General features: G+C 69.2%; 51 protein-coding genes, 1 pseudogene and 1 riboswitch (2 of these 53 cut by a window edge). Of the genes and pseudogenes, 32 read left to right on the forward strand and 20 right to left on the reverse strand.

Annotation, left to right across the window (positions count from 1 at the left end; genetic code table 11):
* From ACI7BZ_RS06490 to soxY, 5 genes are all read right to left on the reverse strand, one after another.
* Nucleotides 1–396 carry the 5' portion of a c-type cytochrome gene (locus ACI7BZ_RS06490; protein WP_414116366.1) on the reverse strand. Its footprint begins 345 nt before the window's first position, so the window shows 396 of its 741 coding nt (coding positions 1–396); its start codon is at nucleotides 394–396; the stop codon falls past the left edge of the window.
* Nucleotides 380–1702, reverse strand: coding sequence for a sulfite dehydrogenase (gene soxC / locus ACI7BZ_RS06495; RefSeq protein ID WP_414116368.1), 1323 nt, complete (start codon nucleotides 1700–1702; stop codon nucleotides 380–382). The genes ACI7BZ_RS06490 and soxC overlap by 17 nt, the downstream gene beginning before the upstream one ends.
* A gap of 74 nt (nucleotides 1703–1776) precedes the next feature.
* Nucleotides 1777–3471 carry a thiosulfohydrolase SoxB gene (soxB, locus tag ACI7BZ_RS06500; RefSeq protein ID WP_414116369.1) on the reverse strand — a complete coding sequence of 565 codons (1695 nt, stop codon included), beginning with the start codon at nucleotides 3469–3471 and terminating at the stop codon, nucleotides 1777–1779.
* 222 nt (nucleotides 3472–3693) lie between these two features.
* Nucleotides 3694–4023: a thiosulfate oxidation carrier complex protein SoxZ gene (soxZ, locus tag ACI7BZ_RS06505; RefSeq protein WP_414116370.1), complete on the reverse strand. Its 330-nt coding sequence runs from the start codon at nucleotides 4021–4023 to the stop codon at nucleotides 3694–3696.
* Nucleotides 4024–4104: 81 nt separating this feature from the next.
* Nucleotides 4105–4578, reverse strand: a complete 474-nt coding sequence (soxY, locus tag ACI7BZ_RS06510) for a thiosulfate oxidation carrier protein SoxY (RefSeq protein WP_414116371.1) — start codon at nucleotides 4576–4578, stop codon at nucleotides 4105–4107.
* A gap of 251 nt (nucleotides 4579–4829) precedes the next feature.
* On the opposite strand from soxY, the gene soxA reads away from it, so the two are divergent.
* A complete protein-coding gene (gene soxA / locus ACI7BZ_RS06515; protein WP_414116372.1) occupies nucleotides 4830–5660 on the forward strand; it encodes a sulfur oxidation c-type cytochrome SoxA in 831 nt (276 codons plus the stop codon).
* Nucleotides 5661–5672: 12 nt separating this feature from the next.
* A complete protein-coding gene (gene soxX, locus ACI7BZ_RS06520; RefSeq protein ID WP_414116373.1) occupies nucleotides 5673–6287 on the forward strand; it encodes a sulfur oxidation c-type cytochrome SoxX in 615 nt (204 codons plus the stop codon).
* A gap of 132 nt (nucleotides 6288–6419) precedes the next feature.
* Here the strand turns inward: soxX and ACI7BZ_RS06525 are convergent, their stop codons facing one another.
* Together ACI7BZ_RS06525 and ACI7BZ_RS06530 are read right to left on the reverse strand one after the other, a co-directional pair.
* The gene (locus ACI7BZ_RS06525) at nucleotides 6420–7013 is read right to left on the reverse strand and encodes a SoxW family protein (RefSeq protein WP_414116374.1); all 594 of its coding nucleotides are present in this window, start codon (nucleotides 7011–7013) and stop codon (nucleotides 6420–6422) included.
* A 17-nt stretch (nucleotides 7014–7030) separates the two neighbouring features.
* Nucleotides 7031–7759: a cytochrome c biogenesis CcdA family protein gene (locus ACI7BZ_RS06530; protein WP_414119104.1), complete on the reverse strand. Its 729-nt coding sequence runs from the start codon at nucleotides 7757–7759 to the stop codon at nucleotides 7031–7033.
* 114 nt (nucleotides 7760–7873) lie between these two features.
* On the opposite strand from ACI7BZ_RS06530, the gene ACI7BZ_RS06535 reads away from it, so the two are divergent.
* The 3 genes from ACI7BZ_RS06535 to ACI7BZ_RS06545 all read left to right on the forward strand — a co-directional run bounded on the left by ACI7BZ_RS06535 (nucleotide 7874) and on the right by ACI7BZ_RS06545 (nucleotide 9904).
* Nucleotides 7874–8314: a thioredoxin fold domain-containing protein gene (locus ACI7BZ_RS06535; protein ID WP_414119105.1), complete on the forward strand. Its 441-nt coding sequence runs from the start codon at nucleotides 7874–7876 to the stop codon at nucleotides 8312–8314.
* A 38-nt stretch (nucleotides 8315–8352) separates the two neighbouring features.
* Nucleotides 8353–8727, forward strand: coding sequence for an ArsR/SmtB family transcription factor (locus tag ACI7BZ_RS06540; RefSeq protein ID WP_414116375.1), 375 nt, complete (start codon nucleotides 8353–8355; stop codon nucleotides 8725–8727).
* A 70-nt stretch (nucleotides 8728–8797) separates the two neighbouring features.
* The gene (locus tag ACI7BZ_RS06545; protein ID WP_414116376.1) at nucleotides 8798–9904 is read left to right on the forward strand and encodes a YeeE/YedE family protein; all 1107 of its coding nucleotides are present in this window, start codon (nucleotides 8798–8800) and stop codon (nucleotides 9902–9904) included.
* Nucleotides 9905–9919: 15 nt separating this feature from the next.
* Here ACI7BZ_RS06545 and ACI7BZ_RS06550 read toward each other — a convergent pair whose 3' ends face one another.
* From ACI7BZ_RS06550 to ACI7BZ_RS06565, 4 genes are all read right to left on the reverse strand, one after another.
* A complete protein-coding gene (locus tag ACI7BZ_RS06550; protein ID WP_414116377.1) occupies nucleotides 9920–10564 on the reverse strand; it encodes a response regulator in 645 nt (214 codons plus the stop codon).
* Entirely contained in the window at nucleotides 10561–12048 is a 1488-nt protein-coding gene (locus ACI7BZ_RS06555; protein WP_414116378.1) for an ATP-binding protein, read from the reverse strand. Before ACI7BZ_RS06555 ends, ACI7BZ_RS06550 begins: the two co-directional genes overlap by 4 nt.
* Entirely contained in the window at nucleotides 12045–12566 is a 522-nt protein-coding gene (locus ACI7BZ_RS06560; protein ID WP_414116379.1) for a hypothetical protein, read from the reverse strand. The genes ACI7BZ_RS06555 and ACI7BZ_RS06560 overlap by 4 nt, the downstream gene beginning before the upstream one ends.
* 126 nt (nucleotides 12567–12692) lie before the next feature.
* The gene (locus tag ACI7BZ_RS06565; RefSeq protein ID WP_414116380.1) at nucleotides 12693–12962 is read right to left on the reverse strand and encodes a hypothetical protein; all 270 of its coding nucleotides are present in this window, start codon (nucleotides 12960–12962) and stop codon (nucleotides 12693–12695) included.
* 257 nt (nucleotides 12963–13219) lie between these two features.
* Here ACI7BZ_RS06565 and ACI7BZ_RS06570 point away from each other — a divergent pair, with 257 nt between their 5' ends.
* The 12 genes from ACI7BZ_RS06570 to ACI7BZ_RS06625 all read left to right on the forward strand — a co-directional run bounded on the left by ACI7BZ_RS06570 (nucleotide 13220) and on the right by ACI7BZ_RS06625 (nucleotide 24590).
* A complete protein-coding gene (locus ACI7BZ_RS06570; protein WP_414116381.1) occupies nucleotides 13220–15106 on the forward strand; it encodes a methanol/ethanol family PQQ-dependent dehydrogenase in 1887 nt (628 codons plus the stop codon).
* Between the two features lie 128 nt (nucleotides 15107–15234).
* Entirely contained in the window at nucleotides 15235–16116 is an 882-nt protein-coding gene (moxJ, locus tag ACI7BZ_RS06575; protein WP_414116382.1) for a methanol oxidation system protein MoxJ, read from the forward strand.
* A gap of 48 nt (nucleotides 16117–16164) precedes the next feature.
* Complete coding sequence (gene moxG / locus ACI7BZ_RS06580) at nucleotides 16165–16767, forward strand: cytochrome c(L), periplasmic (protein WP_414116383.1); 603 nt, start codon at nucleotides 16165–16167, stop codon at nucleotides 16765–16767.
* A 19-nt stretch (nucleotides 16768–16786) separates the two neighbouring features.
* Entirely contained in the window at nucleotides 16787–17110 is a 324-nt protein-coding gene (locus ACI7BZ_RS06585) for a methanol dehydrogenase [cytochrome c] subunit (RefSeq protein WP_414116384.1), read from the forward strand.
* Nucleotides 17111–17286: 176 nt separating this feature from the next.
* A complete protein-coding gene (locus tag ACI7BZ_RS06590; protein WP_414116385.1) occupies nucleotides 17287–18318 on the forward strand; it encodes an AAA family ATPase in 1032 nt (343 codons plus the stop codon).
* Complete coding sequence (locus ACI7BZ_RS06595; protein ID WP_414116386.1) at nucleotides 18315–19256, forward strand: DUF58 domain-containing protein; 942 nt, start codon at nucleotides 18315–18317, stop codon at nucleotides 19254–19256. Before ACI7BZ_RS06590 ends, ACI7BZ_RS06595 begins: the two co-directional genes overlap by 4 nt.
* Before the next feature lie 7 nt (nucleotides 19257–19263).
* On the forward strand, nucleotides 19264–20232 hold the full coding sequence (locus tag ACI7BZ_RS06600; RefSeq protein WP_414116387.1) for a nonribosomal peptide synthetase MxaA: 969 nt from the start codon (nucleotides 19264–19266) through the stop codon (nucleotides 20230–20232).
* A complete protein-coding gene (locus tag ACI7BZ_RS06605) occupies nucleotides 20229–21332 on the forward strand; it encodes a vWA domain-containing protein (RefSeq protein ID WP_414116388.1) in 1104 nt (367 codons plus the stop codon). Before ACI7BZ_RS06600 ends, ACI7BZ_RS06605 begins: the two co-directional genes overlap by 4 nt.
* The gene (locus ACI7BZ_RS06610; protein WP_414116389.1) at nucleotides 21329–21916 is read left to right on the forward strand and encodes a hypothetical protein; all 588 of its coding nucleotides are present in this window, start codon (nucleotides 21329–21331) and stop codon (nucleotides 21914–21916) included. Before ACI7BZ_RS06605 ends, ACI7BZ_RS06610 begins: the two co-directional genes overlap by 4 nt.
* Nucleotides 21913–22899 (forward strand): VWA domain-containing protein, encoded by a 987-nt coding sequence (locus ACI7BZ_RS06615; RefSeq protein ID WP_414116390.1) that lies wholly within the window; start codon nucleotides 21913–21915, stop codon nucleotides 22897–22899. The genes ACI7BZ_RS06610 and ACI7BZ_RS06615 overlap by 4 nt, the downstream gene beginning before the upstream one ends.
* 21 nt (nucleotides 22900–22920) lie before the next feature.
* Complete coding sequence (locus tag ACI7BZ_RS06620) at nucleotides 22921–23511, forward strand: SRPBCC family protein (RefSeq protein WP_414116392.1); 591 nt, start codon at nucleotides 22921–22923, stop codon at nucleotides 23509–23511.
* 62 nt (nucleotides 23512–23573) lie between these two features.
* On the forward strand, nucleotides 23574–24590 hold the full coding sequence (locus ACI7BZ_RS06625; RefSeq protein WP_414116393.1) for a YncE family protein: 1017 nt from the start codon (nucleotides 23574–23576) through the stop codon (nucleotides 24588–24590).
* Nucleotides 24591–24605: 15 nt separating this feature from the next.
* Here ACI7BZ_RS06625 and ACI7BZ_RS06630 read toward each other — a convergent pair whose 3' ends face one another.
* The 4 genes and pseudogenes from ACI7BZ_RS06630 to ACI7BZ_RS06645 form a co-directional block, all read right to left on the reverse strand.
* Complete coding sequence (locus ACI7BZ_RS06630; protein ID WP_414119232.1) at nucleotides 24606–24734, reverse strand: hypothetical protein; 129 nt, start codon at nucleotides 24732–24734, stop codon at nucleotides 24606–24608.
* Nucleotides 24735–24849: 115 nt separating this feature from the next.
* A pseudogene (locus tag ACI7BZ_RS06635) lies at nucleotides 24850–24933 on the reverse strand (hypothetical protein); the annotation flags it as partial.
* Nucleotides 24934–24983: 50 nt separating this feature from the next.
* Nucleotides 24984–27098 (reverse strand): ATP-binding protein, encoded by a 2115-nt coding sequence (locus tag ACI7BZ_RS06640; RefSeq protein WP_414116394.1) that lies wholly within the window; start codon nucleotides 27096–27098, stop codon nucleotides 24984–24986.
* Nucleotides 27085–27468: a response regulator gene (locus tag ACI7BZ_RS06645; RefSeq protein WP_414116395.1), complete on the reverse strand. Its 384-nt coding sequence runs from the start codon at nucleotides 27466–27468 to the stop codon at nucleotides 27085–27087. The genes ACI7BZ_RS06640 and ACI7BZ_RS06645 overlap by 14 nt, the downstream gene beginning before the upstream one ends.
* A 1116-nt stretch (nucleotides 27469–28584) precedes the next feature.
* Here ACI7BZ_RS06645 and ACI7BZ_RS06650 point away from each other — a divergent pair.
* Nucleotides 28585–29337 (forward strand): response regulator, encoded by a 753-nt coding sequence (locus tag ACI7BZ_RS06650; protein ID WP_414116396.1) that lies wholly within the window; start codon nucleotides 28585–28587, stop codon nucleotides 29335–29337.
* A 148-nt stretch (nucleotides 29338–29485) separates the two neighbouring features.
* On the opposite strand, the gene ACI7BZ_RS06655 is transcribed toward ACI7BZ_RS06650, so the two are convergent.
* The 3 genes from ACI7BZ_RS06655 to ACI7BZ_RS06665 form a co-directional block, all read right to left on the reverse strand.
* Entirely contained in the window at nucleotides 29486–30163 is a 678-nt protein-coding gene (locus tag ACI7BZ_RS06655) for an energy-coupling factor ABC transporter permease (RefSeq protein WP_414116397.1), read from the reverse strand.
* A gap of 37 nt (nucleotides 30164–30200) precedes the next feature.
* Nucleotides 30201–30421, reverse strand: a riboswitch (cobalamin riboswitch).
* Nucleotides 30422–30536: 115 nt separating this feature from the next.
* The gene (locus ACI7BZ_RS06660) at nucleotides 30537–31973 is read right to left on the reverse strand and encodes an ATP-binding protein (protein ID WP_414116398.1); all 1437 of its coding nucleotides are present in this window, start codon (nucleotides 31971–31973) and stop codon (nucleotides 30537–30539) included.
* Nucleotides 31970–32689 carry a response regulator gene (locus tag ACI7BZ_RS06665; protein WP_414116399.1) on the reverse strand — a complete coding sequence of 240 codons (720 nt, stop codon included), beginning with the start codon at nucleotides 32687–32689 and terminating at the stop codon, nucleotides 31970–31972. The genes ACI7BZ_RS06660 and ACI7BZ_RS06665 overlap by 4 nt, the downstream gene beginning before the upstream one ends.
* A 264-nt stretch (nucleotides 32690–32953) precedes the next feature.
* Between ACI7BZ_RS06665 and ACI7BZ_RS06670 the strand changes: the two genes are divergently transcribed.
* The 4 genes from ACI7BZ_RS06670 to ACI7BZ_RS06685 are packed head-to-tail and all read left to right on the forward strand — an operon-like array spanning nucleotide 32954 to nucleotide 39981.
* A complete protein-coding gene (locus ACI7BZ_RS06670) occupies nucleotides 32954–35170 on the forward strand; it encodes a PepSY domain-containing protein (protein WP_414116400.1) in 2217 nt (738 codons plus the stop codon).
* On the forward strand, nucleotides 35170–36714 hold the full coding sequence (locus ACI7BZ_RS06675; protein WP_414116401.1) for an efflux transporter outer membrane subunit: 1545 nt from the start codon (nucleotides 35170–35172) through the stop codon (nucleotides 36712–36714). Before ACI7BZ_RS06670 ends, ACI7BZ_RS06675 begins: the two co-directional genes overlap by 1 nt.
* A 16-nt stretch (nucleotides 36715–36730) precedes the next feature.
* Nucleotides 36731–38011 carry an efflux RND transporter periplasmic adaptor subunit gene (locus ACI7BZ_RS06680; RefSeq protein ID WP_414116402.1) on the forward strand — a complete coding sequence of 427 codons (1281 nt, stop codon included), beginning with the start codon at nucleotides 36731–36733 and terminating at the stop codon, nucleotides 38009–38011.
* Nucleotides 38012–38013: 2 nt separating this feature from the next.
* A complete protein-coding gene (locus ACI7BZ_RS06685; protein WP_414116403.1) occupies nucleotides 38014–39981 on the forward strand; it encodes a MacB family efflux pump subunit in 1968 nt (655 codons plus the stop codon).
* Nucleotides 39982–40081: 100 nt separating this feature from the next.
* Here the strand turns inward: ACI7BZ_RS06685 and ACI7BZ_RS06690 are convergent, their stop codons facing one another.
* On the reverse strand, nucleotides 40082–40933 hold the full coding sequence (locus ACI7BZ_RS06690) for a tetratricopeptide repeat protein (protein WP_414116404.1): 852 nt from the start codon (nucleotides 40931–40933) through the stop codon (nucleotides 40082–40084).
* 588 nt (nucleotides 40934–41521) lie between these two features.
* Here ACI7BZ_RS06690 and ACI7BZ_RS06695 point away from each other — a divergent pair.
* Together ACI7BZ_RS06695 and ACI7BZ_RS06700 are read left to right on the forward strand one after the other, a co-directional pair.
* Complete coding sequence (locus ACI7BZ_RS06695) at nucleotides 41522–43813, forward strand: TonB-dependent receptor (protein ID WP_414116405.1); 2292 nt, start codon at nucleotides 41522–41524, stop codon at nucleotides 43811–43813.
* A 98-nt stretch (nucleotides 43814–43911) separates the two neighbouring features.
* The gene (locus ACI7BZ_RS06700; protein ID WP_414116406.1) at nucleotides 43912–44595 is read left to right on the forward strand and encodes a Fe2+-dependent dioxygenase; all 684 of its coding nucleotides are present in this window, start codon (nucleotides 43912–43914) and stop codon (nucleotides 44593–44595) included.
* 94 nt (nucleotides 44596–44689) lie between these two features.
* Here ACI7BZ_RS06700 and ACI7BZ_RS06705 read toward each other — a convergent pair whose 3' ends face one another.
* Nucleotides 44690–45298, reverse strand: a complete 609-nt coding sequence (locus tag ACI7BZ_RS06705) for a helix-turn-helix domain-containing protein (protein ID WP_414116407.1) — start codon at nucleotides 45296–45298, stop codon at nucleotides 44690–44692.
* A 136-nt stretch (nucleotides 45299–45434) separates the two neighbouring features.
* On the opposite strand from ACI7BZ_RS06705, the gene ACI7BZ_RS06710 reads away from it, so the two are divergent.
* The 8 genes in view from ACI7BZ_RS06710 to ACI7BZ_RS06745 are tightly spaced (at most 30 nt apart) and all read left to right on the forward strand, a layout consistent with a single transcriptional unit that may run on beyond the window.
* Complete coding sequence (locus ACI7BZ_RS06710) at nucleotides 45435–49073, forward strand: hydantoinase B/oxoprolinase family protein (RefSeq protein WP_414116408.1); 3639 nt, start codon at nucleotides 45435–45437, stop codon at nucleotides 49071–49073.
* Between the two features lie 13 nt (nucleotides 49074–49086).
* Nucleotides 49087–49812 (forward strand): type 1 glutamine amidotransferase, encoded by a 726-nt coding sequence (locus ACI7BZ_RS06715; RefSeq protein WP_414116409.1) that lies wholly within the window; start codon nucleotides 49087–49089, stop codon nucleotides 49810–49812.
* Nucleotides 49809–50612 carry a putative hydro-lyase gene (locus tag ACI7BZ_RS06720; protein ID WP_414116410.1) on the forward strand — a complete coding sequence of 268 codons (804 nt, stop codon included), beginning with the start codon at nucleotides 49809–49811 and terminating at the stop codon, nucleotides 50610–50612. Before ACI7BZ_RS06715 ends, ACI7BZ_RS06720 begins: the two co-directional genes overlap by 4 nt.
* Nucleotides 50613–50642: 30 nt before the next feature.
* A complete protein-coding gene (locus ACI7BZ_RS06725; RefSeq protein ID WP_414116411.1) occupies nucleotides 50643–51884 on the forward strand; it encodes an ABC transporter substrate-binding protein in 1242 nt (413 codons plus the stop codon).
* An 11-nt stretch (nucleotides 51885–51895) separates the two neighbouring features.
* Nucleotides 51896–52774 carry a branched-chain amino acid ABC transporter permease gene (locus ACI7BZ_RS06730; protein ID WP_414116412.1) on the forward strand — a complete coding sequence of 293 codons (879 nt, stop codon included), beginning with the start codon at nucleotides 51896–51898 and terminating at the stop codon, nucleotides 52772–52774.
* Nucleotides 52774–53763, forward strand: a complete 990-nt coding sequence (locus ACI7BZ_RS06735; RefSeq protein ID WP_209488207.1) for a branched-chain amino acid ABC transporter permease — start codon at nucleotides 52774–52776, stop codon at nucleotides 53761–53763. Before ACI7BZ_RS06730 ends, ACI7BZ_RS06735 begins: the two co-directional genes overlap by 1 nt.
* Nucleotides 53760–54488, forward strand: a complete 729-nt coding sequence (locus ACI7BZ_RS06740; protein ID WP_414116413.1) for an ABC transporter ATP-binding protein — start codon at nucleotides 53760–53762, stop codon at nucleotides 54486–54488. The genes ACI7BZ_RS06735 and ACI7BZ_RS06740 overlap by 4 nt, the downstream gene beginning before the upstream one ends.
* Nucleotides 54481–55062, forward strand: partial view of an ABC transporter ATP-binding protein gene (locus ACI7BZ_RS06745; protein ID WP_414116414.1) — the 5' portion only. 120 nt of this gene lie beyond the right edge of the window; the window shows 582 of its 702 coding nt (coding positions 1–582); its start codon is at nucleotides 54481–54483; its stop codon lies beyond the right edge, outside the window. The genes ACI7BZ_RS06740 and ACI7BZ_RS06745 overlap by 8 nt, the downstream gene beginning before the upstream one ends.

The raw sequence follows: 55062 nt of genomic DNA on the forward strand, positions 1-55062 counted from the left end.
CGAGCCGATGGTCTTCTCCGGCCGGTCGGACTTCAGCGTTCCCCGCCCGCCGGCCAGCACCGGCCAGCGCCCGGCACCCTCGCCGAACTCCCCGTGGCACACCGCGCAATTCTGGAGGAACACCTCCTCCCCCTCCTTCACCGAGCCCTTGCCGTCCGGCAGGCCCTGCCCGTCGGGACGCACGTCGATATCCCAGGCGGCGATCTCCTCCGCCAGAGCGGGGCGGCCGAGCGCGATGACCGCCACCCGCGCCGCGGGGCCGGCGGGTGCCGCGGCGGGGGCGTTGGCCGCCTCCTGCCGCGCCGGCTTCTCGACCTTTGCCGATGCGGCGAGCACCGGAGCGGCACCGGCGCCGAGCGCCGCGGCGAGGAGGAGCGCCTCAGCCGACTTCCACATTTTCCGTCTCCCCGTTGCCGCGCACCAGCCAGGTCTGGATGCCATTGTTGTGATAGATGGAGTTCTCACCGCGGATCTTCCGCAGCTCGGCCTTGGTGGGCTGCAGGTAGCCGCTCTCGTCCATGGCGCGGGACTGCACCATGAGTTCCTGTCCGGCCCAGTCGAAATCCAGGTAGAAGCGCGTCATGGCCTTGGGCGTGGCCGGCCCCTCGATGCGCGCGGTGGTCCAGTTGCGCCCGCCGTCGAGGGAGACGTCCACGCGCTTGATGCTGCCGCGCCCGGACCAGGCGATGCCGGACACCACGTTGGGGCCCTTGTGGCGCAGCGGCGCCTGCGGGGAGGGGCTGGTCACCACCGATTTCGCATCCATCACGAAGGTGAAGCGGCGGGAGCGCCCGTCGGCGAGGAGGTCGGTGTATTTCGACGTTTCCTCGCGCTGCTGCCACGGCTGGTCGCCCACTTCGAGCCGGCGCAGCCATTTGATCCACATGTTGCCTTCCCATCCCGGCACCACCAGGCGCACGGGATAGCCCTGCTCGGGGCGCAGCGCCTCCCCGTTCATGGCGAAGGCCACCAAACAGTCGTCCAGGGCCTTTTCCATGGGGATGGAGCGGGACATCACCGAGGCGTCGGCGCCCTCCGCCAGCAGCCACTTGCCCTTGGGCTTCACCCCGGCCATGTCCAAGAGCGTCTTCAGCGGCACGCCGGTGTAGAAGACGTTATGGATCATGCCATGGGTGAACTGGCAGCCGTTGAGCTGGGCGCCGCGCCATTCCATGCCGGAATTGGCGGCGCATTCCAGGAAATAGGCGCGGTTCACCCGGCCCGGCATGCGCCGGATATCGTCCAGGGTGAACACCAGGGGCTTGTCGACCATGCCGTGGATCATCAGCCGGTAGGCGTCGGGGGCGATCTCCGCCTCGCCGCCATGGTGGCGCACGAAGCACAGGCCGTTGGGGGTGATCACCCCATCGAGGGCATAGAGCGGGGTGAAGCTCACCGAGCTTTCGCGGCTGGCGGTGAGCCATTCCACCTCGCGGCGCACCACGTCCTTCTCGAATTTCGAGGGCTTGCCGTAGGGGTTGGCGTTCACGCCGGCGCCCAGGTGCCGGGTCCAGTCGGGCACGGGCACGATGTTGGGGTCGGGTTCGGCCGCCGCCGCGGGGGCGGCGAGGAGCGGGCCGGCGCCCGCCGCGGCCGCGCCGGCGCCCAGGCCCGCCGCGGCCAGGAAGCGGCGGCGGGAGAGGGGCGACGGCGTGGACCCTTTGGCGCGGGCCTCGTTCCGGGGCTGGTTGGTGTCGGACATGGCGTCCTCCCTGATATTCTCTAATTCGTAGATTTGAATATATTTACCGGCATGGCGCGCGCCGGGGCGCCGCCTCAGACCCCGGTGACCTTCACCGAGGCGTTGGGTGCCACCTTCACGGTCTTGGCCGCCGCCACATAGCGCTCCACCAGCTCCCAGATGGGCGGGCCTTCCACATTCTGGTTGACGCTGGCCCAGCCGGCCACCGCATAGCCCTTGTCGGCGTCCAGCGGCTTGCCGGTCTTCAGGAAGGTGAGGCCGGAGATGCGTTCGCCGACGCCCTTGGACACGTCGATGGAATAGCCGACGCCGCCCACCCGCACCATGTCGCCGCCGCCCTGGAAATAGGGATCGGGATGGAAGATGTTGTCGGCCACGTCCTCCAGCACCTCCTTCAGCTGCCGGCCGGTCATGGTCATGCGGTAGCAGGCGGGGTAGGTGATGGCGGTGGCGTTGGCGATGGCGTCGAAGGTGATGGCATCGCCCGGCAGCAGCGTGCCGCCCCAGCGGAAGCCGGGCGACAGGGCGATCTCGGCGTCGCGCTCCTGCATCATGGCATCGCAGATCATGTCGTCGAACGTGCCGTTGAAGTTGCCGCGCCGGTAGAGCAGGCTCTCGGTGCGGCCGACTTCGCGTGCGAGCTCGGCGGCATGGGGTGCGCGGATGTCGGCCACCAGCTTCGCCATGTCCGGGTCGGGCGTGATGGCGTCCGAGAACACCGGGATGAGCTGGAAGCGATAGCCGGTCACCTTCTTGCCCGCCACGTCGAGATCGAGGCGGGAGAGGAACTTGCCGTGGGAGCCGGTGGCCACGAGCAGGGTGGGGCCCACCCGTACCACCGCCGGCATTGCGTCGTGGGTGTGGGCGGTGAACACCACGTCGATGCCCTTGACCCGCGAGGCCATCTTGCGGTCCACGTCGAAGCCGTTGTGGGACAGCACCACCACCACGTCGGCGCCGCCGGCGCGGGCGGCATCCACCTGCTTCTGCATGTCCTCCTCGCGGATGCCGAACTCCCAGTCCGGGATCATCCAGCGCGGGTTGGAAATGGGGGTGCGGGGGAAGGCCTGGCCGATGACGGCGACCTTCGCCCCGCCCTTCTCGAAGGTCTTCACCGCATCGAACACCGGCTCCTGCCACTCGATGGAGCGTATGTTCTGGGCGAGGAAGGCGAACGGCGCCTTCTCCTTGATCTCCATCATCCGCTCGGCGCCATAGGTGAATTCCCAATGGCCCACCATGGCGTCGAGCTTGAGGGCGGAGAGCACCTTCACCATGTCCTCGCCCCGGGTCTTCAGCGAGGTCCACGAGCCCTGCAGGCCGTCGCCGCCGTCGAGCAGCAGAACCTTGTCGTCGCCCCGGCTGGCGCGGATGGCCTTGATGAGGGTGGCCATGCGGTCCATGCCGCCCATCCGGCCATAGGCGCGGGCAAGGGCGGTGAAGTCCTCGGCGGTGAGGGAATAGGCGTCGCGCCCGCCGGGCTTGAGGCCGAAATAGGAGAGGAAGGCCGCGTCGGTGAGGTGGGGCGGCACGCCGCGCGCCTCGCCCACGCCGAGATTGACCGACGGCTCGCGGAAATAGAGCGGCACCAGCTGCGCATGCAGATCGGTGACGTGCAGCAGGGTCACCGTGCCGGGGGTGCCGAACCTGAGAAGGTCGGCCTCGGTGAGCTTCTGCCCCTGCACGGCCTGCGCCAGGGCGCCGCCGGAGGCGGCGAGGAGCCCGGCGAGGGCGGTGCCGGCAGAAAGGAAATCGCGCCTGGAGATCATGTGCGTCGAGCGTCCTGCTGGAGCCCGCGCCGGTCAGCCTGCATCGCGAGCTGAACACGGAACGCGGTTTCTGTCTTGGAGTTGAGAGGGCGATGCACCGATCCATCCGATCGGCTCGCGCTCCAGGATTTCGGCGGCCGGACACGACGCACCCGCCCGCCTCCCGCGTGGGGAGGCGGTGCCGTACGACGGCGGAGCGGAACGTGTTCCGACGAAGAGGGATCAGGCGACGGTGAGCTTGGCCGTGGCCTTCTGCTCGGCGCCCTGGTCGTCCTTCCACACGAAGGTGAATTCGCCGCTTTCCTTCGCCTTGAAGAAGAAGGACTGGAACGGATTGGCCGAGATCGACGGAAACCAGTCCGCTTTGAAGAATGGCTTGCCGTTGAACGACGCCTCGAAGGTATTGATGATGTCGCGCGGCACCGTCTTGCCGGACGAATCCTTGCGCTGCCCGCTTTCCATCTCGTGGGAGATCAGGGTCTTGATCTCGATGACCTCACCCGCCTTGGCCTGGGCGGGCACGCGCACGCGGGGCGTGGACTTGATGGCCATGGGTCTTTCCTCCGGTTTCTTGTTGCGGCGCAATAAAGCGTCGCGATTATTGTGCAGGCGAGAATATCATGCCGGAAAAGATCAGCCGCCGCAGCCGCCGATGGTCACTTTCACTTGAGCCTTGGCGGTGAAAAGGGCGCCGTTCGACATCTCCGCCACCGCGATGACGTTCTGCGTCTGGGCGAGGCGCATGCGGGCGGAGGCCGAGGCTTTCCCCGATTCGGGGGTGAAGTGGTAGGTCACCACTTGCGGCAGCGGATTGCCGTCGGCGAAGACATGGACAGACTTCACGTAGTCCGCCTCAGTCATGGGGCTGTCCACGTCAAGATTGATGGGCACCACAAGGCCGTTTTCGGCAATCTCGGGCAGGTCGAGCTTGATCTTGCCCTCGCCCATGGCCTTGCCGCCGAAGAGCTTCTTGATCTCGTCCGCCACCTGCGCCTCGGTGGCGAAGGACATCCGCGGCGCGATGATCGCGGCGAAGGCGGCCGCGGCAGCGAGCGTCATGGCGCGGCGGCGGTTGGGCGCAAAGGGGACCATAGCGTCGGTCGTCATTCGTTTCCTCCTCAGCGGCCCGCACCGGAGGCGGGCCTAGAAACTTCTGTTTTTGCTTGATTTATCGGCTTCGTGCAGCGGCTGCCGGCCGAACAATTTCATATATTGTGATATCAATTTTTTTGAATGTAAAGTATCTCTATCCCATGATCGCTCCCGCCTATGACGGGGGAATCAGGGGATGCCGCTACGCGCCGACAGGGCTTCAAAGAAGGCCTTGCGCAGCGGCCCACCAACACCGGGGAGGATATATGCGACCCAAAGCCACATTCCTCACATGTCTGTGCGCGTTCGCCCTCGCGCTCGTCCCGCTTTTGCCTGCGTCCGCGCAGGAGGATGCGAGCGAGAAGGAGATCGAGCGCTACCGGGCGATGATCAACGACCCCATGGCCAATCCCGGCTATCTCGCGGTGGACCGCGGCGAGGCGCTGTGGGCGGAGCCCAGGGGCAGCAGGAACGCCTCGCTGGAAACCTGCGACCTCGGCCAGGGGCCGGGCAGGCTGGAGGGCGCCTATGCCCAGCTGCCGCGCTATTTCGCCGACGCCGACATGGTGATGGACCTGGAGCAGCGCCTGCTGTGGTGCATGGAGAAGATCCAGGGCCTCGACACCAAGCCCTTTATGGCCAAGCCCTTTTCCGGCCCCGGCCGGGGCTCCGACATGGAGGACCTGGTGGCCTTCATCGCCAACAAGTCCAACGGCATGAAGATCGCCGTGCCGCTCGCCCACCCCAAGGAGAAGGAAGCCTACGGCCTCGGCGAGGCGCTGTTCTTCCGCCGCTCGTCCATCAATGACTTCTCCTGCTCCACCTGCCATGCAGACGTGGGCAAGCGCATCCGCCTCCAGGGGCTGCCGCAGCTGGACAAGCCCGGCAAGGATGCCCAGCTCACCATGGCCTCCTGGCCCACCTACCGCGTCTCCCAGAGCGCGCTGCGGACCATGCAGCACCGCCTGTGGGACTGCTACCGCCAGATGCGGATGCCGGCGCCGGACTACGGCTCGCAGGTGGTGACCGCGCTCACCGTCTTCCTGAACGCGCAGGCCGCCGGTGGCGAGCTGAACGTTCCGTCCATCAAGCGCTGAGGGGAGGCAAACATGAAGACCATTCTCATCGCCGCGGCCCTCTTCGTGCCCGGGCTGGCGTTCGCCCAGCAGATCCCCCCCGCGGCCCCGGCCGTGGTGGACCTGGTGGTGAAGCAGAGCTTCACCCGGCTGCCCGAGGGCTGGGCCGCCCGTCTCGTTCCCGACGAGACCATGCAATTGTGCTCGGTGACCCGGAACCAGCCTTCCGCCAAGCAGGCCGAGGCCATCATGGCGCGCGAGACGGCGACGCTGAAATTTCCCGAAGGCAGCGTCATCGGCAATTGGAAGGACGGCGAGAAGGTGGCCCAGAACGGCCGCGGCGGGCAGTTTTCCGATCCGCCGGGAACCGTGAGCGGCGGCAATTGCTATGCCTGCCACCAGATGGACCCGCGGGAGGTGAGCTACGGCACGCTGGGGCCGAGCCTCGCCAATTACGGGGCCGACCGCAAGTTCGCGCCGGAGGACGCCAAGGCCACCTATGCCAAGGTGTACAACGCGCAGGCGGCGTTCGCCTGTTCCTCCATGCCGCGCTTCGGGCACAATGGCGTTCTCAGCGAGCAGCAGATGAAGGACGTGGTGGCCTATCTGTTCGATCCCGCCTCGCCGGTGAACAAGCCGGTGAAGTAAGCGGGGACAATCAACAAGGAGCGAATGGAAAAATATTGCCCGCCCAGGGCAAAGCGTGCTCCCTGAAGTCCCCTCCCGGGTGGCCCCGCCGTTGCGCGGGGCCTTTTTTTGGCCACCGCCTCAAGCCGGGCCTCAGCTCTTGCGGCCGTCCTGCCGGGCCAGCCAGGCGTCGAACGGGCCGTCGCGGTAGGCCCCGGCGGCCACATAGCGGAACATGGCGGCAAATTCCGCCTGCGGCAGCAGGCCCGGCATGCGGGCCACCTCCTTGGCCGTGCCGCCCTCCAGGGCGAAGAACTGGAAGGTGGGCGTGGCGCGGATGCGCTCGCGCTGGCCCAGCGCCTTCTCAAACAGGCGGGTGCCGTCGAACCAGGTGACCTCCCGGGCCCCGAACAGGTCGAGATGCACGATGTCGAACGCCGCCTTGATGGGCGCCTCGATGGCCGGATCGGCGAAATAGACCGTGTGCAGCGACTTGCAATAGATGCAGCCGCGCTGGCTCCATTGCAGGGCGAAGTGCCGGCCCTTCGCGGTTGCGGCGGCAAGGTCCTCGGCCAGGTCGAGGAAGCTGTCGGCGTACCAGTCCTGGGTATAGAGGCCGTCGTCGCCGAGCCGGGTGGCGGCGTCGGCCGGGCCTGCCGGAAGGCCGGCGAGGAGCCCGGCGGCGCCGGCCAGAAGGGTGCGGCGGTGGAGCGGTGCGCGGCCGGTGCGCGCGGGGGCTTTCGTCATGGTGCGTCCTTTCCGGTTCAGCCGATGGTGCCGAGGGCGGGCACCGCATCCAGCAGCCATTGCGCGACCTGCGGCATCAGCCCGGTGATGAAGGCGATGCCGGTGGCGATGAGCAGGCCGCCCGCCACCTTCTCGATGAGCCCCAGCCGCCGCCGGGCGGAGGCCGCCCAGGCCAGGAACGGGCCGGTGAAGGCCGCCGCCAGCAGGAAGGGAATGCCGATGCCGGCCGCATAGACCGCCAGCAGCGCCATGCCCTTCAGGACCGACGCCTCCGCCCCGGCCACCAGGAGAATGGCGGCCAGCACCGGGCCGACGCAGGGCGACCAGCCGAAGCCGAAGGCAAGGCCGATGAGATAGGGGCCGAACACGCCGCCCCGGGCCGGCGCGGCGTCCACCTTCAGCTGCCGGTAGAGCAGGGGAATGCGCACGAGTCCGGCAAGGTGCAGCCCGAACAGGATCAGCACCGCCCCGGACAGCCAGGTGAGCGCCTCCAGGTGGCGCAGCAGCGCCTGCCCCAAGGTGGAGGCGGTGGCCCCCAGAAGGACGAAGACGGTGGAGAAGCCGAGAACGAACAGCGCCGCCGCCCCCACCACCCGCCGCCGGTGCCGTCCGTCCCCGTCCGCCTGCGCGCCCGCCGTTCCGGTGAGAAAGCCGAGATAGGCCGGCACCAGGGGCAGCACGCAGGGCGACGCAAACGAGAGGAGCCCCGCCAGAAAGGCGCCGGGCAGGCTGATATCCAGCAATATGACCTCCCCCTTCCGCGACCTCTTGCCGGGTGCGGAAACTGGTTCTTGCGTAATGTTATATTCGAATGCGATAATATAAAGAACAAAATCCTGTCCCCGCGCGGAAACGGAGCCATGCGCCGCACTGCCTTCAGCCCCCCTGCCTTGCTCCGCCTTGCCTTGGCACGCCTTGCCTTGGCCCGCCTGGCTGCGGCCGCGCTGGTGGCGGTGATGTTGGCGGGCTTGGCGAGCGCCGGTGCCGTTTCGCCGGCGCGGGCGGGGGAATTGGTGATGTTCGAGCGCAAGGGCTGCGGCTGGTGCCGCAAGTTCGATGCGGACGTGGCGCCGGTCTATGAGCGCACCGAGGAGGGCCGCCGCGCGCCGCTGCGCCGGGTGGACCTGTCGCAGGCGCTGCCGGCGGACATCACCCTGGCGTCGCCGGTGCGTTTCGCGCCCACTTTCGTCCTGGTGGACGAGGGGCGCGAAATCGGCCGCATTACGGGTTATGCTTCGGATGAAGCATTCTGGGGTCTGCTCGGTGCGCTGACGGAGAAGCTCGCGCCCGACCGGCCGTAAGGTCGGTGCCATCCGTCGAGACTTAGAGGTTCGAGATCATGTCGCCCATCGTTTCCACGCGGATCGAGGACGAGCTGCGGGAAGGCCCCGAAATTTCGCCGGAGCTGGACCAGCTCATGCGCAACGCGCGCAAGGCGAGCGATTTCCTCAAAGCCCTGTCCCACGAAAACCGGCTGCTCCTGCTGTGTCTTCTGGCGGAGCGCGAGCGCTCCGTGACGGAGCTGGAAAACATCCTGTCGCTGCGCCAGCCCACCGTTTCCCAGCAGCTGGCGCGCCTGCGCCTCGACGATCTCGTCACCACCCGGCGTGACGGGAAGACCATTTATTACAGCCTCGCCAACGAGCATGTGCGGCGGGTGATCTCGGTGATCTACGACATCTATTGCGAGCCGGCACAGACCGGCAAGACCTGAAGACCAAGCAGCGCCGGGCCGGCGACGGGGCGACCACAAGCCCCGCTCCGGCCGACATGGGAGGAGGCGCATGGACATATGGAGCCCCTGGTGGGCCGCGCTGGCGGGCCTCCTGGTAGGGGGCGTTGCGGGCTTTTCGGTGTTCCGCGCCCGGCTGTGCACCTTCGGCGCCCTGGAAGACGCCATGGTGGGCGCCGACTGGCGCCGCATGAAGGTGTTCGGCCTGGCGCTGGGCCTCGCCATCCTCGGCACCCAGGCCCTGGCCTATGCCGGCATCCTCGCCCCGGAGCGCACCAATTACGTGCCGGCGGCCCTGCCCTGGTTCGGCATTCTGTTCGGCGGCCTGCTGTTTGGCCTCGGCATGGCGCTGGTGGGCACCTGCGCCTTCGGATCGCTGGTGCGGCTGGGCTCGGGCGATCTGCGCAGCCTGGTGGTGCTGATGGTGTTCGGCGCGGTGGCCTATGCCACCTTGCGGGGCATCTTTGCCTTTGTGCGGGTGGATGTGCTGGAGCGGGTGATCGTGCGCATGCCCGCGGGGGTGCAGGCGGACCTGCCCTCGGTGCTCGGCTGGCTCGGCGGCCATGACGTGCGCGCGCCGCTGGCGGTGGCGGCGGGCCTTGCCCTCGTCGCCGTGGCGCTGCGCGATCGGCGGCTGCAGCGGGCGCCCCGGCTGATGACGGCCGGCGTGCTGCTGGGCGCGGGCATCGTCGCGGGGTGGCTGGCGACCCTCTTCCTGGTGGACGAATTCGCCCATCCCACGGCGCCGCAGAGCCTCACCTTCGTCTCGCCGGTGGCACGCGCCCTGTTCGGCGTGCTGTTCGACCAGGCGAGCCTTGCCGAATTCGGCGCCGGCAGCGTGCTCGGGGTGGTGCTGGGCGCCATGCTGGCGGCGCGCCGCGCCGATGAATTCCGCTTCGAGGCGTTCGACGATCCGCGGGAGATGAAGCGCCACCTTCTGGGTGCGGTGCTGATGGGCATGGGCGGCATCCTGTGCGGAGGCTGCACCATCGGGCAGGGGCTCACGGCCGGCTCGCTCATGTCCCTGTCGTGGCCCCTGGCCATGGCCGGCATGGCCACCGGCGCGCGGCTCGGCATCGCTTTGCTGATGGAAGGCTCCCTCACCGATTTCCTGCGCGGCCGCATGAGCGCCGGCTTCGCGCGCCGTCGGCGGCCGTAACGCCGCCGCCCGCCTTCAGCGCCCCACCGGCGAGCCGGCGACGAACTGGATGGCGCGGTGGATCAGCTCGGCGAGATTGGTGGCGCCCAGCTTGCTTTTCAGCTGCGAGCAGGTGTTGGCCACCGTCTTGTAGCTCACCCCCAGCTCGTCGGCGATCTGGCCATAGGCCTTGCCCTCCGCCAGCAAAGCGAGGGCCTGCAGCTCGCGGGGGGTGAGGTCGGCCATGGAGCCGGGGCGGCCCCGGGTGCCCAGCAGCGCCACCTGCAGGGCAAGGTCGTGGCTGATGTAAGGCTGGCCGCGGCGCACCTTGTCGAAGGCGTCCAGAAGCTCGGCGGCCGAGGTGTCCTTCAGCAGATATCCCGTCGCCCCCGCCTCCAGCGCGCGGCTGGCAATGACCGGGTCGCCATGCATGGAGAACACCAGGATGGGCATGCGCGTGGCCTGCGCCCGCAGCCGCCGCACCAGAGCGAGGCCGGCAAGGCCGCTGCCGTTGAGGGCGAGGTCCACGATCACCACGTCCGGCCGGCGGCGGCGGAACAGGCGATAGCCGGCGAGGGCGCTCTGCGCCTCCATCAGGTCGCACACGCCGGCATCCTCCAGGAGGTGGCGGCAGCCCTGGAGCACGATGGGGTGGTCGTCGATAAGCAAGACGCTGGTCATGTGCGCAAACGCTCCATCGCCTGGGTCCGGGGCGGCGGGGGCGGGTCCCCGCCGGCCGGCGTCGGCGCGGGGGCGGCCCCGGCGACGGGAATGTCCACCACCAGCGTGGCACCGCCGCCTTCGCGGGGGGCCAGCCGGCAGGCGCCGCCCAGCGCCCGCACCCGCTCGCGCATGCCGGTGAGGCCGAGCCCCTCGGCAAGGCCGGGCTTCAGGCCGCTGCCGTCATCGGCGACGGTGAGGCGCAGGTGGCGCTGTGGCCCGCTGCCGGCCTCCTCCGCCAGCCCCACCTCGACAGTGCGGGCATCGCCGTGGCGCAGGGCATTGGTGACGCCCTCCTGCACGCAGCGATAGAGGGTGGCGTCCTGCGCCGGCCCGTAATGGGCGGCGAGGGGGCCGGCGGCAAAGCGGAAGTCGCGCTCGGGATCGTGCTGGCGGAAGTCCGCCACCAGGCTGGCCAGCACGTCGGCCAGGGCCACGTGGTCGAGGGCGGCGGGGCGGATCTTGCGCAACAGGCGCCGGTTGGCGGTCTGCATGCGCTCGACGATGCCGACCATGCCCTGGGTGCGCTCGGCGATGCGCCCGCCCAGGGGCGGGGGCAATTCGGCGGCGGCACGGCGCAGGGAATCGGCGCTGGCCTTCAGGCCGAACATGAGCGGGCCCAGCTCGTCATGCAGCTCGCGGGCGATCTGGCGCCGCTCGTCCTCCTGCAGGCTGACGAGGCGGGCATTGAGCCGCCCGTTGTCCGCCCGCGCCGCATCGAGGGCGGCGGCCAAAGCGTTGAAGCGCTCGGCCACCTCCGCCAGCTCGCGGGTGCGTGGCGGTGCCACGCGGCAGGAAAAGTGGCTGTGCTCCAGCTGCGCCAGCGCGCCGCGGAAGCGGCCGAGATCGGCCCGCACCCGCCCCAGCGCAAGATAGAGGGCGGCGAGGATGGCGGCGTTGACGGCCACCGCCACTGCGGCGAAATCCACCACGTCGTCCCAGACCTCGGCAATCTCGTCATCGGGCACGCCGGAAACCTTCACGCGGCCCAGCGGCACGCCATTGGCGGCCACCTCCACCTCCCGGCTCACCTCGGCCGCATCCACCAGCCGGGCGAACCAGGCCGGCGCGCCGTCCTCCCCGTCGCGTACCGGGGTGCCCGGCAGGGGCAGCGCGCGGCCGGCGGCATCCTCCACGGTGAAGCGCACATGGCGCAGGTGGCGCAGGGGCAGGGGCAGCGTCGCCATGGAGGCGGCGGCGGGATCGCCGGAGAAGCGGTCGGCCATCTCCCGCACCATGTTTTCCGCCATGGCGACCGATGCGGTCATTTCCCGCTGCGTCGCCACCCGCGCATTGAGCACCACCACGGTGCCGGCGACGAGCGCGGCAAACGCATTGATGGCAAGCACGGTGCCCAGCACCTGGGCGCGCAGGGAGGTGCGGGCGCGGGCCGGGGCGACGGGGAGGCCGGCGGCTGCGGCGGGCCGGGCCGGGGGCAGGGTCATGGCGTCTCCCGGGGAGCGCGTGGCGCCGCCGTGGCAAGGGCCTTGAGCGCGGCGGCGCGGTCGAGGCCGGAGGCCCGGAGGTTGAAATAATGATGGCACAGATCGCTGTAGCCGGCGCGCCCGCCGGCGCGGCCCAGCGGGATGAAGCCTTCGAGGATGTCCTGGGGCGGCTCGGCAATGGCGATGCCGGCAAGCATGTTCTGGAGCTGGGCGGTGCGGTTCGCCAGCATGCGCGGGGTTTCGTCGAACACCGTGTCGGCCTCGCGCAGCAACCGGGCCAGCCGGGCATCGAGGGCCGGCGATGCGGGGACCCCGGCCCGCGCCGCGAGCCAGGCCTCGGGCGGGGTCTTGTCGCTCAGTTCGAGCCAGTCGCGCGCGGCGACCGGCGCTGCCGCCGGGGTGGTCGCCGGCGCGGCGTCGCGCGGCACCGTGGTGCTGGTGGCCACGGGCCGGCGCGCGGGCGCCTCGTCCTCGCCGCAGCCGGCGAGCAGCAGGCCGGGGCCGAGCAGCAGCGCCATGCAGATCCGCCCGCCGGCACCGCCGCGCGGCGATGTTGCGAAGGGATGTCTTCGGCTCCCCTCTGATTTTTCCCTTATTATGTTCCGCATAGACATCATCTACAGTGGCGAAGCACTGAATATACGTCACGAATGCTGGTGGGCCAGCGCCAATCTCATGTTTCGCCCGCAGCGGCGGCGCGGGTGGGTGCCGAGCCGGAAAATCGAGACGTGGCAATACATTGCGAAAACACGCCAGCATCCATTGCCAAATGTTCCCGGCATTAATTGCACAATCACCGCGAGACAAAAGCCTCGGCGCGCTTTCAACTCATGCGGCAAAGACATGAAGACTAATAAAACAATAAGAAAAATAGAACGTGCAGGTCGCAATCGGAGGACGACCGTCACCGCCATGCTCACGACACGCCATACCCAAGCATCGGTCCGCGGGTGATCTCGACGGGTGCGCCATGCGCCCGTCCGGACCTGCCTGCGGCAGGCCCCGGCATGCCGGGGCGCGATGCCCGCTGGCTCCGCAACCGTCGGACCGGCGCGGCTGGCACCGGGATCTACAACGAGACGGAAGGCTCTTCCGGGGCGCGCAGCCGCGCGCCGACGGGAGCGGCCGACAAAAATCACCCCCGAGTGAGGAAACCTCAAGGAAGCGCCAAATGACGAGACTGTTTTCTTCCGTTTCCCTGTGTGCCGTGACCCTCGCCCTTGCGGCGGGCGCCGTCGCGGCACCCGGCCTTGCCGTCGCCAACGACAAGCTCGTCGAGCTCGCCAAGAGCGACGAGAACTGGCCGATGACGGGCAAGAACTACAACGCCAACAACTTCAGCCCGCAGAAGCAGGTCAACAAGCAGAACGTGAAGCAGCTGCGGCCCGCCTGGTCCTTCTCCACCGGCGTGCTCAGCGGCCACGAGGGCACGCCCCTGGTGGTGAACAACGTGATGTATGTTCACTCGCCCTTCCCCAACACCACCTTCGCCCTCGGCCTCGACGATCCCGGCCACATCCTGTGGCAGCACAAGCCGAAGCAGAACCCCACCGCCCGCGCGGTCGCCTGCTGCGACGTGGTGAACCGCGGCCTCGCCTACTGGCCGGGCGACGGCAAGACCCCGCCGCTGATCCTGAAGACCCAGCTGGACGGCCACATCGTGGCGCTGAAGGCTGACACCGGCGAGGAATTCTGGAAGCTGGAGAATTCCGACATCAAGGTCGGCTCCACCCTCACCATCGCGCCTTATGTGGTGAAGGACACGGTGCTGGTGGGCTCCTCGGGCGCCGAACTGGGCGTGCGCGGCTACGTCACCGCCTATGACGTGAAGACCGGCGCCCAGAAGTGGCGCGCCTATGCCACCGGCCCCGACAACGAGGTGATGCTGGCCGACGATTTCAACAAGGCCAACCCCCACTACGGCCAGAAGGGCCTGGGCACCGGCACCTGGGAAGGCGACGCCTGGAAGATCGGCGGCGGCACCAACTGGGGCTGGTATGCCTTCGATCCCTCCACCAACATGGTCTATTACGGCTCCGGCAACCCCGCGCCGTGGAACGAGACCATGCGTCCCGGCGACAACAAGTGGACCATGACCATCTGGGGCCGGGACATCGACACCGGCGAGGCCAAGTTCGGCTACCAGAAGACGCCCCATGACGAATGGGACTATGCCGGCGTCAACGTGATGATGCTGTCCGAGCAGAAGGACAAGACGGGCAAGACGCGCAAGCTGCTGACCCATCCCGACCGCAACGGCATCGTCTACACCCTCGACCGCACCGACGGTTCGCTCGTCTCCGCCGACAAGATCGACGACACGGTGAACTGGGTGAAGCAGGTGGACCTGAAGACCGGCCTGCCGCAGCGCGACCCGGAATATGCCACCCGCATGGACCACAAGGGCCGCGACATCTGTCCGTCCGCCATGGGCTATCACAACCAGGGCCACGACAGCTACGACCCGGACCGCCAGTCCTTCTTCATGGGCATCAACCACATCTGCATGGACTGGGAGCCCTTCATGCTCCCGTATCGCGCCGGGCAGTTCTTCGTGGGCGCCACCTTGTGGATGTATCCCGGCCCGAAGGGCGACCGCCAGAAGTATGAGGGCCTGGGCCAGGTGAAGGCCTATGACGCCATCAACAACAAGTACAAGTGGGAAGTGATGGAGCGCTTCGCGGCCTGGGGCGGCACGCTTGCCACCGCCGGCGGCGTGATGTTCTACGGCACGCTGGACGGCTTCATCAAGGCCCGCGACAGCGACACCGGCGAGCTGCTGTGGAAGTTCAAGCTTCCCTCGGGCGTCATCGGCCACCCCATGACCTATACCCACAAGGGCGTGCAGTACGTCGCCATCTATTACGGCGTCGGCGGCTGGCCGGGCGTGGGCCTGGTGTTCGACCTGAACGATCCCACCGCCGGCCTCGGCTCCGTGGGCGCGTTCAAGCAGCTGCAGCACTACACCCAGATGGGCGGCGGCGTGATGGTCTTCTCCCTCGACGGGAAGGGCCCCTACGACGATCCGAACGTGGGCGAATACGCCTCCGGCGGCTGATCCGCGATGCCGATCGGGCGGCGGACCTCCGAGCGCCGCCCTCGTGCCGGCCGCAGTCCCTGGTGGACGGCGGCCGGCACCTCCCCCATCGCCCGGCGCCGCCGGGGCAACCCATCGGGAGCCACACCATGACCTCAACCGGCCCTTCCGCCCGCCGCCTGCTTCTTGCCGGCCTCCTCCTGTCCGCCGCCGCCCTGCCCGCATGGGCGCAGGCGCCGAAGCCGGACGCCGCTGCCGCCGCCCCCGCCGATCCCTCCGTGCTGCGGGTGTGCGCCTCCGAGGCCGAGGCCCCGTTCTCGCAGAAGGACGGCAAGGGATTCGAGAACCGCATGGCGGAAGTGCTGGCCGGCGCCATGGGCCGCAGGGCGGTGCTGGTGTGGAGCGCCAAGCCGGCCATCTACCAGGTGCGCGACCAGCTCGACCCCAAGCTCTGCGACGTGGTGATGGGCGTCGATACCGGTGACCCGCGCCTGCTCACCTCCAGGCCCTATTACCGCACGTCCTACGTGCTGGTGACCCGGGCCGACCGCAACATCACCGCCGCCGACTGGCAGGACCCGCAGGTGCAGGCCCTCGGCCGCTTCGCCATCCGCTTCTATTCGCCCGGCGAGACCATGCTGAAGCGGCTCGGCAAATATGAGGACAATGCCGCCTATCTCTTCGGGCTGGTGAACTTCAGGTCGCCGCGCAACCAATATGTGCAGGTGCCGGGCGACCGCATCGTCTCCGAGGTGGCCGGCGGCGAGGCGGACATCGCCTTCGCGTTCGCGCCCGAGGTGGCCCGCTATGTGAAGTCCTCCTCCGTGCCGCTGCGCATGTCGCTGGCGGGCACCTCCATCACCCGCTTCGACGGCACCGAAGTGCCGCTGCACTACGACCAGTCCGTGGGCGTGCGGCGCGATGATGCCGCGCTCCTGGCCGAGATCGACAAGGCGCTCGTGAAGGCCCGCCCGCAGATCGAGGAGATCCTGGTGGAGGAGGGCATTCCGCTCCTCAAGCCCAATACCTGAGCCGCGGTGTCCCCGCGCGAATTTCCTTCGAACATTGTGGTAGGTCCGATGCACAAGAGTTACCGGGTGCGCGCCCTGAAAGGCCTCGTCGCCGTCGCCATCGTCTCCGGCTTCACCCTCGCGGCCCACGCGACGCTGAGCTTCACCAACACGGTCACCGGCCAGCCCCTGGACCTGTCGGAGGCGCCCGAGGAGGGCCGCAACACCGAGGCGGTGAAGAAGTTCCTCGCCACCGGAACCAACCTCTACAACGAGAACCAATCCTGCCTGCCCAAGGGCAAGGACCTGTTCCTGTCCATGTGCTCGGGCTGCCACGGCCATTATGGCGAGGGCAAGATCGGCCCCGGGCTGAACGATTCCTATTGGACCTACCCCAAGAACATGACCGACCAGGGCCTGTTCGAAACCATCTTCGGCGGGGCGCAGGGGCAGATGGGGCCCATGTACGGCGCCCTCAACCTCGACGAGATGCTGCTGGTGATGGCCTGGGTGCGCCACATGTACAAGGACGACCCCAAGGAGGCTGTGTGGTTCGCGCCGGCCCAGCGGGCCTCCTTCACGCCCTTCAACGAGAAAGAGGATCACACGCCGCCTTTGGATCAGGCGCCGGTGTGCAAGGTGTCGGCCGCAGGTGCGGCCGGCCTCAGATGAAAAGGGGAGGAAATCAGGCATGACCAGGACCGATCACCGCCGCCGTTTCGCATCCACCCTCGTGGCCGCCACGCTCGCCGTTTCCGGCGGGCTGGTCGCCGCATCCGGCGCTTTGGCCTATGACGGCACCAAGTGCAAGGCGCCCGGCAATTGCTGGGAGCCGAAGCCGGGCTACCCCGACAAGGTTGCGGGCTCGAAGTACGATCCCAAGCACAATCCGGCGGAACTGAGCAAGCAGTCCCAGTCCATCACCGCCATGGAAGAGCGCAACAAGAAGCGGGTGGAGTATTTTCAGAAGACCGGCCAGTTCGTCTACGACGTGAGCAAGATTCCGTCCAACTGACGACGCCGCAACCGATCCCACCAGCTAGGCAAGGCCACTTATGCTTCGCCGGGCAATCCTCCGATGGATGGTGGGCCAACTGGCGCGGCCTGCCGGGATACCCGTGCGGGGCCTGTCTCCGCCCCCGGCGGCTGCGCCCTTTTCACCTCACCTGCGACTGCAAGGCCGGAACCCCCATGCACGCCTTCGCCGGCACGGACGAGATGATCGCGGACTGGCGCGGCCGCGCCCTCGCCCTGGAGGCGGAGGTGGCCAAGGTGGTGCTGGGCCAGGAACGGGTGGTGCGGCTGCTGCTCATCGCCGTGTTCGCCCGCGGCCACGTGCTGCTGGAAGGCGACGTGGGCGTGGGCAAGACCACCTTGCTGCGGGCCATCGCGCGCGCCATCGGCGGCGCCTACGAGCGGGTGGAAGGCACCATCGACCTGATGCCGTCCGACCTCGTCTATGATGCGCGCATCGGCGACGACGGCCGGCCGCGGGTGGACCCCGGGCCGCTGCTGAAGCGTGGCGCGGACCTCTCCATCTTCTTCTTCAACGAGATCAACCGCGCCCGCCCGCAGGTGCATTCCCTGCTGCTGCGCCTGATGGCGGAGGGCACCGTCTCCGCCTTCGGCCGCGAGCATGTGTTCCCCCATCTCCAGGTGTTCGCCGACCGCAACCGGGTGGAGCGGGAAGAAACCTTCGAGCTGCCCGCCGCCGCCCGCGACCGCTTCTTCATGGAAGTGCAGGTGGCGGTGCCGGAGGGGCGTGAGGCGCGCCGCGCCCTCATCTTCGATCCGCGCTTCCACGACACCGACCGGCTGGTGGCCTCGGTGCGCGAAGGCATCATCGACCATACCCGCCTTTGCGCCGTCGCCCGCGCCATCCAGGAGCGGGTGAAGGCAAGCGCGGCCATCGAGACCTACACCGCCGCGTTGTGGGACGCGGTGCGCACCCCGGCGCAGGTGGGCATCGCCTTGCCCGGCATCGACATGGACCGGCTGGTGCGGGGCGGCGCGAGCCCGCGCGGCATGTCCTTCCTGGTGCGGGCCGCGCGGGTGCGGGCGTGGCTGGAGGGGCGCGACATGATCGTGCCGGAGGACCTGCGCGCGGTCTTCCCCGAGGTGATGGCCCACCGCATCTTCTTCGATCCGGTTTATGAGATGCGGCGCGAGCCGATCGCCGCCGCCCTGTGCGCCACCGCCTTCGAGCGGGTGCCGGCGCCATGAGGGGCGCCGGCTTCGGCGCCACGCCCGGGCGCGCGCCCCCGCCAGCGGATGCCGCCGAAGGCGCGCCGGGGCTCGACGCGGCGGTGGTGGCCGACATGGCGGCGCTGGCCTATCGCCTGCGCTGGCGCGTCGGCGGGCTGCGCCCGGGCGTCCATGGTGCCGCCGGGGAGGGCGGGGAAGGGGCGTTCCGCCGCCTGGTCTCGCTCATCGACCGGCCCGACCCGCGGCGCATCGACGTGCGGGCGCTGGCGCGCGACCCGTTCGAGGCGGTGCGGGTGCGCGCCTTCGCGCCGCGCCGCGCCGTCACCGTGGGGGTGCTGGTGGATGTTTCCGCCTCCATGGGGTTCGACGGCGCCAACATGGCGGTGGCCACCTTCTGCGCCGCCATCGCCGCGGCGGCGGAAGCCGCGGGCGACAGCTTCACCCTGGCCGCCGCCGATGCCCAGGTGCGCGCCGACCTAGCCTTTCCCCCGGTGCGCCGCCGCGGGGTGGCGCAGCAGGTGTTCGGCGCCGTCATCGCCTGCGGCCGCGCGGCCGGCGTCCAGGCACGCAGCGCCCGCGGGCTGGCCGCCGCCGTCGAGCGCCTGCCCCGGCGCCGCGGCATGGTGTTCCTCGTCTCCGATTTCCTCATGCCCCCCGCCGACATCGCCCTCGTCCTCGATGCGCTGGTGGCGCACGACGTGGTGCCGGTGGTGGTGCGCGACAGCCGGGCGGAAGGGGACGTGCCGGCCTTCGGCCTGATGGACGCGCGCGATGCGGAAACCGGCGCCCGCCGGCTGGTGGTGCTGCGCCCGTCCCTGCGCGCCCGCTGGCGTCGGGAGGCGGAGCAGCGCCTGGCGGGGCTGGAGGCGCTGTTCGCCGCGCGCGGGCTGCCCGCCTTCCATCTGCTGGACCGCTTCGACGGCGAAGCCCTCGTCCATTTCCTCGGCGGCCGGTGAGGCGGCGATGGCGCGGCGGGCGGCCTTCCTTCTCCTCTGCGCGGTGCTTTCCGCCGCCACGGCGGCGCGCGCGGCCACGGTGGAGCTGTTCGCCCCGCGGGCGTTCGGCTATCTCATCGGCGACACCATCGAGCATGAGGCGGTGATCACCCTCGATCCCGGCTTCGTGCTGGATGCCGCCTCCCTGCCGCGGGTGCGCCCCGTCACCTACTGGCTCGACCTCACGCGGGTGAGGCTGGAGCCGCGCCCGGCGGTGGATGGCGGCCTCTCCTACGGGCTGAAGCTGACCTACCAGACCTTCTATGCGCCGCTGGAGCCCCGCGCGCTCACCGTGCCGGCCATCGCCCTCGTGGCGCGCAAGGACGCGGAGCGGCTGGCGCTCAGCGTGCCGGAATGGACCTTCGTGTCCTCGCCGCTGCGGGAGATCGCCGCCAGCCGGGCGGCCAACCCCATGGCGCTGCAGCCGGATCTTCCGCCGCCGCCGTTCGCGGTCGGCGCCGATGCCGGCCTTGCGGCGCTCTGGGGCGGGCTTGCGGGCCTGTGCCTCCTCGGCCTCGCGCTGCTGCGGGGATGGGGGCCGTTCGCGCGGCGCCGGCTGCCCTTCGTGGTCGCCGCGCGGCGCATCGTCCGGCTTGCGGCGGCCGCCCAAGGCGGGGCGGCCGACGCTTATTCCGCCGCCCTTTTGGAGCTGCACCGGGCGTTCGATGCGGCCGCCGGGCGGCGGCTGCTGGCCGACGACGTGCCGGCCTTCCTCGCCGCCCGGCCGGACCTTGCGCGGGAGGGGGAGGGCGTCGCCCGCTTCTTCGCCGCCTCGCGCATCGCCTTCTTCGGCGACGGCGCGGCGGCCGCTTGCGCCGCCTTTGCGCCGGCGGACCTTGCCGCCCTGGCCCGGGGGCTGGCGGCGGCGGAGCGCGGCGCGGTGATGCCGCGGCGGACGCCGGCGGCGGGCACGGTGGCCGGGAGCGCTGCGCCATGACGGACTTGGTGAACCTCGCCGAAAGCCTGCCCGCCGGCCTCGCGGTGGATCATCCGCTGGTGCTCCTCGCCCTCGCGCTGGCGCTGCTGCCGCTGGTGGCGACGCCCTTGCGGGGGCAACCGGTGCCGGCCCTGGCGCCGCTGCCGCGCGATTCGCTTTCCGCTGCGGTGTCCCTTGCCCTGCGCGGCCTCGGCGCCCTCGCCCTCGCCGCCCTGGTGCTGGGGCTCGCCGGCCTGCATCTGCGGGCGCAGATGGTGACGCGGCAGGGCAGCGGCGCCCACCTGGTGCTGCTCATCGACCGCTCGGCCAGCATGGACAACACCTTTGCCGATCGCCAGCCGGGGCAGGGGGAGGAATCCAAATCCACCGCGGCCAAGCGCCTGCTGATGGATTTCCTGGCCCGCCGCCCGCGCGACCGCATGGGCGTGGCGGCCTTTTCCACCTCGCCCATGCCGGTGCTGCCCCTCACCGACCATCACGACGCAGTGGCGGCGGCGGTGGCGGCCATCGACCGGCCGGGGCTCGCCCTCACCGATGTGGGGCGCGGGCTGGCGCTGGCCCTGTCCCAGTTCGAGGGCGACCGCAGCGGGGCCTCCCGCGCGGTGCTGCTGGTGTCCGACGGGGCGGCGGTCATCGACCCGCGGGTGCAGGCGGCGCTGCGCGATGCGGTGAAGCGCCAGCCGCTGCGCCTCTACTGGCTGTTCCTGCGCACCCGGGGCGCGCGCGGCATCTTCGAGGCGCCGCGCACCCCGGGCGAGGACACGCCCCAGGCCATGCCCGAGCGGCACCTGAACCTGTTCCTCGCCAGCCTCGGCGTGCCTTACCGCGCGTTCGAGGCGGAGAGCGCGGCGGCGGTGGGCGACGCCTTCGCCGAGATCGACCGGCAGGAGACCGCGCCGCTGGCCTATGAGGAGCGCATTCCCCGCCGCGACCTTGCCCGCTGGTGCTGGGCGCTGGCCACCGGCGCCAGCCTTCTTCTGCTGCTGGCCAAGCTGGCCGAGCGCGGGCTCGGCACGGCACGGGTTTCCGCCACGATGGATGGGCGCGCTGGGGCGGTGGCCGTGCCGCCGGCCCGGCAGGACGCAGGGAGGGCGGCATGAGCCTGAGCCCGGGCCTCGACCCGGCGCGGCTGCGCCGGCCGCTCACCCTGCTTCTGGCGGCACTGCTGCTTTCGGCCGCCGGCCTGTTCGCCGTCACCGTGGCGCGGCTGGCCTTCCATGCGGGCTGGAACCGCACCATCGCCGGCCTTGCCGCCGGCCGCGACCTGCCGGTGGTGGATACGGCGCCGGCCCGGGTGCTGCTGGCGCGGGCCCATTTCCTGATGATCCGCGACCGGCTGGACGAGGCGCAGCCGCTGGTGGACCGCATCGCCCGCACGGGCGAGCCGGCGATTGCCGTGGCGGCGCTGTACGACCTGGCCAATGCGCGGCTTGCCCTCGCCATTTCCCATCTGGAGCGGATGCAGATCGACCCCGCCGTGCCGCAGGTGCGCCTGGCCAAGGCGGCCTATCGCGCGGCGCTCACCCGCGATCCCGGCTTCTATGACGGCAAGTACAATCTGGACGTGGCCATGCGGCTGGTGCGCGACTTTCCTCAGATCGAGGGCAGCGCGCAGGACGAGACGCAGGAGGCGCCGAAGCGGCTGTGGACCGACCTGCCCGGCCTGCCCCGGGGGCTGCCATGACTGCCCGCGGCCGCGCCGGCCGCACCGTGTGGCGGGACCCGCGCGCCCTGTGCCTTCTCGCCGCCACCCTCCTGGCCGCGGTGGCGCTGTTCGCCCCCCGCGTGGCCACCCGCGCCACCGCCTATGACCTCCTGGCGGTGGTGGATGTCACCGGCTCCATGAATGTGCGGGACTATGCCCGCGGGGGGCGCCCCGTCTCCCGCCTCGATGAGGTGAAGGCGCAGTTGCGGGCGCTGGCGGCCCGGCTGCCGTGCGGCTCGCGGCTGGGGCTTGCCATCTTCACCGAGCGGCGCAGCTTCCTTTTGTTCGAGCCGGTGTCCACCTGCGCCGATTTCGAGCCGCTGGACCGCGCCATCGCGGCGCTGGACTGGCGCATGGCGTGGGAGGGCGACAGCTATGTGGCCTCGGGCCTTTACTCCGCCCTCGCCCTGGCGGCGCCGCTGCAGGCCGACCTTGCCTTCTTCACCGACGGGCAGGAGGCGCCGCCCCTGCCGGCTTCCGGCCGGCCGCCCTTTCCCGGCGAGCTGGGCGCGGTGCGCGGCCTCATCGTGGGCGTGGGCGGGCCGACGCCGGCCCCCATCCCCAAATTCGACCGGGACGGGCGGGAGATCGGTTTTTATTCCGCCGCCGACGTGCCCCACGAGAACCGCCACGGCCTGCCGCCGGAGGGCGCCGCCGGCCGCGAGGGCTGGCATCCGCGCAATGCGCCCTGGGGTGCCGACGCGGCGGCGGGCGAGGAGCATCTGAGCGCGGTGCGCACCGCTTATCTTTCCGACCTCGCCGCCGTCACCGGCCTTGCCTACGCGCCGCTGGGCGATGCCGGCACCCTGCTGGCGGCCCTGGAGACCGCGGCGCGGCCGCGGCCGGTGCCCGCGCAGCGCGAGACCGCGCCGCTGCCGGCGGCCCTCGCCCTGCTTCTGCTCGCCAGCCTCTATGCGGCGCCGCTGCTGGCCCCGCTGCGCCGCGCTCCGCGCCATTCGTGACGAACGAAGGAACACCGCTTCATGATCTCGCCCGCCTTGCCATCGCGCCCCGTGCCGTCGCGCCCTTTGCCCACCCGCCGCGCCCTGTGCCGTGGCCTGTGCCTCGCCTTCGCCCTGCTGCTGGCCGGCGCGCCCGCTCTTGCCCACGGCCCCACCCCCCAGAAGGCCGAGGTCGAGGTGACCATCGCCGCCAGCTCGGATGCGGTGTGGAAGCTGGCCGGCGACTTTGCCGGCATCGGCGGCTGGCATCCCCTGGTGAAGGCGGTGAAGGCCAAGGGCGGCAACGCCCCCGGCGCCGAACGCGTGCTGGTGCTGGAGAAGGGCGAGATCATCGACAGCCTGGATGAATATGACGCGGGCGGCCGCAGCCTGGGCTACCGGTTGGGAACGGAGAATGTGGAGGCCCTTCCCGTGAGCTTCTACACCGCCACCCTCACCGTGGCCGATGCCGGCGGCGGCAAGAGCCGGGTGACATGGGCGGCGCGCTTCTACCGCGGAGACACCGGCAATTTTCCGCCCGACGAGCTCAATGACGAGGCTGCCATCGCCGCCATGACCGCCTTCTTCGAGGCCGGGCTGAACGGGCTGAAGGCGAAGGCGGAAGGCAAGTGAAGCCAATGGCCCCGGTCTGCGACCGACACCCGTTGGGCGATGGCCGGGCGGGGGACGCTGAAGTGCTGCGCGGGTCGATGGCGGCGCCCCGTGGTTCACGGTCGTGGGGAAGCGGGCTGCGGCGGCGCCGGACGCGCCTCGTCGCACTGGTGTGCGCGCTCCTCGGCGTCGCGGGGATCGCGCCGGCCGGCGCCGGCAGCCTGTTCGTGGTCTGCCAGTCGGGCGCCGAGGTGACCGTGATCGACACCGGGACCCGCGCTGTGGCCGCGCGCATCGCCGTGGCGCCGGCCCCAGCCGGCATCGGCCTGTCGCCCGACGGCCGGAGCGCCTATGTCACCCATCCCGATGCCGGCCTCCTCTCCCGCATCGACACCGCAACGCGGCAGGTGATGCAGGTGGCGCGCCTGGGCGGCCAGCCCTTCGGCGTGGTGGCCGATGCCGACGGCGGATCGCTTTATGTGAGCGACTGGGCAGGGGATGCAGTGCACCGGCTGGACGCGCACACCCTCGCACCCACCGGCAGCCTCGCGGTGGGGCGGGCGCCGGCCGGCCTCGCCCTCGATCCGGCGCGCCGCCGCCTCTACAGCGCCGATCGGGAATCCGACGCGGTGAGCGTCATCGACCTTGCAACCTTCACCCGCATCGCCGTGGTGCCGGTGGGCCGCGCGCCCTATGCCTTCGATGGCGGCGGGGATGGGCCGGTGCTCGCCGTGGCCAATGTGCAAAGCTCCGACGTGTCGCTCATCGACAAGGCGCGCCATGGCGTCGTCCGCACGCCGGTGGGCCGCATGCCCTATGGCCTCGCCCTGCTGCCGGGCGGGGCGCGCCTGCTGGTGGCGAACCAGCAGTCGGGCACGGTGAGCCTCGTGGACCTTGCCGATGCGGCCGCCCCCCGCGAGATCGCCACCGGCCGCATCGGCGGTGCGCCGGAAAGCGTGGCGGTGGAGGCGGGCGGCACCGTCGCTTATGTCACCGAATGGTTTGCGGACCTGGTGGCGGTGATCGACCCGCAGACGCTGGCGGTGATCGCCCGCATCCGCGTCGGCGGCGGCCCGCGCACCCTGGCGCTGGTGCCGTAACGGCCGGGCGCCGGCTCAGGCCGGCACCGCCTCCCACACCGGGAAGGGGTCCGGCAGGTGCTTCAGCTTCTCCGGGTCGAACCGCTTGGGATCGGCCGGGCCGATGGACACCAGCTCCTGCCGGCGGTCGCCATAGCCCGGCACCCAGTGGGACCGGAGCCAGGAGCGACAGTCCGGCTGGGTCGGCCCGTGGGTCCTTGGACACGCTCGCCCACCAGCGGCCGATGGTGCCGGTCTGGCAGATGGCGCCGGCAAGGCTCATCTCGCCCACCCGGGCGGGACGCGTCGCCAGCCAGAACAGGCCCTTGGCGCGCACCAGGCCGGGCCAGGTGCGCGCCAACACCTTCCCCGCACGACCGTGCCCGGCCCGCCGGTGCGCGGGCAAGGTCCGGCTCAGCCGAGGATGCCGGCGGTGAGGTCGTCGGGCGCGGAGGAGGCGTCGGGTGTGGCGGCGGGCAGGCGGATGGTGAAGACCGCGCCTTCGGCATCATTGGCCACGCAAAGGGACCCCTGGTGGTCGCGCACGATGCCGAAGCTCACCGAAAGGCCGAGGCCGGTGCCCTTGCCCGGGGGCTTGGTGGTGAAGAAGGGCTGGAACACCCGGCCCATCAGGTCCGCAGGGATGCCGCCGCCATTGTCCGCCACGTCGATGCGCACCATCGGCGTCAGCCCGGGCCGGGTCTCGAACGACGTGCGCACGAGGATGCGGCCCGGGACGTCGGCGCCGGATCGCGCACGGCGCGCGTTGACCGCGTCGCGGGCATTCTGCAGCAGATTGATCAGCACCTGCTCCAATTGGTCCTGGCGGCAGAGCACCTGGGGCAGTGCGCCCTCATGGTGCTGGCGCAGCTCGATATTCTCCAGGCGGAAGTGGGCCCCGACAATCTGCAGCGCGCCATTGATCGCATCCAGCGGGTGGGATGGCTGGAACTGTTCCTCGCTCTTGCGGCCGAAGATGCGCATGTGGTCGATGATGCGGCTCATGCGCGCCGTCTGCTGGATGATCCGTTCGAGCTTGGCGGCGAGGTGCTCCTTGGGCAGTCCCGCCTTCATGCCGTTCAGTGCATTGGAGGCGGCGAGGCGGATCACGCCGAGGGGCTGGTTGATCTCGTGGGCGAGGCCGGTCGCCACTTCCCCCAGTGAGGCGAGCTTGGACATCTGGTAGAGCTTGTTCTCCTCCAGGCGCCGCTCGGTCTGGTCCATGGCGAACACCACGAGGTCCTTGCGGGTCATCCCCGCGGGCTCGTCGTCGATGCCGGCGAGCGGCGCCACCACCATTTCCACTTCCAGCTCCCGCGTCCCGTCGGAGAGGTGCTCGTTGCGCAGCCGCGGCTCCTCAAGGCCCGCCGCGAGGGTGCGGAAGCGGCTGCTGCGCAGGAATGACCGCAGGATGGGGCCCAGCGGCCCGGAGGAGGCGCCGCCCACCGCCGTGGCGCCGTCTGCGGTGACATGCATCACCGCAATGCCCGGCACGCGGCTGATGGCATCGAGGACATCGGCCTCGCGCTGGCGGGCCAGGGCCTGCACCTCCCGCGCCTTCAGCCGCCGCTGCAGCTTGAGGTAGCGGCCGCCGAGCATGACGACGATGAGCAAAGCGGCGGAGAGGCCGAGCGCGGTGCCCCAGATGGCGGTGCGGAAGTCGGCCGACTGCTGGCGGACATAGGCCAGGGAGTAGGCCACCAGCACGATGATGGGATAGCGGCTGGAGCGGATCATGTAGCCGACGCGCTCCACCCCGTCGAAGGGGCTCGTGAAGGCATACTGGATCTGCTTGTGCTCCATCACGGCACGGAACGCCGGGCTTTTCGACGCATCGTCGCCGAAGCTGGTCTGGCCGGCGGCGCGGGCACGCACGATGCCGTCGAGGCCCACCAGGGCGATCACCATATGGTCCTCGATGCGCAGCTGCTTATAGAAGTCGATGAAGTCGCTGATGGCATAGGAGGCGACCACCACTCCGGCGAAGTGGCCATGCGCATCGCCCAGCGGCCGCGTGAGCTGAATGGTCCACTCGTTGGAGACGCGGCCAAGCACCGGCTTGCTGATGAACAGGTCTGCCTTTGCCGGCGCCCGGCCCATCTGCACGCGGATGTGCTCGCGATCGGAGAGGTCCACCGCCGGTGGTCCTGGCGGTGCAAGGCTTGAAGCGACCAGCAGCCCGGCGGCGTCGGTGACCCCCAGTTGCACGACGGCCGCCGGCAGGGTGAAGCTGCGCAGCGCCTCATAGGTCTCCTGCGGCGTCCACCGGCTGTCGTAGCCTTTTGCGAAGTTCTGCAGCAGGGCGTCGATGGGTTCCACCACCTGCTCGAAGCTACGCATCAGCAAGGTTGCGGTCTTGTGTGCGCTGGCCTCGGCCTCCGCCAGTTCGGCACGGCTTTGGATCTGGTAAAGCACCAGCGCCGCACCGAAGGGAATGACGCCCACGAGGAAGATGAGCGAGGCCAGCATGAGGGTCACCGGGTCGAGGAGGCGCCGGACCTCGCCGGCGATGGGCTCATCCAGGCGCATCTTGCCCGTCCTGCAGGGCGATCAGGGTGTCGCGAAGGTCATCGAAGGCGAGGGGCTTGGGAAAACAGCGCCGCACCCCGGCCGCCATCGCCCGCGCCATGTCCGTCTCGGCGGCATGTCCGGTCATGACGAGGAAGTCGAGGCGACGGGCGGCAAAGGCCTTCCGTAGGCTGTGGATCATGGCGATGCCGTCCATGTCCGGCATGCGCATGTCGGTGAGCACGATGGTGATCTGCGGATCGCGCGCAAGCGCCTCCAGCGCCGCTGCCGCACTCGGCACCGCAACCGCCGACATGCCTTCGAAGCCGAGCGCTTCCAAAAGCTCGTCCAGATACTCCGGCTCGTCGTCGACGATCAGAACGCAGCTCATGCCAGCACCGTCGATCTGCGGCAGGCCCTGCCGTTGGCTTCAGGCTGGAATGGACAGGCGCTGCACGGTTGCGTCAATACCGATGGCTCCCGCTGGCGAGGCATCGGCGGCGTGGCACGGCCACGGAACGATCGGAAGGGGCTGGATGCGGGCTGCGAACCGTCGCATCCAGCCCCTTCCTCTCCCCTCCCCCCCGCGGGAAGATTGAACGGGCCGGAGGTTGCCATCTCTGGCGTCCACCCGACCCGCCCTCCCGTGCCGGTCAGGGCTAGGCACGGGATCCGGGATTGTGAACATGCCCCTCGCTTCGCGGATGGCGTCGAGCAATGGGGCCTTGCCGGCGGTGACCTCAATGCGAGGTCGCCAGCACTTAATTGTTGGAAGCTATCACACTTAAGTTGCATACGTTAGCGAAACTGCATCCAAATTGGATATATTTTCCTTTCGAATGAAATCAATGAAGCATTGTTGAAATATATGATGAAAATAATTGTGTATTTACATGAGATTTACGCACTGTTTCCATGCAAATTGGTTGAAATTGATAAATAAATTTCCATTCAAATTATTTAAACATGGATATCGTGAAGTCTTGTATCCGAAGATCAGGGCCTCGGCCGATCTTCGGTGCGGCGGTCTTGACCCCCATCAGCCCCGGCCGCCATCGTGCCCGGGACGATGCGGGCCCGTCCGCGACGATCCGGGCGAGGGACGGCGCGGGCGGCTGCAACTTTCCCGGCCGCTTGTGCGCGAGATCAAGATCGATGCGCCATTCATCCGCCATGCTCCCAAATAGGATATGTCACGGTAGATTGCGCCGCGCCCTCCTGTCCCTTTCGGCACGGCCTGGTCCGGGTTGGTGGTGGAAGGGGTTGAAACGATTGAGGGTCTGCGGATGATCGCAAGCCGCCATAATGTGGCCATCCAGGGCTTCCTGTTTCGCCTGGAGCCGGACCTGCCCACAGGGAATCGCATCGGCGTTTCCCTGTGGGCAGGTCATCCGTCTCTATCCAATAAGTTGGAGCGCGTCGGGCAGCCGGATGCGGCTTGCGCCTGCAGGCGCGTTGAAGCTCGCCGATGACCGAAGGACCGTTGTTGCTGGGACGGGAAACGCAGATGGAACGCGCGTCCACCCTGATCGTGGATGATGATCGCGACCTGCTCGTGGAGGTGCGTGAGGGACTTGCCGCAGCCGGCATTCCCGTGCTGTGCACCAGCACATCCGCCAGCGCCATCGACATTGTCGAGAACAATGCGGACATCGGCGTGGTGGTCACCGATCTCGGCCTGCCCAATATCGATGGTATCGAGCTTCTGCAGCGCCTGCAGCAGGTGCGGCTGCACACGCCGGTGGCCGGGGTCGTCATCACCGGCGCCGCCACCCTGGACAAGGCGGTGGCCGCGCTGCGGCTGAACGTGGTGGACTTCCTGCAGAAGCCCTTCGACATCGCCGACCTCGCCGCGGCGATCCGCCGGGCCCGGGCGATCTTCGCCGAGCGCGCCGGCACCGCCGCGCAGGCGGGCAGTCCGGTGGGCCATCTCAAGGCGCTGCTGGGCATGCGCATTGACCGAAAGCGGCTGTTTCCCGAGAAGAAGGTGGGAGACACGGCCTGGGACATGATGCTCGACCTTGCCCTGGCGCAGGAATCCGGCCAGCGGCTGTCGGTGACCTCCCTGTGCGCGGCGGCCGGAACTTCCGTCACCACGGCGCTGCGGCGGCTGGAGGCGCTGGAGGCGCAGGCGCTGGTGCAGCGCCTGCCCGATGAGACCGACCGGCGGCGGACCTGGGTTCACCTCACGCCCGTCGGCAGCGATGCCGTGCGCGAACTGACCCGGCGCTACAGCGCACGCATCGCCGGGCTGGAGTGACGCCGGGGGCGGCGCCCGCCCGGCCCCGGTCTTCCACCGAGGCCCGCCGGTCTTCGTGGGAGGCTGTCAAAACGAGACACGCCGGCGGGAGGACCGCCGGCGTGCGCAGGGATGGGGTGAGACGAAGCGCACCCGCGGGCACGCCGCCTCAGGCAGCGTCGTAAAGCCGGCGCTCGAACAGGGGGGTGCCCTTCAGCCCGTTGAGGGCCTTGGCCGCCGCCAGCACGGCGAGGTCCACCAGCGGCTCCACCACGATCACCAGCAGGTAGGCGCCGCCGAACGCGGTGACCGAGGCGAGGTTTTCCGCGCCGAAGCCCTGGCCGTAGAGCGCCCAGAACGCCACCCAGGCGACGATGCCGGCCTGGTAGGTGGTGGAGAGCGCCAGCGCCTGGCGATACTTCAGCTCCACATAGGGCGTGTGCGGGGCGATGATGCGCCGCGCCACCGCCGTGAGGGCGAACAGCGGCACCAGCAAGGTGGTCACGTTCATGCCGAACTGGGGCAGGTCGAACGGGGCGAAGAACAGGCCCTGGACCAGCAGGCCGAGCGCCAGCCCGATGGCAGCCGGCGCCACGCCGAAGATGAGGAACAAGGTGGAGCCGAGGATGAGGTGGACCTCGGAAACCCCCACCGGATAGTGCGGCAGCACCTCGAAGAAAGAGAAGACGAGGGCGGTGGCCGCCGCGCTGCGCGTCGCCAGCGACAGCACCCCGCGTTCACGCGCCGCGTCGAGCGCGAGCTTCAGGCTATAGCCGACGGCGCCCGCCGCTGTGACGTAGCTGAGCCAGATTTTCCCGCCGTCCACGAGACCGGGTTCGATATGCATTGCCTTGTCCTCCGCCGTCTCACCCGACGGCCGCCAGATTGACACCCTGCGTCCGGCCGGTCTCCTGACTCGCGGGTCACAGCAGGCCTTCCGTCTTCCCGGCGCGGGCAAAAGCCCGTGCCAGTGACGCCTTGGAAGGCCGCTCGCCGCTCACAGTCGCGGGGGCGGTCGGGGCTTAAGGCGCAGATGCGCCCTTTCCCCGTTCCCGTTTCAGTGCGGATGCGCTGCATCCGCACCACCGTTCGCATGGGCAACAGGGCGCCGGAACCATGCCCCCTGTCAAGCCGTCCGCCGCGGTGCCGATCGGAGAGCAGATCGCGCCAAGTCCGCCAGGAGGCGACCCCGCAGTTTTCGGATGACAAGCGTCAAGGGCTTAAGCGCCCGCGGCCGCCGATGCGGTGGGCAGGATGATTTCGGCCCGCAGCCCTCCCTCCGGCCGGTTCGCCAGGGTCAGTTCGCCGCCATGGGCCTTGATGATGCTGCGCGCGATGGCGAGGCCGAGGCCCATGCCGCCGGTTTCCGGGCTGCGCGAGGGCTCCAGGCGCACGAAGGGCGCGAAGGCCTGTTCCAGCTGGTCCTCCTGCAGGCCCGGCCCGCCGTCCTCCACCCGGATCGCGACCATGCCCGGGGCGGGCTGCAGGATGGAAACCTCTGCGCGCCGGCCGTAGCGGACGGCATTGTCCACGAGGTTGCGCAGCGCGCGCCGCAGGGCGACGGGGCGGCAGGCCAAGCGGGCATGCATGCCCTCGTTCATCTGCGCATCGGCGCCGACGCTGGCGAATTCCTCCACCACGTCCGCACACAGGGCGTCGAGGTCCACGGTCTGGGTGGCCTCGCTGGTGGCCTCGGCCCGGGTGAAGGCCAGCGTCGCCTCGCAGATGGCGACGAGCTCGTCGATGGTGGCGACGATGTCGGCGCGCACCTCCGGGTCGTCCACGAATTCCGCCTTGAGCCGGAGCGTCGTCAACGGGGTGCGCAGATCGTGGCTGATGGCGGCCAGCAGGCGCATGCGGTCGCGCATGAACTGGCTGAGCCGTTCCTGCATGGTGTTGAAGGCGAGGGTCGCCGCCGCCACCTCGGAGGGGCCATGCACATCGAGGGCCGCCACCTTCTCCCCGCGGCCGAACCGCTCCGAGGCGTCCGCGAGGGAGCGCAGGGAGCGGGTCTGCAGCCGCACGCAGGCGATGGTGACGCAGGAGACCGCGAGGGAGGAGATCAGGAAGGAGAGCAGGGCCGGGCGGCTCCAGATGCCGGGCAGGCTCACCAGCGTGGTCATGTGGAGCCAGCGCTTGTCGGAGAGGGGCACGCTCAGGGCCACCACGCCGAGGCCGCTGCGCAGCCCGTCCGAGGGGGGCGCATTGCCGTCGCCCCCCCTGCGGACCCAGGGCAGTGCCTCCGCGCGCTGCCGCGGGCAGCGCCGCTCCCAGGTCCCGGCGGTGTCGATATGCACTTCCGGCCGTCCCTTGCCGACGCCATGCAGGCGCCGCTGCAACAGGTGAGCGAGGCTTTCCTCGGCCCGGGTCGGGGTGCGGGTCTCGGGCGGCTGCGTGGAGACCCAGGCGCAGGCGCTCCGCGAAACGAAGGCGCTGGCGAGCCGGTCGGCATCCTGCGGCGCCATCTCGATCAGGCGGGTGAGCGTCACCGTCTGGCCGAGGGCCTGGCCGCGGACGATGCCGACCACAATGCTGTCGTGCTCGGTCTGCAGCACCAGCACCAGCACCATCTGCGCGACGGCGAGGGTCGCCACCAGCAGCAGCACGAGGCGTGCGGCGAGGCTGCGCGGCCAGACCAGGCGGGCAAGGCGGTTCACGCCTCCACCTCCACCGGCGCGGCGAAGACATAGCCGTCGCCCCACACGGTCTTGATGAGCGCGGGCTGCTGGGGGTCCCGCTCGATCCGGCGCCTCAGGCGGCTGACCAGGTTGTCGATGCTGCGGTCGAACACCTGCGCCGGCCGGCCGGCGGTGATGTCGAGCAGCTGGTCGCGCGAGAGCACCACCGACGGGCGGGTGACGAGGGCGAGGAGCAGGCGGAATTCCGCGCTGCCGAGGCGGACCTCGCTGCCGCTCTCGTCGAGCAGGAGGCGGCGGCCGGCGTCGAGCTGCCAGCGGTCGAAGCGATAGCGGCTCGGCCCCTCCTGCGACGTGCGCGCCGGCCCCTGGGCCCGGCGCAGGATGGCGCGGATGCGCGCGAGCAGCTCGCGCGGGTTGAAGGGCTTGGTGACATAATCATCGGCCCCGAGCTCCAGGCCCACGATCCGGTCGGTCTCCTCCGCCACTGCCGTGAGCAGGACCACCGGAATGTCGCTGGCCTGGCGAAGCTGGCGGCACAACGTGAGCCCGTCCTCCCCCGGCATCATGATGTCGAGCACCACGAGGTCGAAGGTGCCGGCGCGCATCTGCTGGCGCATGTCCACCCCGCCGGCCGCCACGCTCACCCGCAGCCCGTTGCGCGACAGGTATTTGGCGAGCAGCTCGCGGATCTCGCGGTGATCGTCCACGACGAGAATGTGCGGCGTGCGTTCCATGCGTTCCTGTTGTTCAGCCGGCGAAGACGGGTGGGCGCCGCAAGCGTCCGGGGCCGAATTGACCGGAGTGCCCCCAGGCTTGCCAGCAGGACTTTGTAACCAACTATGTCACTTCCGCCACACGGGATGAAAGATTACGAAGCGGCTGCGCCGGGACAAATTTCCGGGACGCGCATGGTCCATTCATAGCGCGAACGAAGCTGTCGCCAGACCGGCCCCCGTGCCGTCCAGCCCGCACGTGCGGTTCTGCCATCGGAGTTCGTCATGTCGTTCGCGCCTTTGCGGTCCGCGCTGATCTTTCTGCATCGCTGGATCGCCCTCATCCTCGCCCCGATCTTCCTGGTGATCATTCTCACCGGCGCGGTCCTGTCGTTCCGTCCCATCGTGAACAGCGGACCGACCGCCCCGCGCGCCGGCGCCGGGATCGACGTGGCGGCCGTCGCCGCCCTCCTCGGCAAGGTGGAAGCGGAAGGCCAGATCGGGGCGGTGAGCCTCGTGGCGGGCGGGACCTCCCTCGACGTGATGTCCCGAGACCCGAAGGTGGCCGGCAGATGGGACGTGGCCACCGGCCGGCACACGCCGGCGCCGGCGGGCGGCCTCGACATCTTTCGCACGGCGGAGGGCCTGCACAAGTCGCTTCTGCTTGGCCTCGGCCTCGTGGTGGAGGTGGCGAGCTTCCTCATGCTGGGCATCATGGTGGCGGGGCCGTTTCTGGCCTGGCTGCGGTTCCGCAACACCCTCATGGGCTGGCATATGGCGGTGGGCTGGTGCCTGCTGCCGCTCACCCTGATCTCGCCCGTCACCGCCGTGATGCTGACCCTCGGCATCGGCGTGGGCCCGCGCCCGGAGCTGCCGCGCACCCAGCGGCCGGTGGGCATCGGCGAGGCGCTGACCATCGCCGCGCGCGACCTCGACGCGACCCGGTTCGCGGGGGCGCGCCGGTTCCGGGGCGGCACGGTGATGGTGCAGATCGCCCCCGATGCCGCCGGCAAGGCAGGCGGCGCCTTCATCGTCACCGATTCCGGGGTGTCGGCGTTCAGCGGCGGGCCCAACCTCGTCAAGCAGATCCATGAGGGCACCTGGGGCGGGGCCTGGTCCGGCACCTTGAACGTCCTCATCTCCCTGGCGCTCCTGGGCCTTACCGTCACCGGCTTTGTGTCCTGGTTCCGCCGCTGGCGGGCCAATCGCGCCCGGCCGCTGGCGGCGGGGGCCGAGATCCTTGTGGCCCATGCGAGCCAGACCGGAACCGCGGCGCGCCTCGCCGCCGCCACCTGCGACGGCCTCGTGGCCGCGGGCGAGAAGGCCACGCTTTCCCCCCTCGGGGCGCTGAAGCCGGCCGAGATCGCCCGCTTCCGCCTCGTGCTGCTCATCGCCGCCACTACCGGCGAGGGCGAGGTCCCCGACAGTGCCCGCCGCGTGGCGCAGGTGTTGAAGCCGGGCGCCCTGCAAGGGGTTCGCTTCGCCATGCTGGCGCTGGGAGATCGCACCTACACCCATTTCTGCGCCGGCGGCCGCCGGCTGCGCGCGGCGCTCCTGGCGGCCGGTGCGGCGGAGGCGGTGCCCCTGTGGGAGGTCGATGGCGATCCGTCCGCCGCCTGGGTGTCGTGGATGGATACGTTGCGGGCCGAGCTTGAGCTGAAATGCACGCTGCCCCAGCTTGCCCCCGTCAGCGCCCCGGTCGCGCTCACGGTGGCCGAACGCCAGCGGCTGGACCGTCCGGCGGGGGGCGACACGCTGGAGACGTGGCGCATCCTGCTGCAGGGCCCGGACGACCTGGCCTTCCGGCCCGGCGACCTGGTGCGCCTTGCCCCCGGCGCGGGCGAACGGCACCGCTCCTATTCCGTGGGCAGTTCCAGCCGGGTCGATCCCGGGCGCATCGCCCTCACCGTCCGCCTCCATGCCTGGAAGGGCGCCGACGGGGCGCCGCAGCTGGGCCGGGTCTCCGGCTTCCTGGTGCACGAGGCGGCCGAGGGCGACGTCATCGAGGCACGGCTCGATCCCCATCCCGGCTTCAACCCGCCGGCGGACCCCCAATGGCCCATCATCATGATCGGCGCCGGCTCGGGCATCGCGCCCTTTCCCGGCTTCATCACCGAGCGCCGCGCCTCGGGGCGGCCCGGGCCGGCCTGGCTGATCTTCGGCAACCGCCACCGCGACGGTGACTTTCTGTGGCGCGACCTGTTCGAGGGTGCGCTGCGCGACGGCACGCTCACCCGCCTGGACACGGCCTTCTCCCGCGACCCGGGGGATGGCGCCTATGTCCAGGCGCGGGTGAGGGAGAATGCCGCGGCGATGTTCGCGTGGCTCGTGGAGAAGAAAGCTGTGGTATTCATCTGCGGTCGGCGTGCCATGGCGCAGGCTGTGGAGGACGCCCTTGCGGACATCCTGGTCGGCGAGGGCGGGCTGAAGCCCGAAGCAGCGCGGGACGAGGTCGGCCGCTGGCTCGCCGAGGGACGCATCCGCGTGGACACGTTCGACTGATGTCGCATCGCACCGAGACACTCTCCCCGCGTCCCGTCGCCGGGCGGCAGGACATGAGGCCGCTGAAGCTCGCCGCCGCGGCCCTGCTCGCCACAAGCCTCGCAGCCTGTGCGGTCGGGCCGGAATACGAGACACCCGCGCTGCCTTTGCCGGCGCACTGGGGCACGAACGCACCCCCACACCCCCAGGCGGCCCCCGACCTCAAGGCCTGGTGGCGGCGCATGGGCGATCCCGTGCTTGACGCGCTCATCGCCGAGTCCGTCGCCGGCAATCTCGATGTCGCCACGGCCAAGGCGCAGGTGCGCGCCGCCCGGGCCACCTACCGCCAGCAGGTGGGCGGGCTGTTTCCGCAGGTCACCGGCAACGCCTCCGGCACCCGGGGGGATTCCGGCGGCGGTGTTGGTTCCGGCGGCGATGTCACGGTGGACAACAGCTATGGCGAGTATCAGGCCGGGCTCGACGCCAGCTGGGAAATCGACCTGTTCGGCGCCAACCGCCGCGGGGTGGAGGCGGCAGCATTCGGCGTCGATGCGTCGGTGGACGACCTCGATGCCGTGCTGCTGACGCTGGTGGGCGACGTGGCGTCCAATTATGCCGACGCCCGCGGCTACCAGGCGCAGATCGCCCTTGCCCGCCGGACCGCCGCCTCGCAACGGGAGACGGAGGCGCTCACCCGCCGCAAGCTCGATGCCGGCGGCGCCTCGGCCCTGGATGTGGCCAATGCCACCGGCCAGGTGGCAACCACGGAAGCAAACATTCCCGAACTGGAGGCGGCGCTGGCGGCCAGCGTGCACCGCCTTTCCGTTCTCACCGGCCAGCCGCCGTCCGCCCTGGCGCGCCGCATGGCGGCGGTGCGGGCGGTCCCCACGCCGCGCCTGCCGTTACGGCAGGGCATTCCCGCCGACATGCTGGCCCGCCGGCCGGACGTGCGCGCCACCGAGCGCCGGCTGGGGCAGTCCACCGCCCTCATCGGACAGGCGGAGGCGAACCGCTACCCGGCCATCAGTCTCACCGGCAACATCGACGTGAGCGGCTCCCAGCTGGGCGACCTCGCCCGCGCCTCCTCCATCAGCTGGGCGTTCGGACCCTCCCTGACCGTGCCGATCTTCACCGGCGGGCAGCTGAAGGCGGCGGTGGAGGTGGCGCAGGCCGAGCGCGACGCCGCCTTCGTCGCCTACAAGGCCGCTGTGCTGACCGCCCTGGAGGAGGTGGAGAACGCATCTGTCTCCTTGTCCCAGCAGCGCCTGAAGACCGGCAAGCTCTCCATCTCCTCCGGCGCCTATCGCGAGGCGGCGCGGCTGTCCCGCTCCCTGTACCAGAGCGGGGCTTCGAGCTTCCTCGACGTGCTCACGGCGGAGCGCTCGCTTTATTCCGCCGAGACCCAGCTCATCCAGAGCCGGGTTGCGACAGCCAAATATTATATCGCCCTCAACAAGGCGCTCGGCGGCGGCTGGGACGGGATGATCGACAGTTCCGCCCCCGAGGTGGTCGATGGATATACCGGCCCGCATTTCGTGCGCCTTGCGCCGCCGGCGAGCCAATGACGGGACGCGCCCAGCCATGAATGCCCTGCCACCCTTCGATGAAACCCGCACGGTTCCCCCCGCCACAGCCGCCCGCCCGCGCCGGCGGCTGTGGCGGTGGCTGCTGCTGGCGATCCTCATCGCCGCCGGCGCCTATGCCTATTCCCGCTACACCGCCCCCGCCCCCGGCGCCGGGCTGATGACCGCCCCGGTGGTCCGCGGCGATGTGGAGGAGACGGTTCTGGCGAGCGGAACGCTCAAGCCGGTGCGGCTCGTGGCGGTGGGCTCGCAGGCTTCCGGCCGCATCGTCTCGCTCAAGGTCCGGCTGGGGCAGAAGGTGCAGCAGGGCGAGCTGATCGCGCAGATCGATTCCGTCACCCAGGAAAATGCGCTGCGCACGGCGGAGGCCTCCCTCGCCAACACGCGGGCCCAGAAGGCGGAGAAGGAGGCGACGCTGGTGCTCAACGAGCAGACTCTCGCCCGCCAGAAGACCATGGTGGCGCAGAAGGCCGTCTCCCAGGCGGATTTCGAGGCTGCCGACGCCGAGGTCAAGGTCACGCGGGCGCAACTCGCCGCCCTGGACGCCCAGATCGTCTCGGCGCAGGTGGCGGTGGACACGGCCCGGGCCAATCTCGGCTACACCCGGATCACCGCGCCGGCCGACGGCACGGTGCTCGCCATCGTGGCCCAGGAGGGCCAGACGGTGAACGCCTCCCAGTCGGCGCCCACCATCGTCATCCTCGGCGAGCTGGGCGTGATGACGGTGCGCGCCGACATCTCCGAGGCGGACATCGTGAAGGTCGCGCCCGGCATGCCGCTGTGGTTCACCGTGGTCGGCTCGCCCGACGAGCGCCACACGGGAAAGCTGGAATTCATCGAGCCGGCGCCGGAATCCATCAAGAGCGACAGCAGCTTCTCGACCACGACGAGCAGTTCCTCTTCGTCTTCCTCCTCCTCTTCCACTTCATCCGCCATCTATTATGTCGGCGTGTTCGACGTGCCCAACCCCAAGGGGCGACTGCGGACCTACATGACGGCGGAAGTCCACATCATCCTCGGCCGCGCCGAGGGCGTGCTCACCGTGCCCGCCACGGCGCTGGAGCGGTCGGGGCGCGGCTATCGCGTGCGGGTGGTCCATGCGGATGGGACGGTGGAGCGCCGGCAGGTGGAGGTGGGCCTCAACGACAAGGTGACGGCCGAGATCCGCTCGGGCCTTGCGGAAGGCGAACGGGTGCTGACGGGCGAGGCCACGGGCGCTGCGGGCGGCGGGCAGCAGCGCCGGCCGGGTGGCCCGCCGCCGCCCATGGGGGGGCTGTGAGCATGGATGCGCCCCTCGTTCAGCTGAAGCAGGTGTGGCGCGAATATCCGTCCGGCGAGGGCACCATCGCGGCGCTCAAGGGCATCAATCTTGAGATCGCGCGCGGCGAGATGGTGGCCATTGTCGGCGCGTCCGGCTCGGGCAAGTCCACCCTCATGAACATTCTGGGCTGCCTGGACCGGCCCACGGCCGGCAGCTACTGCGTGAGCGGCAAGGAAACCTCGGCGCTGGAGCCCGACGAGCTGGCGGCGCTGCGCCGCGAGCATTTCGGCTTCATCTTCCAGCGCTATCACCTTCTGGGCGAGCTGACCGCCTTGGGCAATGTGGAGATCCCGGCCATCTATGCCGGCGCCACGGCGACGGCGCGGCACGCCCGGGCCGAGGCGATCCTTGCCCGCCTCGGCATGGCCGACCGCACCGGGCACCGCCCGGGCCAGCTCTCCGGCGGCCAGCAGCAGCGCGTCTCCATCGCCCGGGCGCTGATGAACGGCGCCGACGTGATCCTTGCCGACGAGCCCACGGGGGCGCTGGATTCCCGCAGCGGGGCGGAGGTGCTGCGCATCCTCGACGAGCTCAATGCGGAAGGGCGCACCATCATCATCGTCACCCACGACATGAAGGTGGCCGAGCGGGCCCAGCGCATCATCGAGATCCGCGACGGCGAGATCGTCGCCGATCGCCCCGGGGGGGCCGCGCGGGCGCGCATGGCCGTTTCGGCGGCGGCCGGGGCGGCCCCGCACCGCGGGCGGCTCGCCCGATGGCGGGCGTTCGCGGACCGGCTGGGCGAGGCCTTCATCATGGCGCTGCTCGCCATGAACGCCCACCGGCTGCGCACCTTCCTGACCATGCTCGGCATCATCATCGGCATCGCCTCGGTGGTGTGCGTGGTGGCGCTGGGGGAGGGGTCGCGGCAGAAGGTGCTCGCCAACATTTCGAGCCTGGGCACCAACACGCTGGAGATCTTCGCCGGCCGCAACTTCGGCGACACGCGCTCGGGCCGCATCACCACTTTGGTGGTGGCCGACGCGGACGCCCTTGCGCGGCAGCATTATGTGGCGGCGGTGACACCCACGGTGTCCAAGTCGAGCACGGTGCGCTTCGGTGCCATCGAGGCGAGCGCCCTCGTCAACGGGGTGGGCGAGGGGTATTTCGCGGCGAAGGGGGCACGGCTGGCCCAGGGCCGCTTCTTCGACGCCGACAGCGTGCGCAGCCGCGCCCTCGATGCGGTCATCGACGAGAACACGCGCCGCACCCTGTTCAACGACCATCCCGGCAGCCCCCTTGGCCAGGTGATCCTGGTGGGGGACGTGTTCGTGCGGGTCGTCGGGGTGGTCGCGCCACAGCAGAGCGGATTCGGCTCCAGCCAGAATCTCGCCATCTACCTGCCCTTCACCACGGTGCAGACACGCTTCCTGGGCTCGACCTCGCTGCGCTCCATCACCGTGAAGGTGGCCGACGATGCGCCAATGGACGTGGCCGAGCAGCAGGTGACGCGCTTCCTCACCCAGCGGCACGGCACGAAGGACTTCTTCATCATCAACACCGACGACATCCGCAACACCATCACCGCCACCACCGAGACCATGACGGTGCTGATCGCCGCCATTGCGGTGATTTCGCTGATCGTCGGCGGAATCGGGGTGATGAACATCATGCTGGTGTCGGTGTCGGAGCGGGTGGGCGAGATCGGCGTACGCATGGCGGTGGGGGCGCGGCGCAGCGACATTCTCGGGCAGTTCCTGATCGAGGCGGTGCTGGTGTGCCTTGTGGGGGGCGTCGCCGGCATCGGCCTTGCGCTCGGGTTCGGCGTGATCTTCGCCTATAGCGGCTCGAACTTTACGCTGATTTATTCCACCACATCCATCGTCGCCGCGGTGCTCTGCTCCAGCCTCATCGGCATCGGCTTCGGCTACCTGCCGGCGCGCAACGCCTCGCGGCTCGATCCGGTGGCGGCGTTGGCGCGGGATTGACCCCTGCCCGCCGGGCAGGTCCGGCTCTATCCAGTACGTGAGAGGGCGATTCACCGCCCATCTGGAACCGCGGCGCGGCTCCAGATGGGCGGATCGCACCCTAAAGGCCATGGCGGCGCAGCCAGGCGGCGGCCGGGTGCCGGCGGGCGCGTGGCTTGGGTGCGGCTGCGGTTGCCTGGGCGGCGGCGCGGGCCTCCTCGGCCTGCCGCACCCTTTCGAGGGCGCGGTCCGCCAACGCATCGAGGGCAGGATGGCCGGCCTCCCGCAGGCCGGCCGCAGCCAGGCGGCAGAAATCGGGCACTGCGGCTTCGATGGAGCGGGCGAACCAGGTGATGGCCTCCTGCGCGCATCCGTCCTCCCATCGGGTGCGGGCGAAATCGAACTGCCCGCGATAATCCCCGCCCATCGCCGCGCGGCGATACCAGCGGCGCGCCGCCGCCGGGCGCGCATGCCGGCCCCAGCCATGTTCGAGAAAGCGCCCCACCATGGCCATGGCCTTCGGATTCCCGCCGCGGGCGGAGCGCACAAACCATTGAAGGGCCGGGGTGGGGTTGGCGGCGAAGTCTTCGGCATCGAGCAGGAGCGAGGCCAGGTTGAACTGCGCCCAGGCATGGCCGCGCGCGGCCGCATCGCGATAGTGGCGCGCCGCCTCTGCGCGGTCCGGTGGCACGCCCCAGCCGAATTCATGGCACCGCCCCACCATGTTGAGCCCATCGAGGCTGCCCGCATCGGCGGCGATGCGGAACCATCGCAGGGCGGCCTGGGAATCGCGCGCGACGCCGTTTCCGTCGAGCAGCATCTGGCCCCAGGCGACCTGCGCGCTTTTGATGCCGTTGAGGGCGGCGGCGCGAACCCACGGCGCGGCGTCTGCCGGCGAGGGCGCCATCCGCGCACGCAGGGCCTCTGCATCCATGCCCTTGAGAGTTCTATAGGAAATCCGCTCGTCACCCATGCCCGACCCTGAGCGCAGAAGCCCGCGGAAGGCTGCGCGGCATGTTCGCCGCCGTGCGTTCTCTGCGGGGTGTCGCAGCTCCAAAGGCCCCGACAGCCGCGCCTTCTGTCAATGGGCGATGCCGCTGCGGGCAAAGATCATAATTATAATTATTTGAAGCAAAGCACATTTTTGTATCATTTGGCATAATAGTGTAACCAGAAGCCAGAATCCGGCCGATATTAGATCTAATAAAAAACATAATTGTTGCGCTGCGGCGGGATCGCTCCGTATATCTCCCAGCATGACAGAGCATGTTCCATCTGCACTTGCCTTCATGAGGCGATGAGTTGGTTGCATGTGGGCAGATTTATACTTCAAAGTTTGCCGTGATGTCGATGTATAAATACGAATAGTTCGTGTTGTATTCGATAATGACGGGCGTATGACATTGCCTAGGGCGAATTTTATACCTTTTTGGTCGGTCTGCATGATGCGGATTTGCATCAGCTTCAGCGGCAAAGCCTGAGCGCACGGGGAAAAGTTATGGGAGCCTTGAGGACACTTCGGCCCGCGATGTCGCATTCTTCGGTCACGGTCGGACTCGCGATGACCATGTCGGCCGTGCCCCTTTTTGACGCGCTCGCGCAGCAGGCGCAGGGCGGCGACCCCGGGGCCGGCGATGTGGAACTGCCCACCGTCGTCGTCACCGGCGAGGGTGGCGAACCGGCCAATTCCCTGGAGGCCGGCACCGGCCTGTCCCGCCTGCCCGGGACCCTCCAGGACACGCCGCAGACGGTCACCGTCATCTCGCAGGAAACCATGCAGCAGCAGGGCGTGACGACCCTGGAGCAGGCCCTGCGCAACGTGCCCGGCGTCACCGTCTCCATCGGCGAGGGCGGCGGCGGCATGAATGGCGACCAGTTCCGCATCCGCGGCTTCCAGGCCAAGGGCGACATCTACATCAACGGCCTGCGCGACTTCGGCGTGTATGTGCGCGACAGCTTCGCGTATCAGAACGTGGAGGTGTTCAAGGGTCCCACGTCCGAAAGCTTCGGCGCGGGAACCACCGGCGGCGCCATCAATACGCAGCTCAAGCAGGCACATCTGGGCGACGTCTATGATGTGGAAGGCCAGTTCGGCTCCGGCCCGCTCTATCGCGGGGTCTTCGACATCAACCGGCAACTGAGCGACACCACGGCGGCGCGCATCGTCGGCATGATCAACGAGCAGGACATCGTCGATCGCGACCACGTGACGTCCGATCGCTGGGGCCTGATGGGATCGCTCGGCTTCGGCCTCGGCACCAACCAGACCTGGTTTCTCAACTATCTCTACCAGCATGGCGAGCGCACGCCGGACTATGGCGTGCCGATCGTGACGCCCCTTTACGGTGACGTGAAGAAGTTCGGCGCCCTCGGCCAGCCGGTGACCGAATGGGGCGTGCCGCGCAATACCTTCTACGGCAAGGAAACCGACCGCGACATCGCCGACGCCAACATCTTCACCTCCAATTACAAGAACGAGATCAACGACTGGCTCACCTTCACCAACGACAGCCGCATCGCCTACTACACCCGCGATTTCGCCACCACCGTGCCCGGCTGCAGCCAGGGAACGACGCCGATCACGGAACCCAAATATTACGCCAGCTGCACCGGCCAGTTCTTTGCGGGCAACAACCCGGCCATCGCCTTCGGCGGCGGCAATCCGGGCTTCGAGCAGGAAAGCTGGGCGGCGCAGAATGTGGCCACCCTGGTTGCCAAGTTCAACACCGGCTGGCTGCGCCACGAACTGGTGACGGGTATCGACTATTATGTCGTCAATGACGAGCGGGTCCTGATCTCCGTCAAGGGCACAAAGGGTGTCTCCACCATCTGGAACCCGGTCTATGCCAACACGACGGGCTATTCCCTTTATCTAAACCCGTGGGGCAACAACGGGCAGAAGGTAAGCGACACCTCCGATTTCGGCGCCTTCGCCAGCGACCGCATCTGGTTCAACGACCAGCTTTCCCTCCTCGCCGGCGCGCGTTGGGACAGCTATTCGACGGACTACAAATATTGGTGCGTTGATGCCACCGGCACCTCCACCGTGCCCGGCTGCAAGGACAGCCCCGGAACCTGGATCAACACGCAGGCCTCCACCCAGTTCTGGAGCCCCAAGGCCTCGCTGATCTGGGAGCCGACCAAGACCCAGACCTATTATGCGTCCTACGCCAAGTCCTTCACGCCCCAGGGCGCCTTCCCCACCAATGACACCACGGTGGTCAGCCCCACGCAGCCGAACCTTGATCCCGAGGACAACGAGACCTGGGAGGTGGGCGCCAAGGTCTCGGTGCTGGACGGCAAGCTCGGCCTGACCGCAGCGCTGTTCCGCGTGAACAAGAGCAACGTGTCCTATATTGACCCGGTGAGCCTGAATTCGGTGCCCACCGGCGAGACCCAGCGGGTGCAGGGCCTGGAACTGGGCATGACCGGCAACATCACCGACGCCTGGACCATTCAGGCCGGCTATGCCTATTACGACAGCACGGTCCTCACCTCGCCCACGGATGCCTATGTGGGCAACGAGGTTCCCTTCGTCTCGCCGAACAACTTCACCCTCTGGACCACCTATGACCTGATCAAGGGCGGGCTCATCAAGGCCTTGCCCGGCCAGTTCCTCGTCGGCGGCGGCATCACCTATGCGGATGCCTATTTCACCAACAGCGCAAACACGGCGATCGTCCCGGAAACCTTTTCGCTCGATGCGCTGGTGTCCTACAAGTACGACAAGTACCGGGTTGCGCTCAACGGCTACAATCTGACCAACGAGCTCAACTATTCCAGCGGCTTCGGCAGCCGCGCCGTGCCGGCGCCGGGACGCAGCTTCACGCTGACGGTGGGCGCCACCTTCTGATCGCCGGGAGGCGGAGCCGGCGCCACGCGGCGCCGAAGGAGCGGGCTGCGGCCCCTTCCCGGCGCCGCATGCGTCATTGTCGCCGGAACGGATGCCACATGCTGGTCGAGATCGTGAACCTTCTGAGCGAGGCGGAGGTCGCCCAATGCCGCGGCGTGCTCCAGTCCTCATCCTGGGTGGATGGGCGCGCGACGGCGGGCCAGCAGGCGGCGCAATCCAAGTTCAATCTCCAGCTTCCCGTGGGGTCGCCGCAGGCACTGGAACTGGGCGACATCATCCTGCGGGCCCTGGGCCGCAACCCCACCTTCAATTCGGCCGCCATGCCCCTGCATGTGCTGCCGCCCATGTTCAACCGCTACGACGTGGGGATGAAGTTCGGCGCCCATGTGGACGGCGCCATCCGCGCCATTCCCGGCGCCGGGCGGCGCATGCGCTGCGATGTGTCCACCACGGTCTTCCTGAGCCCGCCGGAAGAATATGACGGTGGCGAGCTGGTGATCGAGGACACCTACGGCCTGCACGAGGTGAAGCTGGCGGCGGGCTGCGCCGTGGTCTATCCCTCCAGCAGCCTGCACAGGGTCAATGAGATCACCCGCGGCAGCCGGTGGGGCGCGTTCTTCTGGACGCAATCCATGGTCAAGGAGGATGAGCGGCGCGCGCTGCTCTACGATCTCGACCTCGCCATCATGGCCATCCGCACGAAGCTGCCGGACGACGACCCCTCGGTGCTGGCGCTCACCGGCGTCTATCACAACCTGCTGCGGCAGTGGGTGGAGATGTGAGCGCGCGGCGCCATTTCCGTGCGCCGCAGGACAAGGCACAGGCGCCGGCGGATGCGCCAGCCGCAGGGGCTCGGGGCCGGCGAAATGCCGGCCTCTACAGCAGGATCTCATCCATCGAGATGACGCTGATGCGCGATTCCGGGGCAAATGAGTCGAAATGGTCCTTTTCGATCTCGCGGAATTCGCTGACGAGAACATACTCGCCATCATTCAACCGGGTCGGCGTCCAGTATGACACGCAGTGCCGCACCTGCGTGCCGCAGGCCGGGCGCCAGTAGTTCACCACCTTCACGCTGGCGACATCGCCCGCAAAGAAGCCGCTCTGGCAGGCGGTGCCCCACTGCGATTCCAGAAGGTCGGTGAAATACTGGCGATAATTGCACTGCGCCAGATCGGTCAGGCGGACGCCATGCAGCTGCGCGGCCTGCGCGGACGCCGCCATGTTGACCGCGGACCGGTTCGCCACCTTCACGGCGGAGAGCGCGCATTGAATGCGATGGAAGAAGGCGAGGTCGGAGCGGCTGGAAGGGTCCCGCATCAGGTCGCGCAGCCGGCGCTGCATGCCCAGTTCCGGCACATGGGTGCCGCGCTCCCAGCGGGAAACCGTGGCCTGCTCCACGTTCAGTTGCTCCCCGAGCGCAGCCTGCGTCAATCCGTGGACACGTCGGTAACGCCGGATCTGATCGCGCCAACACTGGCTCATGTCGATCGCCTCATACGCATATATGCCGCCTCATCACCCCCGAGGGAATTAAGCACTATTTCCCGATGCTTTGGCAACCGCTCCAGCGGAGCCGAACGACGCAACCGGAATTGCTTCCTTTACCTTCGAGGTTCACGTGACAGCAGCGGGCGAGGCAAACAATAGTCATCATCCTGCCTATATTTTCGGCATCGACCGCGGCGGCACATTCACCGATGTCGTTGCATGGACACCGGACGGGACTATTCAAACCGCCAAGGTCCTCTCCGCTCAGCCGGGCGTCGAAGACGATGCGGCGGTGATCGGCATCCGCAGCATTCTGGAGCGCGCGGGCGACGACGGCACCCTGTCCGGGACGATCGAAGTCATCCGAATGGGCACGACGGTGGGCACCAACGCCCTGCTGGAGCGCAAGGGCGAGCCGGTGGCGCTGTTGGTCACCCGCGGCTTTCGCGATGCGCTGCGCATCGGCTACCAGAACCGCCCGCGCCTGTTCGACCTGCACATCGTCCTGCCGGAAAGCCTGCATGCGACCGCCGTGGAGATCGACGAGCGGATGGCGGCGGACGGCTCGGTGGTCGCCGGGCTCGACACCGATCAGCTGCGCGCGCAGCTCGGCGCGCTGCGCGCGCAGGGCTATGCCTCGCTGGCCATCGCCTTCATGCACAGCTATCGCAATCCCGCCCACGAGATCGCGGCGGCGCAGATCGCGCAGGAGGCCGGCTTCGCGTTCGTGGCCATGTCCCACGCGTGCAGCCGCCTGATCAAATACATCAGCCGCGCCGATACGGCGGTGGTCGATGCGAACCTGACGCCGGTCCTGCGCCGCTACATCGCCCAGCTCAAGGACCAATTGTCAGGCACGCCGCTGCTCTTCATGCAGTCGAACGGCGGGCTGATCGCCGCGGACGCCTTCCGCGGCAAGGATTGCGTGCTGTCGGGGCCGGCGGGTGGGATCGTCGGTGCGGTGGAGGCGGCGCGTGCGTCGGGCTTCGACCGCATCATCGGCTTCGACATGGGCGGCACGTCCACGGATGTCACCCATTATGCCGGCGAGCTTGAGCGCACGGCGGAAAGCGAGATTGCCGGTGTGCGCATCCGCGTGCCCACGCTGGCCATCCACACCGTCGCCGCCGGTGGCGGTTCGCTTTTGTCCCTCGACGGGCAGCGCTTCCGCGTCGGCCCGGGGTCGGCGGGCGCCAATCCGGGGCCGGCCTGCTATCGCAACGGCGGGCCGCTCACGGTGACCGACTGCAATCTCCTGCTCGGCCGGCTGGCCCCGGAGCATTTCCCCCGCATCTTCGGGCCCGGCCGGGACCAGGGGCTGGATGCGGACGCCACCCGGGCCGGCTTCGAGGCCCTCGCCGCGGAACTGGCGCTGCGGACCGGCCGCGGTAAGTCCATCCACGATTGCGCGGAGGGCTTCCGGCGGATCGCCGTGGAGAACATGGCGAACGCCATCAAGAAGATCTCCATCGAAAAAGGATACGACCTCGCCAGATATGTGCTGTGCAGCTTCGGCGGCGCCGGCGGGCAGCATGCCTGCGATGTGGCCGACGCGCTCGGCATGTCCCGCGTGCTGGTGCATCCCCTGGCCGGGGTCCTGTCCGCTTATGGCATGGGGGTCGCCAGCCTGCGGGTGATCGAGGAGGAGAGCGTCGAGGCCCGGCTTGACCCGGCCTCCTGCCCGCAGTTCGAGGCCAGAAGCGAGGCTCTGCTGCACCAGGCGGCCGCAGGGCTCGCCGCCCAGGGCATCCGCGCCGGGGACATCACCTTCGAGCGGCGGGCGACGCTGCGCTACGAGGGCTCGAATGTGGGCCTGCAGGTCGCGTTCGCACGGATGGAGGAGGCGGCCGCCGCCTTCGTCGCCGCCTATGCGGCGCGCTACGGCTTCACGCTGCCGGGCAAGGCCGTCATCGTCGAGGCCCTGTCCGTGGAGGCGATCGGCCGCTCCCGGGTGGAGGATGTCACGCTGCGCCCGCAGGCGGAGGGGGAGCCCGCCGCGCCCATCGCCGCCAGCCGGCTCTATGTGGATGGCGCCTTCCATCCGCTTCCCGTCTTTCACGGCGAGAGCCTGGCTGCGGGCCAGCGCCTGCCCGGCCCGGCGATGATCATCGACCGGAACGCGACCACGGTGGTGGACCCGGGATGGGGCGCGCAGGTAATGGCGGATGGCGCCATTCTGCTGACCCGCTCCGGCCGGAAGGAGAACCCGCTCCTGACGCCGGATGTGGCCGATCCGGTCTATCTCGAAGTCTTCAACAACCGCTTCATGGCCATCGCCGACCAGATGGGCCAGGCGCTCATCAACACCGCGCACTCGGTCAACATCAAGGAACGGCTCGACTTTTCCTGCGCCATCTTCGACCGCGCGGCGAACCTCGTATCCAATGCGCCCCACATTCCCATCCATCTGGGCGCCATGTCCGAGAGCGTGGAGGTGGTGCTGCATGCCTTCGGGGAGAGCTTCAAGCCGGGCGATGTGTTCGTTCTCAACTCGCCCTATCGCGGCGGCGCCCACCTGCCGGACATCACCGTCATCGCCCCGGTGTTCGACCCGCAGGGCCGGGAGCTGATGTTCTTCACCGCATCGCGCGGCCACCATGCCGACGTGGGTGGATCGACCCCGGGGTCCATGCCCCCCGACAGCACCTCGATCCTCGATGAGGGCGTGCTCATCGAACCCACCCTGCTGGTGGAGGCGGGGGTGTTCCTTGAGGAGAAGATGCGCGCGCTGCTCGGCTCGGGCCGGTATCCGGCGCGCAACCCGGAGCAGAACCTGGCGGACCTCAGGGCGCAGGTGGCGGCCTGCATGCGGGGCGCGGCGGAACTGCGGGGCCTGTGCGCGGAGTTCGGGCCGGCGGTGCCGCTCGCCTATGCCGGGCATATCCAGGATGCGGCGGAAGAGGAGGTGCGGCAGGTCATCTCCACCTTGGATGACGGGGCCTTCACCTACGAGCACGATCTCGGCTTCCAGGTCTCGGTGCGCATCTTTATCGAGCGGGCATCGCGCAGCGCGACCATCGACTTCACCGGAACGAGCGCCGAGGTGCCGCTCAATTTCAATGCCCCGCCCTGCATCACCCGGTCGGCGGTGCTCTACGTGTTCCGCACCCTGGTGCAGCGGGACATTCCTTTGAATGCGGGCTGCCTGCGGCCCATCACCATCATCATCCCGGAGGGCTCGCTGCTCAATCCGCGCTATCCGGCGGCGGTGGCCGCAGGCAATCCGGAAACCTCGGTGCTGGTCACCGATGCCCTGTTCGGCGCCCTCCAGATCCACGCCGCGTGCCAGGGCACCATGAACAACGTGACCTTCGGTGACGCGCAATACCAGTATTACGAGACGATCTGCGGCGGCGCCGGCGCGGTGGATGGCTTCGACGGCACCTCGGCCGTCCATACCCACATGACCAACTCGCTGATGACCGACCCGGAAGTGCTGGAACTGCGCTTTCCGGTGCGGCTCGAAGACTTCAGCATCCGCGCCGGATCGGGCGGGGCGGGGCGGTTCCGCGGCGGGGACGGCACCGTGCGGCGGCTGCGCTTCCTGCGGCCGATGGAACTTGCCGTGGTCACCAACCGCCGGCGCATCCCGCCTTATGGCGTGAAGGGCGGCGCGCCGGGTGCGCCCGGCCTGAATGCCCTGCTGCGCGCCGACGGCACCATCGAGCCCCTGGGCAGCTGCAGCCGCGCCATGGTGGCTGCGGGCGACGGCGTGGAGATCCAGACCCCCGGCGGCGGCGGCTTCGGCGCGCCGGGCGATCGCAGCTGAGGGGGGGGGCCGCATGAAACCGTTCCTTTATATCGACAATTGGAACCGCGCCCAGCCCAGGAACCGGCTGGAGCAGCTGCTCGAAGAGCGCGCCTGGCCGGTGGAGCGCATCCGCGCCCAGTCGTCCGCCCTGCCGGCATCCCTCGAATATTGCGGCGTCTTCGTCGGCCCGAGCGATTCATCGGCCTATGACCTCGACCCCTGGATCGTCGAGGAGCGGGGCACCCTGCGGCGCCTGGCACGGTCGGGCGTGCCGGTGCTCGGCCTGTGCTTCGGCTCGCAGATGCTCGGCGCCGCGCTGTTCGGGGTGGACGTGGTGCAGCGCCGCCGCGCGCGGGAGAGCGGCTTCGGCGAAATCGTGCGTGCGCCCGCAGCCACCAATGATCCGCTGCTGGCGAACCTGCCGGACCGCCTGGACGTGTTCCACTGGCATGGCGACGAGGTGGTGCCGGGCCATCCCGACATGGAGGTGCTGGCGGCGAGCGCGGCCTGCAGCAACCAGATCTGGCGCTGGCGCGGCGGCCCGGCCTGGGGCGTGCAGCCCCATCCCGAATACGACCGGGCCGGGCTGTGCGCCTGGTTCTCGCAGGACGAGGAGCGCTTCCGCGCCGCCGGCTACGACACCGGGCAGGCGGCCGCGGCGGCGGTGGATTGCGGGCCGGCCGCGGCGGTGTTCGAGAATTTCCTCGCCATCGTGGCGGCGCAGGCGGCGGCCGCCGCCGCGGGGAGGCGCCGATGAGCGCGCCCTCCTTCGTTCCCGCCGGGGCCTCGCCGCACGCGATCCGCCTGGCCTGCCGCAGCGGGGCGTTTGCCGGCCTCACCTCCGGCCTCGCCGCGGGCTATGTGCAGGGCAACATCGTGATCCTGCCGCGGGACTGGGCCGATGACTTCCTGCGCTTCTGCCAGCGCAATCCCAAGCCCTGTCCGCTCATCGCCGTCGGCGATCCCGGCGATCCCGCCTTCGGGGAGCTGGGCCTCGACCTCGACATCCGCACCGATCTGCCCGCCTACCGGGTCTATGAGCACGGAAAGCTGGTGGCCGAGGTGTCCGACATCATCGCCCACTGGCGGAAGGACTTCGTGGCCTTCGTCATCGGCTGCTCCTACTCGTTCGAGGAGGCGCTGGGCGCGGCCGGCCTGGGCATCCGCCATGTGGAGTGCGGCTCCATCGTGCCCATGTACCGCACCAACCTGGCCTGCCGCCCCGCCGGCCGCCTGTCCGGGCAGATGGTGGTGTCCATGCGCCCGTTCACGCCGGCGGATGCCATCCGGGCCATCGAGATCACCTCGCGCTTTGCCGCGGTCCACGGAGCGCCCGTGCATCTGGGGGCGCCGGAAGCCATCGGCATCGCCGACCTTTCGGCCCCCGCGTTCGGCGACCCGGTGCCGCTGCGGCCCGGCGAGATTCCGGTGTTCTGGGCGTGCGGATACACGCCGCAGACGGTGATCGAACAAGCCGCGCCGCCGCTGGCCATCACCCACGCGCCCGGGCGCCTGCTGGTGACCGATCTTCTCAACGCGCGTCTCGGCGCGGCTTGAGCCTTTCAGCAAACAACAAGGAAACCTTCCATGAACCGCAGGGAACTCATTGCCGGCATGGCCGGCCTCTCGCTCGCCGCCGCCGGCCGCGCCCAGGCGCAAGCCGTGCCGGAGGTCACCATCGGCGCCATCTATCCCCTCACCGGCGCAAGCGCGCAGGTGGGGTTCGATGCGAAGCTGGCGGTGGAGACCGCGCTCGACGTGGTCAACACAGTGCACGACCTGGACCTGCCCACCGCCCGCAACGCCGGCCTTTCGGGCCTTGGCGGCGCCAAGGTGCGGGTGGTGTTCGCCGATCACCAGGGCGATCCGCAGAAGGGGCGGGCGGAAGCCGAGCGCCTGATTACACAGGAGAAGGTTTCCGCCATCTTCGGCACCTACCACAGCTCGGTCGCCACCACCGTGAGCGCCACCGCCGACCGCTACCAGGTGCCCTTCCTGGCGGCGGATTCCTCCTCGCCGACGCTCCAGCGGCGCAAGCTGCGCTACTTCTTCCGCGCCATGGCGGACGACGAGCAGTTCTCGAAGGTGATGTTCGATTTCCTCGATGCCGAGCGCAAGGGCGGCCGGGCGGTGGAGAAGATCGCCCTGTTCCACGAGGACACCATCTTCGGGACCGATTCCTCCAACATCCAGCACCAGCTGGCGGAGAGCCGCGGCTACCGGATCGTGGCCGACATCAAGTACCGGGCCAACTCGCCCTCGCTCACCTCCGAGGTGCAGCAGCTGAAGGCGGCGCAGCCGGACGTGCTGCTGCCTTCGAGCTACACCACCGACGCCATCCTGCTCATCAAGACCATGAACGATCTGGGCTTCCAGCCTCCGGCACTGATCGCCCAGGCGGCCGGCTTCGTGGACAAGGCGCTTTATGATGCGGTGGGCGACAAGGTGGACGGCCTGATCACCCGCGCCGAATTCTCCCTCGACCTGGCCCAGCGGCGGCCGATGATCGCCAGGGTCAACGACCTGTATCGCGCCCGCTCCGGCAAGGACATGAACGAGAACACCTCGCGGGAATTCATGGCGGTGATCCTCCTCGCCGATGCCATCGACCGCGCGCGCTCCACCTCCGGCCCCGCGGTCCGCGACGCTCTCGCCGCCACCGATCTTCCCGGCGACCGCACCATCATGCCCTGGAAGTATGTGAAGTTCGGGCCGGACGGCCAGAATACCGGCCTCAACCCGGTGCTCCTCCAGTATATCGACGGCCGCTTCGCCACCATCTTCCCGCCCGACGTCGCCGTGCGCCCCGTCAAGTGGCCGATGCGCTGACGGGGGCCCGCATGACAAGCGATACACTGATCCAGGTGCTGCTGAGCGGGCTGCTGATGGGGCTGATCTACGGCCTCGTCGCAGTGGGGCTCTCGCTCATCTTCGGCCTGATGGACGTGGTCAACTTCGCCCATGGTGAATTCCTGATGATCGCCATGTATGTGATGTTCGGCCTTGTGGTCTTCTCCGGCATCGACCCGCTGGTGATGACGCCGCTGGCGGTGGGGGCGCTGTTCGTGCTCGGGGCCCTCACCTATGTGGGGGTCATCCGCCACGCCATGCGGGCCAAGGCCAATGTCGGCATGGTGCAGATCTTCGCCACCTTCGGCCTGGCCATCACCATGCGGGGCGTGGCGCAATATTTCCTGACGCCGAACTACCGCTCCCTGCCGGAGAGCCTGCTCGGCGGCAAGACGGTGGCGCTGGCGGGAATCGTGCTGCCGCTGCCCCAGCTGGCGGGCGGGCTGATCTCGCTGGCGGCCTTCGGCGCCCTGTTCGCCCTCATGACGCGGACGGATCTCGGCCGCGCCCTTGAGGCGACGCGCGAGGATGCGGGCGCGGTGGCCCTCGTGGGCATCGACAAGGATCGCGAGTTCATGATCGGCTGGGGCATCGGCGCGGCCCTCATCGGCCTCGCCGGCTCCGTGCTGGCGATCTTCTACTACATCTATCCAGATGTGGGCGCGCCGTTCGCCGTGATCGCCTACATCACGGTGGTTCTCGGCGGCTTCGGCAGCATCTTCGGCGCCCTGCTGGCCGGTGTCGTCGTCGGGCTGGCGGAGGCGGCGATGACCCTGGTTGCGCCGCCGGCGATGAAATCCATCGGCATCTACATTCTTTTCCTGGCCGTCGTCATCTTCCGCCCGCGCGGTCTATTCGGGAAATTCTGATGTTTGGGACAAGCAAGACACCACAATCGCGCGGGCAGGTCGCCATCGCCCTTGCGGCCACGGCCGGGGTGCTGGTGTTCACCCGCTGGGTGAGCGACCCCTATGTGCAGAACGTGCTGGTGCTGACACTGATGTATGCGGCGCTGGCCCAGAGCTGGAACATCCTGGGCGGATACTGCGGCCAGATCTCCCTGGGGCACGGCCTCTACTTCGGCATCGGCGCCTATGCCTCCACGCTGCTGTTCGTGCGCGCGGATGTGTCGCCCTGGCTCGGAATGCTCGCTGGCGGTGCGCTGGCCGGCGGGCTGGCGGCGGCGCTGGGCTATTTCCTGTTCCGGCTGAGCGGCCATTACTTCACCATCGCGACCTTCGTGGTGGCGGAGGTCGGGTTTCTCCTGATGCTGAACTGGGAATGGGCGGGCGGCGCGCTGGGCATCCAGATTCCGTTCGAGGCGGACAGCTGGGCGACGCTCCAGTTCGCGCGGGACAAGGTGCCCTATATTCTCACGGCCCTTGCCCTCGCGCTCATCGCCTGGGTCGCCACGCTGGTGCTGGAGCGGTCGAAATGGGGGTTCTGGTGGCGCGCCATCAAGGATAACCCGGAGGCGGCCGAAAGCCTCGGGGTCGAAGTCTTCGGCTCGAAGGTCGCCGCGGCCGCCATATCCGCCTTCTTCACGGCGGTCTGCGGCTCCTTCTACGCGCAGTTCGTGTCCTATATCGACCCGGAAAGCGTGATGAGCTTCCATTTCTCCCTGCTCATCGCCCTGCCGGCGGTGCTGGGGGGCATCGGCACCCTGTGGGGGCCGGTCCTCGGCGCGGTGGTGCTCATTCCCATGTCGGAACTGACGCGGAGCTATCTCGGCGGCTCCGGCAACGGCACCGACCTCATCATCTACGGCGCGCTCATCCTCCTGGTCTCGCTGCTGCGGCCGCAGGGCCTCGTGAGCCTCTTCGCCTTGCCCCGAACGAAACAGGTGCATCCCTCATGAGTGCCACCATTCTGGATGTGGGTCACATCACCTGCCGCTTCGGCGGGCTGCTGGCGAACGACGACGTTTCCCTCTGCGTGCGGCAGGGGGAGATCCTCGGCCTGATCGGCCCCAACGGGGCGGGAAAATCCACCCTGTTCAACATCATCGCCGGCGCGGTTCTGCCAACCTCCGGCACGGTCTCCTTCCTGGGGCGGGACATCACCGCCCTGCGGCCGAGCACGCGGTGTCGCCTGGGCATCGCCCGCACCTTCCAGGTGATGCGCAGCTTCAACTCCATGAATACGCTGGAGAACGTCATCGTCGGGGCGCTGGCCTGCGGCGTCGGTGCGCGGGCGGCGCGCCGGCAGGCCCATGAGGTGCTCGACTTCGTGGGCCTCGCCCACCGCGTGGATGTCCCGGCCATCGATCTGACGCCCCCCGAGAAGCGGCGGCTGGAGGTGGCCCGGGCCCTGGCCACGCGCCCGAAGCTGCTGCTGCTCGACGAGGTGATGTCCGGCCTGACGCCCAACGAGGCGCGCGCCGGCATGGACCTGATCCTGCGGATGCGGGAGACGGGAATCGCCATCCTGATGGTGGAGCACGTGATGGAGATCGTGGCGCCCCTCGTGGATCGCACCGTCGTGCTCAATCTGGGGCGCATTCTCACGCAGGGGGCACCGGCGGACGTGCTGAAGGACGAACGCGTGGTCTCCGCTTACCTGGGAGAGGAATATCATGCTTGAGGTCCGCGCTCTCACCACCGCCTACCAGGGGCTCACGGCCATCTCGGATGTGTCCCTCGACGTGCGCGAGGGCGAGATCGTCCTCGTGGCCGGGGCCAACGGGGCGGGAAAATCCACGCTGCTCAAGTCCATCACCGGCATGGAGCGTGCCCAGGCGGGCACGGTGTCGTTCCTCGGCGCACGGATCGAGCGCATGCCGGCGCACCGCATCACCGCGGCGGGCATCGCCTTCGTGCCCGAGAACCGGCGGCTGTTCCCGCGCCTCTCGGTGCGCGACACCCTGCGGCTCGGCAGCTATCTCCACCGCCGCGACCCGCAGCGCGATGCACCGCTGGGCGTGGTGTTCGACATCTTTCCCCGCCTGGCCGAGCGCCTGGACCAGCGGGCGGAAACCCTGTCGGGCGGCGAACAGCAGATGCTGGCCATCGGCCGCGCCCTGATGACGCGGCCGCGCCTGCTGCTGCTGGACGAGCCGTCGCAGGGCATCATGCCCAAGCTGGTGAGCGAGATCCTCGGAGCGGTTGAGAAAATCCGTGCGGGAGGCGTCAGCATCATCCTTGTCGAACAGCGCATA

Source organism: Xanthobacter sp. AM11 (assembly GCF_047444035.1).
Taxonomy (GTDB): Bacteria; Pseudomonadota; Alphaproteobacteria; order Rhizobiales; family Xanthobacteraceae; genus Xanthobacter.

Excerpts from the sequence above, each read along its gene's own strand:
- soxC (WP_414116368.1), bottom strand. The coding sequence starts at position 1,702 with ATGTCCGACACCAACCAGCCCCGGAACGAGGCCCGCGCCAAAGGGTCC.
- soxB (WP_414116369.1), bottom strand. The coding sequence starts at position 3,471 with ATGATCTCCAGGCGCGATTTCCTTTCTGCCGGCACCGCCCTCGCCGGG.
- soxZ (WP_414116370.1), bottom strand. The coding sequence starts at position 4,023 with ATGGCCATCAAGTCCACGCCCCGCGTGCGCGTGCCCGCCCAGGCCAAG.
- soxY (WP_414116371.1), bottom strand. The coding sequence starts at position 4,578 with ATGACGACCGACGCTATGGTCCCCTTTGCGCCCAACCGCCGCCGCGCC.
- soxA (WP_414116372.1), top strand. The coding sequence starts at position 4,830 with ATGCGACCCAAAGCCACATTCCTCACATGTCTGTGCGCGTTCGCCCTC.
- soxX (WP_414116373.1), top strand. The coding sequence starts at position 5,673 with ATGAAGACCATTCTCATCGCCGCGGCCCTCTTCGTGCCCGGGCTGGCG.
- ACI7BZ_RS06525 (WP_414116374.1), bottom strand. The coding sequence starts at position 7,013 with ATGACGAAAGCCCCCGCGCGCACCGGCCGCGCACCGCTCCACCGCCGC.
- ACI7BZ_RS06535 (WP_414119105.1), top strand. The coding sequence starts at position 7,874 with ATGCGCCGCACTGCCTTCAGCCCCCCTGCCTTGCTCCGCCTTGCCTTG.
- ACI7BZ_RS06540 (WP_414116375.1), top strand. The coding sequence starts at position 8,353 with ATGTCGCCCATCGTTTCCACGCGGATCGAGGACGAGCTGCGGGAAGGC.
- ACI7BZ_RS06545 (WP_414116376.1), top strand. The coding sequence starts at position 8,798 with ATGGACATATGGAGCCCCTGGTGGGCCGCGCTGGCGGGCCTCCTGGTA.
- ACI7BZ_RS06550 (WP_414116377.1), bottom strand. The coding sequence starts at position 10,564 with ATGACCAGCGTCTTGCTTATCGACGACCACCCCATCGTGCTCCAGGGC.
- ACI7BZ_RS06555 (WP_414116378.1), bottom strand. The coding sequence starts at position 12,048 with ATGACCCTGCCCCCGGCCCGGCCCGCCGCAGCCGCCGGCCTCCCCGTC.
- ACI7BZ_RS06560 (WP_414116379.1), bottom strand. The coding sequence starts at position 12,566 with ATGGCGCTGCTGCTCGGCCCCGGCCTGCTGCTCGCCGGCTGCGGCGAG.
- ACI7BZ_RS06565 (WP_414116380.1), bottom strand. The coding sequence starts at position 12,962 with ATGGCGGTGACGGTCGTCCTCCGATTGCGACCTGCACGTTCTATTTTT.
- ACI7BZ_RS06570 (WP_414116381.1), top strand. The coding sequence starts at position 13,220 with ATGACGAGACTGTTTTCTTCCGTTTCCCTGTGTGCCGTGACCCTCGCC.
- moxJ (WP_414116382.1), top strand. The coding sequence starts at position 15,235 with ATGACCTCAACCGGCCCTTCCGCCCGCCGCCTGCTTCTTGCCGGCCTC.
- moxG (WP_414116383.1), top strand. The coding sequence starts at position 16,165 with ATGCACAAGAGTTACCGGGTGCGCGCCCTGAAAGGCCTCGTCGCCGTC.
- ACI7BZ_RS06585 (WP_414116384.1), top strand. The coding sequence starts at position 16,787 with ATGACCAGGACCGATCACCGCCGCCGTTTCGCATCCACCCTCGTGGCC.
- ACI7BZ_RS06590 (WP_414116385.1), top strand. The coding sequence starts at position 17,287 with ATGCACGCCTTCGCCGGCACGGACGAGATGATCGCGGACTGGCGCGGC.
- ACI7BZ_RS06595 (WP_414116386.1), top strand. The coding sequence starts at position 18,315 with ATGAGGGGCGCCGGCTTCGGCGCCACGCCCGGGCGCGCGCCCCCGCCA.
- ACI7BZ_RS06600 (WP_414116387.1), top strand. The coding sequence starts at position 19,264 with ATGGCGCGGCGGGCGGCCTTCCTTCTCCTCTGCGCGGTGCTTTCCGCC.
- ACI7BZ_RS06605 (WP_414116388.1), top strand. The coding sequence starts at position 20,229 with ATGACGGACTTGGTGAACCTCGCCGAAAGCCTGCCCGCCGGCCTCGCG.
- ACI7BZ_RS06610 (WP_414116389.1), top strand. The coding sequence starts at position 21,329 with ATGAGCCTGAGCCCGGGCCTCGACCCGGCGCGGCTGCGCCGGCCGCTC.
- ACI7BZ_RS06615 (WP_414116390.1), top strand. The coding sequence starts at position 21,913 with ATGACTGCCCGCGGCCGCGCCGGCCGCACCGTGTGGCGGGACCCGCGC.
- ACI7BZ_RS06620 (WP_414116392.1), top strand. The coding sequence starts at position 22,921 with ATGATCTCGCCCGCCTTGCCATCGCGCCCCGTGCCGTCGCGCCCTTTG.
- ACI7BZ_RS06640 (WP_414116394.1), bottom strand. The coding sequence starts at position 27,098 with ATGCGCCTGGATGAGCCCATCGCCGGCGAGGTCCGGCGCCTCCTCGAC.
- ACI7BZ_RS06645 (WP_414116395.1), bottom strand. The coding sequence starts at position 27,468 with ATGAGCTGCGTTCTGATCGTCGACGACGAGCCGGAGTATCTGGACGAG.
- ACI7BZ_RS06650 (WP_414116396.1), top strand. The coding sequence starts at position 28,585 with ATGGAACGCGCGTCCACCCTGATCGTGGATGATGATCGCGACCTGCTC.
- ACI7BZ_RS06655 (WP_414116397.1), bottom strand. The coding sequence starts at position 30,163 with ATGCATATCGAACCCGGTCTCGTGGACGGCGGGAAAATCTGGCTCAGC.
- ACI7BZ_RS06665 (WP_414116399.1), bottom strand. The coding sequence starts at position 32,689 with ATGGAACGCACGCCGCACATTCTCGTCGTGGACGATCACCGCGAGATC.
- ACI7BZ_RS06670 (WP_414116400.1), top strand. The coding sequence starts at position 32,954 with ATGTCGTTCGCGCCTTTGCGGTCCGCGCTGATCTTTCTGCATCGCTGG.
- ACI7BZ_RS06675 (WP_414116401.1), top strand. The coding sequence starts at position 35,170 with ATGTCGCATCGCACCGAGACACTCTCCCCGCGTCCCGTCGCCGGGCGG.
- ACI7BZ_RS06680 (WP_414116402.1), top strand. The coding sequence starts at position 36,731 with ATGAATGCCCTGCCACCCTTCGATGAAACCCGCACGGTTCCCCCCGCC.
- ACI7BZ_RS06685 (WP_414116403.1), top strand. The coding sequence starts at position 38,014 with ATGGATGCGCCCCTCGTTCAGCTGAAGCAGGTGTGGCGCGAATATCCG.
- ACI7BZ_RS06690 (WP_414116404.1), bottom strand. The coding sequence starts at position 40,933 with ATGGGTGACGAGCGGATTTCCTATAGAACTCTCAAGGGCATGGATGCA.
- ACI7BZ_RS06695 (WP_414116405.1), top strand. The coding sequence starts at position 41,522 with ATGACCATGTCGGCCGTGCCCCTTTTTGACGCGCTCGCGCAGCAGGCG.
- ACI7BZ_RS06700 (WP_414116406.1), top strand. The coding sequence starts at position 43,912 with ATGCTGGTCGAGATCGTGAACCTTCTGAGCGAGGCGGAGGTCGCCCAA.
- ACI7BZ_RS06705 (WP_414116407.1), bottom strand. The coding sequence starts at position 45,298 with ATGAGCCAGTGTTGGCGCGATCAGATCCGGCGTTACCGACGTGTCCAC.
- ACI7BZ_RS06715 (WP_414116409.1), top strand. The coding sequence starts at position 49,087 with ATGAAACCGTTCCTTTATATCGACAATTGGAACCGCGCCCAGCCCAGG.
- ACI7BZ_RS06720 (WP_414116410.1), top strand. The coding sequence starts at position 49,809 with ATGAGCGCGCCCTCCTTCGTTCCCGCCGGGGCCTCGCCGCACGCGATC.
- ACI7BZ_RS06725 (WP_414116411.1), top strand. The coding sequence starts at position 50,643 with ATGAACCGCAGGGAACTCATTGCCGGCATGGCCGGCCTCTCGCTCGCC.
- ACI7BZ_RS06730 (WP_414116412.1), top strand. The coding sequence starts at position 51,896 with ATGACAAGCGATACACTGATCCAGGTGCTGCTGAGCGGGCTGCTGATG.
- ACI7BZ_RS06735 (WP_209488207.1), top strand. The coding sequence starts at position 52,774 with ATGTTTGGGACAAGCAAGACACCACAATCGCGCGGGCAGGTCGCCATC.
- ACI7BZ_RS06740 (WP_414116413.1), top strand. The coding sequence starts at position 53,760 with ATGAGTGCCACCATTCTGGATGTGGGTCACATCACCTGCCGCTTCGGC.